We start from the raw sequence: 56,977 nt of genomic DNA on the forward strand, positions 1-56,977 counted from the left end.
CTCTGCGAGGCATCCCCCACCCCCAACCCCTCCCCTGAGGGGGAGGGGCTAATAGAGATCGGCACCGGCACCCTGCCCTCGGCCCCCGAACGCCGCATCGTGCGCATCAACGGCGCCACCACGGCGGCCACGGCGCTGGCGGAATGGCTGACCGTACTGTGGCTCACGCCGGCGATGGACCGGTTGTTCGTCGAGCCCGCCGGCGAGCGGCGGCGCTTCCTCGATCGGCTGACCCTGGCGATGCGGCCCGATCACGCCCAGCACGCCAATCGCTACGAAGCAGCGATGCGCGCACGCAACCGCGTGCTCGCCGACGCCAAGGACCATGGGCGTCCCGATCCGCACTGGCTGACCGCGCTCGAGGCGCAAATGGCCGAGCATGGCGGGGCGATCGATGCCGGGCGGCGCGAGACGGTCGCGGCGTTGGCGGAGCGCTTGGCCTATCAACCCCAGGGGCCTTTCGCGCGTGCCGGCCTGACGCTCGAAGGATGGAGCGGCGCCGACACGCTCGCCGCCGACCTGGCGCAAGGCCGCCGGCGCGATGCCGCGGCGGGCCGCACGCTCGTCGGGCCGCATCGCAGCGACTTGATGGTGACGCATCTCGACAAGGATCAGCCCGCCTCGCTCTGTTCGACCGGCGAGCAGAAGGCGTTGCTGCTCGGGCTGGTGCTCGCGCATGCCGAACTCGTCGCCGACCGCGTCGGCCGCGCGCCAATCCTGCTGCTCGACGAGGTCGCCGCGCATCTCGATCCGGTCCGCCGGGCCGCCTTGTTCGATCGGCTCGCGGCAACCGGCAGCCAGGTCTGGATCACCGGCACCGAACGCGCGCCGTTCGACGACATCGGCGCGGCATCCTGGTTCACCGTCGCCGATGGAACGGTTTCGACCGCCTGAACGTCCCCTGTCCGTGCGCCTAAGGCCGGGTTCAGTCCCGCGCCGCTAGCCCATGTCGATGACACAGGGAGAATAGTCATGAAGATGTTGTTTGCCGCTGCGACCGCTTTGGTTGCGATTGCCACCCCCGCTATCGCGCAGGACCGCTGGGATTGGTCGGGCGGGCGTCCCGACGGCCCCGATTTCCGCATCGCCGGCCCCGGCGTGCGCATCCTCTATCCGGAACTGCGCGAATCGCGCCGCGGACGTGCCTTCGTGATGCGCAATTTCGACCGCAATCACGACCGTTTCCTGACCATCTTCGAGGCGCGCCAGGCCAACCGCGCGTTCGCGCGGATCGCCGGCCCGCGCCGCGGCGGGTTCGACTGGGAGTCGCGCGATCGTGGCTATGTCGTGGAAGAGCGCGGCGGCCGCGGCGGTGGCTGGGATCGCGGCGCGATGCATGGCTATGGCTTCCGCCAGACCGCGCGCGGCGCGACGATGCGGCTCGACGAGGACGTCCTGTTCGCGACCGACAGCGACGTGTTGCGCCCCGGCGCGATCGACAAATTGCGTCCGTTGGCAAGCTATCTGCGCGACAATCCCGGGGTCCGCGTGGCGATCGACGGCTATACCGATTCGCGTGGCAGCGATGCGCACAACCAGGACCTGTCCGAACGCCGCGCGGCGAGCGTGCGCGGGGCGTTCGACGCGATGGGCGTGACTCGCGCGCGCTTCTCGGTCGCGGGTCATGGCGAGCGCGATCCCATCGCGACCAACGCCACGGTGGCGGGAATGCGGCTCAATCGCCGGGTCGAAGTGACCCTGTTGGGCCGACGCGCCAGCGAATTCTGATGCGAAAGGCCGGCACGCGACCCGCAATTGTGATCCTGGGCTCCTTCTCTTGCAGGAGCACCAATTTTCAGCTTGCCGCCGCCACCCGATTGGCGTGGGCATAGATCACTTGCCACTTGCCGCCGCGCTTCGCCCAGATGTCGGAAAAGCGGATGCGCACCGAATAGGGCTTGCCCTCGGACATGCCCTTCATCGTCACCGCGCCGCCCAGCACCGCGCCGTCGCTCCACACCCTGATCACCTGATCGTCGATCGCGAACGGCTCCATCGTGAAGCCCTTGGCAGTGAAATCGGCGATGAATTGCGTCTTGTCCTCGCGCCTGTTCTGGCTGTTGAGCAGCAGAAAATCGTCGGCGAGCACGCGCTTGAGCGCCTCGCCATCGCTCTTGACCTGGGCGAGGTCGAACTCCGCCGCCGCCTTGGCAAGATCGGCCGGAACACCCGGATAGGTTGGCATCGGCTGCGCGGCCGGTGCGTCCGCCGTGGCAGGTGCCGACACCATGAGCGCGGCGGCGATTGCGATCCACTTCATTGCTCTCTCTCCCTATTTCTTGGCGACTATAGCGATCGCAACAAGGGCCACATACCCTCTCCCGCACGCGGGAGAGGGTATGTGGCCCGCCGCCGAAGGCGGTGGGAAGGTGAGGGTCTTCTTTCTTCTATTTCGGCCCAACCGCCTGGAAGAAGGAAGAAGACCCTCACCCAACCCTCTCCCGCACGCGGGAGAGGGCTTATGCTCGACACGCGCCGCTGGCGCCTATTACCATTCAGCCCAGCGTATCGTAGAGCCGCAAGATCCAGCTGAGATCGTAAGCCAGGTAAAGCGCCGCGAACAGCAAGTGGAAGCGGCGATTGCCGGTCCAGGCGGCGACCGCGCACAGGGCGATGCCGACCGCGATCCGCGCCGGATATTCGGGGCCGAGCGCGCGGAAATGATCCGCGCCCTTGATCGCGGTGTCGATCAAATCGGCGGCGAAGGTCGCGGCGAATAATCCGAAGAACCAGCGCCGCCGCGACAGGAAATAGGCTTCGTAGGTGTCGTGCTCGGCAAGATCGCCGGGAAACAGCAGGCAGGCGAGAACGAACCACAGAAAGGCGTAGAGCAGCAGGAACACGAACAACTCGAACCGCCACGCGCCGAGCGAGATCAGCGCGAACTCCCACCACCAGAAATGGACGATCGAGAGCAGGATGACCGCGACCCACAACAAGTGCGTCGCCGACACCGGATTGCGCCCGGGATGCTCGACCATCCGTGCCAGTCCCGACAGGATTCGGGTGAGCCCGAGCCCCAGGACGACGCCCACCAGCACGCGGACGTGGAGGTAGAGTTCGTGCGGATCGGGCGGCTGGGCCATGCCGGATGGGATCATTCCCGGCGGCCATTTGCAAGGGGCGCGATCGCACCCGCGCAACAGGTCCACACCCTAGCCATTTTGCTTCCGTTTTCGGGGGCGAATCCCTATATGCTCGCTATGGCAACACCCCCTCAGACTTCAGATTACGGCGCCGATTCGATCAAGGTCCTCAAAGGCCTCGACGCCGTCCGCAAACGCCCCGGCATGTATATCGGCGACACCGACGATGGGTCGGGTCTCCACCACATGGTGTTCGAGGTTTCCGACAACGCGATCGACGAGGCTTTGGCCGGTCATTGCGACCGGGTCGACATCTCGCTCAACCCCGACGGATCGGTCAGCGTCACCGATAATGGCCGCGGCATCCCGACCGGCATTCATGCCGAGGAAGGCGTGTCGGCGGCCGAGGTCATCATGACCCAGCTCCACGCCGGCGGTAAGTTCGAGAACACCTCCGACGACAATGCGTACAAGGTATCGGGCGGGCTGCACGGCGTCGGCGTGTCGGTGGTCAACGCACTCAGCGAGTGGCTCGATCTGACGATCTGGCGCGACGGCGAGGAGCATTATATGCGCTTCGCCCATGGCGACGCGGTCGCCCCGCTCAAGGTCGTCGGCAAGGCGGCGGAAGGCCAGAAGGGCACGCGCGTCACGTTCCTGCCCTCGCCGTCCACCTTCAAGATCACCGAATTCGATTTCGAGAAGCTCGAGCATCGCTATCGCGAGCTCGCCTTCCTCAACTCGGGCGTGCGGCTGTTCCTGACCGATGCGCGGCACGAAGAGCCCAAAACGATCGAGCTCTATTATGAAGGCGGCATCGCCGCGTTCGTGAAATATCTCGATCGCACCAAAGCGCCGCTTTTCCCGGAACCGATCGCGATCTCCGGCCAGCGCGACGATATCGGCATCGACGTCGCGCTCGAATGGAATGATTCCTATTACGAGAACGTCCTGTGCTTCACCAACAACATTCCGCAGCGTGACGGCGGCACGCATCTCGCGGCGTTCCGCTCGGCGCTGACCCGCACGCTCAATGCCTATGCCGAGAAATCGGGGCAGATGAAGAAGGAAAAGGTCAGCCTGACCGGCGACGATATGCGCGAAGGCCTGACCGCGATCGTCTCGGTGAAATTGCCCGATCCCAAGTTCAGCTCGCAGACCAAGGACAAGCTCGTCTCGTCCGAAGTGCGCCAGCCGCTCGAAAGTCTGCTCGCCGACAAGATGGCCGAGTGGCTCGAAGAGAATCCGGCCAATGCGCGCCAGATCATCCAGAAAGTGATCGACGCCGCCGCCGCGCGCGAAGCCGCGCGCAAGGCGCGTGAAGCGAGCCGCAAATCGGTGCTCGGCATTTCCAGCCTGCCCGGCAAGCTTGCCGACTGCCAGGAAAAGGATCCCGCCAAGTCCGAACTGTTCCTGGTCGAGGGCGACTCCGCCGGCGGATCGGCCAAGCAGGGCCGCGACCGCCATTTCCAGGCGATCCTGCCGTTGCGCGGCAAGATCCTCAATGTCGAGCGCGCGCGGTTCGACCGCATGCTGTCGTCGCGCGAGATCGGCACGTTGATCCAGGCGATGGGCACCGGCATCGGGCGCGACGACTTCAACCTGGAGAAATTGCGCTATCACAAGGTCGTGATCATGACCGACGCCGATGTCGACGGCGCGCATATCCGCACCTTGCTGCTGACCTTCTTCTATCGCCAGATGCCCGAGATCATCACCGGCGGGCACCTCTTCATCGCCCAGCCGCCGCTCTACAAAGCGACGCGCGGGCGGTCCGAAGTGTATCTGAAGGATGAGGCCGCGCTGGAGGAATATCTGGTCGCCGCGGGCGTCGCGTCGAGCTCGCTCGACGGCGTCGGCACCGGCACTGCGCTCCGCGCCTTGGTCGATCATTCGCGCCGCATGCGCTCGCTGATGCGCTTCGTGCCGCGGCGCTACGATCCCGGCATCATCGAGGCGCTGGCGATGGATGGGGTGTTCGATCCCGAGGCCAGCACCGCGCAGCGAGCGGAGCGGCTCCAGGCGACCACCATCAAGCTCGACGGCGGCGATCCCGAGGCGACCTGGACCGCGCAATTGACCGAGGAAGGCTCGCTCCATTTCCAGCGGCTGTGGCGCGGCGTCACCGATCATCACGTGATCGAGGCGGCGTTCCTGGTCTCCGCCGAAGCGCGCAAGCTGCATGGCCTGGCGGCCGAGCAGGTCGACAGCTACGGCAGCGCGGTCAAGCTGGTGCCGAGCAAGGCGCAGGCCGCGGCGACAGCTGCCGAGGAAGCCGCCGCCGAGGTCGACGAGGATGAGGATCTGCCCGTCGTTGTGGGCAAGGGCGAGTCGCTGATCGCGCGGCCGTCACAATTGCTCGAGGCGATCCTGGCGGCGGGACGCAAGGGTCTGTCGATCCAGCGCTACAAGGGGCTGGGCGAGATGAACCCCGAGCAATTGTGGGAAACCACGCTCGACCCGACCAACCGCTCGATGCTGCGCGTCGCGGTCGATCAGGCCGATGTCGCCGATGAGATCTTCACCCGCTTGATGGGCGACGTGGTCGAGCCGCGCCGCGAATTCATCCAGGAGAATGCGTTGAGCGTCGCCAATCTCGACGTGTGACGCGCGACGGTGTTGGGCGACCAAAAACATTGCGAATTGGGCCCAATAGATTGCGAGTTTGGGCCCAAATAGCCGCGCATTCCCTGGTTCCCGCCAGCAGCCTTGATGCGCTTGCCGCATTTGGAGCTGACTAGAGTCTTTTTCAGCTTTGCTGAATCGGTGCCGGCCCACAAAACGCGCCGTTCGTGCGCCAGGCGGTGCATCCAGTAGGCAGCAAGGTCGTTGGCCAGGAACAGAAAGAACAACGACAACCACGCGTACGGCATGTCGAAGATCCGATCCCGATACACCGCTGCCATAACCGCGCCGTTGAGCAGCCCGACAGTTGATCGGGGCCTTGCTATCGGATGGTCGTCACGATCGTTGTCACCGATTCCGGCGCGGCGGTAAGGCGGGCGCCGGGTTTCGACGCGACCCGCACGGCCTTGTGTGCGGCATCGGTCACGATGATCTCGCGCACCGTCGCGTGGGGCAGCGCAATCGTCAGCGCGCGTTCATATGGGCCCGGATTCACGTGAACCAGCACCATCGTTCGGCCGTCCGGCGTCAGCGCACCGATCGTGTCGGCGTCGTCCACCGGGATAAGGCGGTAGCCGGGCCGGATGTGCCGGCTGAACATCGCCATCGCCCAATATTTGGCGGTGATATGGATCGGGTGCGGCGCCTGCGGTGCGGCACGCAAGTCCATCTTGATCAGGCCCCAGTTGGAGCCGGGCGCACCGTTGCGGGCACTGAGGGTCTCCACCGCCTGCCAGAAGACCCAGGCGGAGGGCTCCAACCGTTTTAGATCGTGGATCACATGTTCGGCAAAGGCCAGCGCCGAAGGCATGCCGTCGAAATCCTCGGGCTCCTTTTCCAGAGGAGTGTCGTTCTCGCTCATCCACAGGCGAATGCCGGAGACGCGCGCGATATCGCGCACCGCGGTCTGGTGGACGGTGCCATAGCTGTGGACATTGAGCTGGCCGATGCGCGCGCGTGTAGCCGGCGGATACCCTGCCCAATCGCGAACGAAGAGGTGCGAGTTGGTTTCGTCGGGGGCAGCGATCGTCGTCTTCAGCCCCTGATCCGCCAACGCCACCGCCGTGGCGTCGATCATCGCCGCCTGGCGCCCGGGGCTCCAATGCGCCCCTTCCTGTGTGTTCGCGGCGAACCAGTAATCGGTATTCGGCTCGTTGACCGGCGACAGCGTGCGGAACGTGATGTGGTGGCGCCGCTGCAACTCGCTTACGACGCGGGCAAGATATGTGGCGAACGGCCCCTCCTGTCCGGGACGCAGGTTCTCGTTGGTTCCTTTTTCCGCGCCGGACACCCGCCCGCTGACCGTCATGAACCAGGGCGGCGAATTGGAGAAGGCTTCGAAGATGGGCGCCCGGACGCGCGAGCGGATCGCATCGAGCCACCAGCGCTGGTTGGCGTCGGCCGACCAGTCCCACATCGCGGGATCGTCTGGCTGCCACCACGCATTCCCAATCGTGCCTGCCGGCTGTCGCCAAAAGCCCGGCACCGCGGCGCCTGGGCGAAGATAGGGCGCCGTCGCCGCCGCGTTGCCGCCGCCGATATTGTAGCGTGCGATAGTCCAGTCGAGGCCCTCAGGCCCATAGAATAAATCGGCCAGCCGCTCGCGCGTCGCGTCGGGGTAGCCGCCGGTAACCTCGGCGAACCACGCAAGCGCTGTGCCCCAGCCTTCGAAGACCGGTCCGGGACGCTCAATCGCGGGCCGGATAGTGATCGCGACCTCCGGGGACGCCGCCTGGGCCGACGTTGCCAGAGCCGCGATCGCGGCGAGGGTCGCGCGGATCAGGCGGGACCGGCCTACCAGGGGCCGGCATCTGGTGTGGGCAGGCGGTGCGTCAGTCCGCTGCATCGACCCTAACCGGAAAGCACCATGCCAACGCGTACCCATCGGTATCTCCTCAGCCTCGGCGCGATTGTCATCCGATCCGGGCAGTGTCTGTGCCTGATGCCGATCGTCGCGTTTTCTGCCCGGCCCGCCGCTCATTTGTAGGACTATAAAGATTCAGTCGTGCCGCATCAATGCGGCAGGGCGACCGTTTGGCACGATTATCTGCGCAATGAGAACTCGGTATCCTCCTGCGCTTGATCGATCAGGGCGATCGTCGCATCGCGCGCCCCGGGCGCATCCCCCTCCGCAATCGCGTCGAACAGGCGGCGATGTTGCGGCATCGAATCGCTTGGCTGACGGGTTTGCCGATGCTTGTAGATCGTCGTCCAGCGCACTGCAGCGCCGATCGTGCCGGCGAGACTGATGAGCAGTTCGTTGCCTGTCGCCTCCAGGATGATGTTGTGGAAACTCTGGTCGGCGGCCTGGCCGACCACGCTGGCCAGCCCGTGTTCCTGCATCTGTTCAAGAGCATGGCCCATCCGCGAAAGGTGTCGGGGCGTGCGCAGGGTGGCGGCCAGTTCGGCTGCGGCTGGCTCGATAATCATACGTAAATAGAATAGGTTGTGGACAAACCCAGCCGGAGGCTCGCCTTCGAACATCCAGGCCAGGAGATCGGGATCGAGCAGATTCCAGGACGATCTGTCTCGGATGCGTGTGCCAGCCTTGGGCTTGCTTTCGAGCAGCCCCTTGGCGGAGAGCATGCGGAGCGCCTCCCGCACCAGACCGCGCGAAACGCCCCGGTGTTCGGCGATCTCATGCTCGGCGGGCAGGAACGATCCTGGGGCATGTTGCCCTGTCACGATTGCAATGCCCAGTTCGCGTGCCAATTGGGCATGCGTCGGTCCCCGCCGGTGTTCGTCAGTCAATCGCCATCCCTTCGCGACGCACCCCCAGGCTCTTTTTGGAACCGCGCCGGCAATGCGCACGATAGCAAAATATTGCCTCTTGTCCTACAATAGCTCGGCGATTATTAAGTCGGACAATTGATCGGGACGGATGGGGAATGGTCTCCTGCGATGCCGACAATGTGGGGAAGGATGTATGATTCCGCTTCGCAATCGCCTGCTGGTCGGCGCGTCGCTCGCCGCAATCGGCATGGTCGCTGTGGCACAGTCCGCAATCGCACAAACCAGCACGGCGCCGGCCGTTGCCGCACCGGAGAAGGATGCGGCGGCGGGGAGCGAGATCGTCGTCACGGGCGTGCGCGCAAGTCTACGCTCGGCCCAGGCGACCAAGCGCAATTCGGATCAGATCGTCGATTCGGTCAACGCGCAGGATATCGGCAAGCTGCCCGACGCCAACACCGTCGAGGCGCTGCAGCGGATCACCGGCGTCCAGATCCAGCGCCGCTATGGCGAGGGCGCGACCGATTTCGACCATCGTACCCAACCCGCCATTACCGTTCGTGGCCTGACGCAAGTCAGCAACTTCATCGACGGACGCGCCGCGATCTCGGCATCTGGTGGCCGAACGCTCGATCTCGAGGCGACCCCACCCGAGCTGCTCGCAGGCATCGACGTCTTCAAGAATCCGCCCGCCAGCACAATCGAGGGCGATATCGCGGGCGTCGTAAACATCCGCACGCGACTGCCGTTCGACGCTCCCGGGCAGCTCGTCAGCGCGACCCTGAAAGGCAATTATTACGATCGCGCCGACAAGTTCGGCGGGTCGGGCTCGTTGCTGTACAGCAATCGCTTCGAGACGGGCCTTGGCGAAATGGGCATCCTGCTCAATGCCACCTATGCGCGTAGCTCCTATCGCCAGGACGCGATCCTGATCGGCGCGTTTGGCCCGATCCCAACCGGAATCACGATTCCCGGCGCGCCCGCCAATGCGCAGGTCCCGTTCGGCGAACAGATCTATGACGATGGTGGCGATCGCAAGCGCTTCGGCATCGCCGGCGCCTTCCAATGGCAGGCGAGCAGCAATCTGCTCATCACGGCGCAGGCCCTCTTCTCGCGATATAAGTTTTTCCGCCAGGGCAAATATTTCTACTATAATAACAATGGTAATCCCACCACGACACCACTCAACGGGGCGGCGTTCACCTTCGATTCTGCGGGCTATGCCACCTCGGGCTCGCTCGCCAACCAGGTCTTCGAGTCGGCGCGATTCGATCAGGATCTGACCAACGACACGGGCAATTACACGCTCAATGCGAAATGGGATGTCACCGATCGGCTCCATGCTCGATTCGACGCGCAATATCTGAAGTCGTCCTACGATGCCGATCGCAACGGCTTCGTGATTTCGCTGTACGACCAGACCGGGCAAACACCCTATACGGCGAACAATCAAAGCATCGTCGATTTCGATTTGCGTGGTTCGCGACCGGTGTGGAACGTACGCAATCCGGGCTTACTGTCGAACCCTGCGAACTACGCCTTCACCTACATGGCGGATTCATTGCAACGGAACGACGCGAAGCAAGTGGCGCTGCAATCCGACCTCGAATATGACGTTGAGGGCGGCCTGCTGCAGAAATTGCGGGTCGGCGCGCGCTATGCGGAAAGCTCGATCGATCTTCGTGGCACCTGGAATGCCTTCTGCCTCCTGCCGTCAGGGCCGAACCCCAGTTGCTCCGCGCCTGCGGGCACGGCATTCGTCCCGGTGTCGGCGCATCCCGAGTTGGCGCTCGCGGGTCCAACGCCGAACTTCTTCGATGGGAGGACGCTGACGGGCGGAATTCTATATCCCGGCTTCTCGACCGGCAGCGGACTGTTCGACAGTCTCACCAAGACCGAAGCATTGTTCGGCGCCACGCCCAAGACTGCGTTCACCGCAGGCGACCTCAACCACCAGACCGAAAACACGCTCGCCGGCTATGTCATGGCGGATTACGCGACCGCACTCGGCGGGCTGAAAATCGATGGCACCGTGGGCGTGCGCGTGGTGCGCACCTCTACCGGCTCGCGTGGTACGGTGTTCAACAGCGACGGGACGCTGGTCCCACTCGAAGTCAGCCGCGATTATGTGAAGGCACTGCCCAGCTTCAACCTGCGGGCGCACCTGACCGACAAGCTTCAGATGCGTCTGGCCTTCAGCAAATCATTCGCCCGGCCGAATTTTGATCAGATGTCGACGAACGTTACGCTCAACCCCGCCACCCAGGTCAGTCCAATCACCGGACGACCGAGTGGCGGATCGGGCAATCCGTTCCTGAACCCGATCACCTCGACCAACTATGACGCGACGATCGAATGGTATTTCGCGCCCACGGGCTCGGTAACGCTCGGTGCGTTTTACAAGACTGTGGATGGGTTCCTCGCCGGTGGCACCGTCGTGCGTCGCTTCAACGGTATCGACTATGACATTGGAACCACGGTCAACACGGGCAGTGGCAAAATCAAGGGCTTCGAGGCAGCCTACCAGCAATTCTTCGACTTCCTGCCGGGCCTGCTGAGCGGGTTCGGTATCCAGGCGAACTACACATATGTCGACAGCAACGTCACCAACCCGTTCGCGACCGCGGGTAGCAATATCCCGACCCAGGTGCCGCTCGAGAAACTGTCGAAGCACAGCTACAACCTTGTCGGGCTTTACGAGAAGGGGCCCATTACAGCCCGTCTCGCCTGGAGCTGGCGCGGAAAATATCTCGATACAACCTACGGCAGCGGCGCGAACGGTATCCCGCAGTTCCAGAAGCCCTATGCCTCGCTCGACAGTTCGATCAGCTTCAACCTGAACAAGCATCTCGCAATATCGGTCGATGCCGTGAACATCACCAACCGGATGAACGTGACCTATATCGGCACGCCGAGCCAGCCATTGCAGTACACGCTGAATGACCGTCGGTTCGGTTTCTCGATCCGCGCGACCTATTGATCCCCGACCGCCGGCGTGGTGTTTCCTCCGACCACGCCGGCGATCCTTTAGGGGACGAGTGACATGACGATGCAAAGGGGCGGCGAGTGCCGGCAGTTGGCAGCATGAATCGGCCGCTGCGCAGCATCGCGATCGTCGGTGGCGGCACTGCCGGCTGGATGGCGGCGGCCGCGCTCGCGCGGGTGCTCGGCACCAGCGACGTCGCGATCACCTTGGTTGAATCCGAGGAGATCGGGACGGTTGGTGTCGGCGAGGCCACGATCCCGCCGATCCAGGCGTTTAATGCGCTGCTCGGCATTGATGAAGACGTGTTCGTCAAGGCAACCATGGGCAGCTTCAAACTCGGCATCGAATTCGTCGACTGGCTGCGGCCGGGCTCGCGCTATTTCCATCCGTTCGGCTTCTACGGCACCGATCTCGGCGCGGTGCCGTTCGAGGGGCTTTGGCAGCGATTGCGGTCGAACGGCGCGGCTGAGGCGCTCGACGCCTACTCGATCTGCGCCGCGGCGGCGCGGCAGGGGCGGTTCATGCGCCCGCTCTCCGATGGCGGCAACACGCCCCTTCACCGCATCGGCTATGCCTTTCACTTCGACGCATCGCTCTACGCCCGCTTTCTGCGCACCCATGCCGAGGCAGCCGGCGTGGTCCGGCACGAAGGACGGGTCGTCGACGTCGCGCTGCGCGGGAACGACGGCTTCATCGAGGCGGTCACCCTGTCGTCGGGCGAGCGCATCGCGGCGGAATTGTTCATCGACTGCTCGGGTTTCCGGGCGCTCCTGCTCGGCGACGCGTTGCAGACCGGCTTCGAGGATTGGTCGCACTGGCTGCCCAACGACCGGGCCGTCGCAGTACCGAGCACGAATGTGGGTGCACCAACGCCCAATACGCGCGCGACCGCGCGGCCGGCCGGCTGGCAATGGCGCATTCCGCTCCAGCATCGCACCGGTAACGGTTACGTCTTCGCGAGCGGGCATGTGTCCGAGGACGAGGCGACCGCGACGTTGCTTGCCAATCTGGAGGGCGAGGCACTGGGCGACCCGCGGGTGCTGAGCTTCCGCGCGGGGCGGCGGGACGCCTTCTGGGTAAAGAACTGTGTCGCCCTGGGTCTCGCCAGTGGCTTTCTCGAACCGCTCGAATCCACCAGCATCCATCTGATCCAGGCCGGGATCGCCCGTTTGCTGGAGATGATGCCGACCCGGGCATTCGAGCCCGCCGATACTCGCCGCTACAACCGGCTGATGATCGCGGAATATGAAAGCATTCGCGATTTCATCATTCTCCATTTTCACGCCACCGAACGCGCCGACACACCCTATTGGGATCATGTCCGCAGCATGCCGGTGCCGGAAACGCTCGCCGAACGGATCCGGATCTACCGCGCCACGGGACGGGTCTTCCGCGAGGCCGACGAGCTCTTCTCCAAAACTAGCTGGCTGGCGGTGATGGATGGACAGGGCCTTCGCGCGAAGGGCTTCGATCCGCTGGCCGGCGCGCTGCCGGAGGAAGAAGCGCGCGTGCGGATGGCGCGCATTGCCGCGGTGACTGCGGCTGCCGCGCGGCGGATGCCGCGGCACGAGGATTTCATCGCGCAGCATTGCAATGCGAGGGCTGCGTAGCAGCGTCGGCACGACATCGTTTGAAGCAAGGGGCGGCGCCGCCGCGGACAGGGAGATGGCTGTGAAGGTTTCGAGGATTCTGATCGGCGCTATCGCACTTGGCCTGGCAACCGGCGCACTGGCTGGAGACGAGCCGCGGGTGCAGCCGGTCCAAGTCGATCCGGCGCGCGCCGACTGGGAGAATCCGGCGGTCTTCGCGCGGAATAAACTGCCGGCTCATGCGACGGGTTTCCCCTTCGAGAGCCGCACCGCGGCGCTCTCCGGCGACCGGACCCGATCGGCGCGCTTCCTGAGCCTCGACGGCCAGTGGAAATTCGCGCTGTCGCCCTCGTCGGACTCGGTCCCCGCCGGATTCGAGCAGCCGGGTTTCGATGTCTCCTCCTGGGCCAACATCAAGGTGCCCGCCGACTGGCAGGCGGAGGGATATGATCAGCCGCGCTATAACAACATCACCTATCCGTTCCCGGCGAACCGTCCGCTGATCCCGCATGCGACCAATCCTGTCGGCTCCTATCGCCGCGACGTCACCCTGCCGGCAGGGTGGGCGGGGCAGGATGTAATCCTGCACATCGGCGCGGCCGGGTCCGCTTATGACGTCTGGGTCAATGGTGCGAAAATCGGTTATTCCGAGGATTCGAAGCTGCCGAGCGAGTTTGACGTCACGCGCTTCGTCAAACCGGGCCGGAACGTCGTCGCCATCCAGATCCACCGCTGGTCGGACGGCTCCTATCTCGAGGACCAGGACTTCTGGCGCGTTTCTGGCATCGAGCGCGAGGTGTTCCTGATGGCGGTGCCTCGGGCGCGGGTGCGCGACATCTTCGTGCATGCCGGGCTCGATGCAGCCTATCACGACGGCACGCTGTCGACCGAGGTCACCGTCACTCCCGCGACCGCGGCGATGACCGCACGGATCACGCTGCTCGATGGCGACCGCACGCTCCTCGTGCGCGCGATGCGCGTTGCACCGAGCAGCGCCGAACGCACCGTCACGCTCGCGGCAACCGTACCCGGGGTGAAGCCGTGGTCGGCTGAATCGCCCAATCTCTACACGCTGCTGGTCGAACTGGTCGGGGCTGACGGCAACGTCGTCCAGGCAACGCCGCAGCGGATCGGCTTCCGCACGGTCGAGATGAAAAACGGGCTAGTCACCATCAACGGCAAGCCCATCGTGATCCGCGGCGTCAACCGCCATGAGCACGATCCCGAGACCTTCCACGTAGTTTCCGAAGCTTCGATGCGCCGCGATATCGAACTGATGAAGCGCAACAATATCAATGCGGTGCGGACGTCGCATTATCCCAATGACCCGCGCTGGTACGCGCTGGCGGACGAATATGGCCTCTATGTGATGGACGAGGCCAATATCGAGAGCCACGGTTATATGGATTATGCGAACAAGCATCCAGACCGGCGCGCCGAACTCCAGATCGGGTTCGATCCCGCATGGAAGGACGCACATGTCAGCCGCGTCACCAACATGGTCGAACGCGACAAGAACCATCCCTCGATCATCTTCTGGTCGATGGGCAACGAGGCGGGGATCGGGCCAAATTTCGCCGCCGCGGCCGCGGCCGCGAAAGCGCGCGATCCGGGCCGCCTCGTCAGCTATCTCGGTTGGGGCACCTGGGACGGCATCCACGATCATCGACCCAACTGGTATGCCGATATCTACGCGCCGATGTACGACAGCGCGGAGAAGATGGCCGACTATGCGACCAACTGGAACTTCAAGCAGCCGCTGATCCAGTGCGAATATTCCCACATGATGGGGAATTCCGGCGGTAATCTGAAAGACTATTGGGATGTGATCTACGCGCATCCCGACAAATTGCAGGGGGGCTTCATCTGGGACTGGGTCGACCAGTCGATGTATCGCTATACCAAGGACGGTCGGCGCTATTGGGGCGATGGCAGCGAATACGGGCCGAACCCGGGTGGGGAGATCGAGTTCGGCGATGGCCTCAACCAGTCCGACCGAACGCCCAATCCGGCACTCTACGAGGTGCGCAAGGTTTATGCGCCGATTCAGTTCGAGGCGTTCGACGCCGCAACCGGGCGCGTGATGGTGCGCAACCGCCACGATTTCCGCGACCTTTCGGGGTTCGCGTTCGAATGGGAGGTCATCGAGGACGGCGTGGCCGTCGCGCACGGCGCATTGCCGCCGATGACCACAGCGGCCCATGCCACCCAGGCTGTGACGCTGCCGATCGGTCCGATCGTGCGCAAGCCGGGCGCCGAATATTTCGTGACGATCCGCGCCCGCGCCCGCGACGGGGCAATCCCGCTGGTTCCGGCTGGGCATATCGTCGGCTGGGAGCAGTTCGCGCTGAACGCCACCGCCTCCGTTCCGCCCGCGACGCCCGCCGGGCGGGCTGCCGTGGCGGTAAAGGAGGCGGATGGCGCGATCACGCTTTCGGCCGGTACCGCAACCCTCGTGATCGATCGCAACAGCGGACTGGTTCGGCGCTATGCGCGGGACGGTGTCCTGCTCGCCAGCGGCGGCGCGCCGCATTTCTGGCGCGCGGTGACCGACAACGATATCGGCATCGGCACCGAGGTTCAGCTCAAGCCATGGAAGGCGATGAGCGAGACGCGCACCGTGCGCGGGGTTTCGACAGAGCGTTTCAAAGACGGCGGCGTCGCGGTACGGCTCGACTATGGCCTGGGCGATGGCGCTGCGCGCTTCGTCACCACCTATACGATGGCGGACGACGGCAGTGTTGCAGTGGTAGGCAAACTGACTCCGCTGCGTCAGGATATTCCGCCGCCGTTCCGGGTGGGGTTGGCCTTCGCGATGCCAACCGACATCGATACGCTCGAATGGTATGGGCGCGGCCCGCACGAAAGCTATGTCGATCGCAAGACCTCGGCGCCGATCGGTCTATGGCGTGGGGCGATCGCCGCGCAGAACCATGATTATATCCGCCCGCAGGAGACCGGCAACAAGGTCGATGTGCGCTGGATGGAGCTAAGCGGCGCCGGGCGCGGGCTGCGTGTCAGCGGCGATGCGCCGCTGATGATCAACGCGCTGGCGTTTCCGTATGCCGATCTCGACCGGCATGTGCCTGGTACGTGGAAGAGCACCGACGTCATACCGCACGGTCAGGTGACGCTGTTGATCGACGGCGCGCAATGGGGCGTCGGCGGGGACACTCAGTGGAGCGAGGTCGGCAAGCCGCTTGCCAAATACCGCGTCCCCCTGGCGCCGATCCGGTTCGCCTTCCGCCTCACGCCCTTTGCGGGCGCGGGGACGACCCCCGAGAAGGCATTGCCGGCCAGCGCGACCGGCGAGGAATGAGGGCTTACTCCGGCGCGCGCGGCAGCGTGCCGGGTTTCGCGCGACGCAGTTCAGGCCGTCCCGGGCAACCCTTGACGGCGGCGTTCGTCGCGGCGACGGCCTACCATATCCCATGCCCCGAAAGCATGGCGCCGGGGGCAGGTTGAGATGGATGACGCGCGACATTTCCGAAAATTCAGAACGCGGTGCCAAGCCGTATCTGCTACGAAAATCCGCTTTCCGACTGGAGATACAGCCTATATTACCGCTGCCTCGGAACGCTTTGTATCGGCGAGAGGATCTTGAAGCCGCACTGGAACACGTCGGAAATATGGTCTTCAAGAATAGGCGGCCTTTTGGGTAGGTGGCCAACGGAATGAGGGTTCTATTGCGGCTAACAATGGCAGCCTTTGGGGACCACGGTTCGACGCGCAGGGAGTGGCCGGTTACGAAATCTTTTGGGTCACCCGACGCGCGACGGTCATTGAACCGTCGCCGGACAGGTCTAGATCATGGGCGTAACGATAATCGTTGAAGGAGAGGATCGATGCGCTTTGGGGTGATGTTGGCGGCGGCAGCCGCAATCGCTGTGCCGATTGGTGTGGTGGCGAAATCGGACGTGTCGCCCGTGATCGCCAAGGCGCTGGCCGATCCGGCGCGCGCCGACCAGGCAGGCGACGATGCGCGCCGGCATGCCGCGGAGGTTGTCGCCTTTTCAGGCGTGAAACCGGGCTGGCAAGTGGTCGATTTTCTGCCGGGCCAGGGCTATTGGACACGCATCTTCACCGGCGCGGTCGGGCCGAGCGGCCATGTCTATGCTTTGTGGCCGAGCGCGGCCGGGGATCGCGCCAAGGCGACGGTCGATGCGCTCAACGGCCGCAAGCTGAGCAATGTCACCGCCGCGGTCGACGCCGGGCTGATCACGGTCGACAAGCCGGTCGACCTCGTCTGGACCGTGCAGAATTATCACGATCTGCCCAATGACGGGCGCGGCGAGCCCGCGCTCAACGCATTCAACGCCGCCGTGTTCAAGGCGCTCAAGCCCGGCGGTACCTATGTCGTGATCGACCATGTCGCGCCGGCGGGCAGCGGCCTGACCGATACCGGAACGCTCCACCGCATCGATCCCGCGATCGTCAAGAAGCAGGTGCTTGCCGCCGGCTTTACCTTTGCCGGCGAATCGAAGGCGCTGGCCAATCCCAAGGACGATCACACGCTCAAGGTGTTCGACGACAAGATCCGCGGCGTCACCGACCAGTTCGTCTACAAATTCCGGAAGCCGCTCAAGTGATCCGGGCCGGGTTGGCGGTGCTGCTGGGCGCCGCGGCGCTCGGCGGCTGCACCCAGAAATGGGACACGGGCAATACCTCCACCGCGGACACGCGGCTGGCGCGTGACGTCGCGCTCGATGCGCGGCGCCACGGTCCGGAGATCGCCGCCTTCGCCGGGGTGAAATCCGGCGACAAGGTGATCGATCTGATCCCGGGCGGCGGCTATTGGACGCGCACCTTTGCCCGCATCGTCGGGCCATCGGGGCATGTCTACGGCATCTGGCCGCAGCCTTATGCGGCGGAAGCCGGCAGCGACGTCAAACGCTATGCGGCCGCCGCCGGCACGCCCGCTTTCGCCAATGTGTCGGCGAGCACCCAGCCGGCGACCAGCCTGACCGCACCCGAAAAGGTCGACCTGGTCTTCACCTCGCAAAATTATCACGATTATCCCGACAAGTTCATGGGCTCGATCGACCCTGCCGTGCTCAACAAGGCGGTGTTCGACGCGCTCAAGCCGGGCGGCATCTATCTGATCATCGATCATGCCGCCGCACCGGGGTCGGGGATGCGCGACACCGATACGCTCCACCGGATCGACCCGGCGGTCGTCAAGCAACAGGTAGTCGCGGCGGGATTCGTGTTCGACGGCGAGTCGAAGCTGCTGGCTAATGCCGGCGACGATCACACCAAGCCGGTGTTCGACAAGACGATCCGCGGGCATACGGATCAGTTCATCTACAAGTTTCACAGGCCCTAGCCCCCGCCGTCACCCCGGGCTTGTCCCGGGGTCCAACGGGAGACGAGCGTGAAACATGCGGTTCGAGCGGGGGCGGGCGAGGCACGTTGGACCCCGGCACAAGGCCGGGGTGACGGGGTGGGTTACTCGCGCTCACCCCGCAACGGCCGGCTGAGCAGCGCGCCGATCACGTCGCCGACCGGCGCCCCCTCGAGCAAAGCACACACCGCCTCGGTCACCGGCATGTCGACCCCGGCCTTGGCCGCCGCTTCGCGCAGCACCGGCGCGGTAAAGGCACCCTCGGCCACCGTCCGCCGGTCGCTCAGCAATTCCCTCGCCGACCGCCCCTCGCCCAGCCCGACCCCGAGCGAGAAATTGCGGCTGCTGGTCGACGAGCACGTCAGCACCAGATCGCCCAGCCCCGACAGGCCGGCCATTGTCTCCGCCCGCGCGCCGCGCGCCAGCCCGAACCGCGTCATCTCGGCAAAACCGCGCGCGATCAACGCGGCGCGGGCGTTCTGGCCCAGCCCCGCGCCCTCGACCACGCCACAGCCGATCGCCAGCACGTTCTTGACCGCGCCGCCGATCTCCGCGCCGATGACGTCGTCCGACGCGTAGGTCCGGAAGGTCGGAAGTCCGATCAGCTCGGCGAGACTGGCGGCCAGATCGAGGCCTTCAGCCGCCAATGTAACCGCCGTGGGAAGGCCGGCGGCGACTTCGTGCGCGAACGTGGGGCCAGACAGGACTGCGATCGGCGATCCATCGATCACTTCCGCGGCGACCTCATGGAGCAGCTTGAAGGTGCCGGCCTCAATGCCCTTGGAGCAAAGGATCAATGCCTGCGCGTTGCGCGGCATGTCGTCGAGTACCGACCGCATATGCTGGGCGGGGGTGACCACGAACACCACTTCCGCTTCCGCTACCCAGGTGATGTCGGCGTTCGCGCAAATGCTGGGTGAAAGAGGGACGTTCGGCAGGAACGCCGGGTTGAAGTGCGTGCTGTTGATCGCCTCGATCACCTCGGGTTCGCGTGCCCAGAGACGTACTTCGCGGTCACTCGACGCTGCGACCTGTGCGAGCGCCGTACCCCACGCACCGCCGCCGAGAACGCCAATCACTCTTCCGCTCACGCTTTCACTCCTGCCCCACGCACCTTTTCCGCGTCCGGGTCGAGCGGCCAGCGCGGGCGCGCGGCGATGTCGAGCGGGTCGGTCAGGCCCGCCGCGAAGCGCTCGGCCCCGGCCCAGGCGATCATCGCGGCATTGTCGGTGCACAGCCATTGCGGCGGCACGCTGAACGGCAGCGCATAGTCGCCCGCCAGCGATTCGAGCGCGGCACGCACGGCGCCGTTCGCCGCGACCCCGCCGGCGACGACCAACGCGGTCGCATCGGTATCGCCCAATTGGCGGCGGGTGCGGTCGACCAGGCAATCGACCGCGGCTTGCTGAAAGCTCGCGGCGATGTCCTCGACGCGCCACTGCCCGGTGTCGTGCGCGCGCAGCACCGCGCTCTTCAGCCCGGCGAACGAGAAATGCGGCTCGGCCGATCCGAGCAACGGCCGCGGCAAGGGCACGATATCCTGGCCGATCGCGGCGGCACGCTCGACCGCGGGGCCGCCGGGAAAGCCGAGCCCGAGGATCTTGGCGGTCTTGTCGAATGCCTCGCCCGCGGCATCGTCGATCGTGGTGGCGAGGCGGCGATAGCGCCCGACGCCTTCGACCAGCAGCAATTGGCAATGCCCGCCCGAGACGAGCAGCAGCAGATAAGGGAAATCGAGCTCGGGATCGGCCAGCCGCGGGCTCAGCGCATGGCCTTCGAGATGATTGACCGCGACCAATGGCTTGCCCGCCGCATGCGCCAGCGCCTTACCGGTGACGAGGCCGACCATGACGCCGCCGATCAGTCCCGGCCCGGCGGTCGCGGCAACCGCATCGACTTGCGACAGCGTCACGCCCGCTTCCGCCAAGGCTGCTTCGATCAGGGGTTCGAGCGCCTCGACATGCGCGCGCGCGGCGATTTCCGGCACCACGCCGCCATAAGGGCGGTGCGCGGCTTCCTGTCCGGCCAATTTGTGCGCCAGGATGCGGCGGTCGCTGGTGACCAAAGCCGCCGCGGTCTCGTCGCACGAGGATTCGAGGCCAAGGATGAGAGTCATTTTATGTCTCTAACGGTTCGGCCTTGGCTTGTCGAAGCGCCGGAGTCTGCGCTGCCACCCGCCTTGGACTGCTATATCCGCGTCACCGCGTTGACCGCATCCGCCGCGCGCAGCGCCGCCATCAATTTCTCCAGATGCGCAGCGTCGCGCACTTCAAGGTCGATCTGGTTGGTGTGGAATCCGGTATCGCTGGTGTCGAACCGGATGTTGATGATGTTGGCGCGGTGCTGGCCGATAATCGTCGACACGGTGCCCAGCGCGCCGGGCTCGTTCTTCAACGTCACCTCGATCCGCGCCAGTCCGCCTTCGGACTTGTCGCCCCAGGCCAGGTCGACCCAATCGACATCGTCCGAATTGGCCAGCACCGGACAATCGATGCGGTGGACCTCGATCTCCTGGTCGGGCCGCCTCAGGCCGACGATGCGGTCGCCCGGTACCGGATGGCAGGTCGTATCGAGCTTGTAGGCGACGCCGGGGGTCAGGCCGGTGATCGAGATCGCCGACGATTGCTGCGGCAGCGCGCGGCCCGCGTCGGTGCTGGCCGATCCCGGCATCAGCGCTTCCATCAACTCGGCATCGGTGATCCGCCGCCGCGCCACCGCCTCGATCAGTGCATCCTCGTCGGTCAGTTGCAGCTTCTTGAGCGCGGTCTTGACCGCATCGACCGACAGCGGCGCCGGCAGGCGATCGACGATCTCGTCGTACAGCTTGCGGCCAAGGGTCAGCGTTTCCTTGCGCTCGATCGCGCGCAGATGCCGCCGGATCGCCGCGCGCGCCTTGCCGGTGATCGCGAAGTTGAGCCAATTGGGCTGTGGCGATTGCGCCTTGGAGCGCAGGATCTGCACCTGGTCGCCATTCTCGATCACCGTGCGCAGCGGGACGTGGCGGCCATTGATCTTGGCGCCGACCGCCTGGTCGCCGAGATCGGTATGGACGGCATAAGCGAAATCGATCGGCGTCGCGCCCTTGGGCAGCTGATGCAGCTCGCCCTTCGGCGTGAAGGCGAAGATGCGATCCTGATACATCGCCATCCGCGTATGCTCGAGCAATTCCTCGGGCGTCTCGGCGGTCTCCAGGATTTCGACCAGGTCGGTGATCCAGCTATGCTGGCCGTCGGCGCGGACCTTGCCGGTCTTGTACGCCCAATGCGCCGCCAGCCCATATTCGGCCTCGGCATGCATTTCGCCGGTGCGGATCTGGATTTCGACGCGGGTGTCGCCGGCATGCATGATCGAAGTGTGGAGCGAGCGATAGCCGTTGCGCTTGGGCGTCGAGATATAATCCTTGAACCGCCCCGGCACGAACGGCCAGCGGCGATGGATGACCCCCATCGCGCGGTAGCAATCCTCCTCGGTCGGCACGATCGCGCGGAACGCCATCACGTCGGACAATTGCTCGAAGCTGATGTGCCGCTCCTGCATCTTCTTCCAGATGCTGTAGGGGTGCTTCTCGCGGCCCGATATGTCGGCATCGACACCGTGGCGAGACAGCAGCAATTTCACACCCGATCCGATCTTGGCGATGCGGTCGCCGCCTTCCTGCAATTGGTCGAGGCGCTTCTGGATCGATTCATACGCTTCGGGTTCGAGCTGCGCGAAGGCGAGCGTCTGCATCTCCTTCATGAACTCGTACATGCCGATCCGCTCGGCGAGCGGGGCGTAGATATCCATCGTCTCGCGCGCGATGCGCTTGCGCTTGTCCGGATTGGGGATGTGGTGGAGCGTGCGCATATTGTGCAGCCGGTCGGCCAATTTGACCAGCAGCACGCGGATGTCGTCCGACATCGCCAACAGGAACTTGCGCAGATTCTCGGCGGCGCGCTCGCTTTCGGTCTGCGCCTCGATCTTGGAAAGCTTGGTGACGCCGTCGACCATCCGCGCGACATTGTCGCCGAACAATTTCTGGATCTGCTCGGGGGTGGCGACCGTATCCTCGATCGTGTCGTGGAGGATCGCGGTGGCGATCGTCTCGTCGTCGAGATGCAAGTCGGTCAGGATGCCCGCGACTTCGATCGGATGGCTGAAATAGGGGTCGCCCGACGCGCGCTTCTGCGAGCCATGCGCCTGGAGCGAAAAGACGTACGCGCGGTTGAGCAAGGCCTCATCAGCCTCGGGGTCGTAAGAGAGGACCCGATCAACCAGTTCGTACTGACGCAGCATACCGCTAAGATGGGGCGGGTTGGCGCTGCTTTGCAACAAAATGTTGGCCGCGAGCAATTAAAGGCGCGCGGCCAACGAGGGGATGTATGATCGTGACAGGCTTACTGGGCCTTGGCGTTGCACTTTGACAGCGTGTCGGCGTCGAGCGCCTGGCCGCCGACGGTGAACGAGGTCAGCTTGCCGACGCGCTGCGCGACGAGCTGGCACAATACGATGTCGCGCTCCGGCGCCTTGGCGGCGGCGAACGCGCCGTCATGGAACTTCCACACGGTGTCGCGCGTGATCAGGCTGGTCTTGGTCGGCGCCTCGACGGGGGTGGCGGTGTAGTAACCGGGACCCTGGGGCTGCGCGACGGCGACGGTGGTGCTGACCATGGCGACGGCGATGGCGGCGAGAATCCTGGGGGCAATGCGGGACATGTTTTCCTCCTACGTCCGTTGCAACGCACAATAGGTTGCGAATCACCACCTAGTGTATTAGGTTTTCAGTTGCAACTAAAAATCTACATGGCATTTTCATGACGCGGGAAATGGGATACGCTTCGATGCATAGAGAGGAATTCTGATGGGCGGACACCTGAGGGAGCCGCTGCGCGAGCTCGCCGAATGCGGCCTTTCGGCGGCACTCGTGGCGATGGGCGAGCGCTGGAGCTTCATGATCCTGCGCGCCGCGTTCAACGGCCTGCACCATTTCGAGGAGTTCCAGTCGGAGCTCGGCATCGCGCGCAATATCCTGGCCAACCGCCTCGCGCGGCTGGTCGAGCATGAGATCCTGACTCGCGAGGCGATGCCCGAGGATCGCCGCAAGATCCAGTACCGGCTGACCGACAAGGGCATGGCTTTGCTGCCGACGATGGTCGCGCTGCGGCAATGGGGCGAGCGCTGGGAAACCGGCGTGCCGGCGGAGCCGGTGCTGGTCGATGCGCGCGACATGCGGCGCATCCGGCCGGTCGAGGTCCTGTCGCACGACGGACGCGTGCTCAACAAGGGCGACATGCACTGGGCGCTGCTCGAAGACGTGGTCGGTGACGTCGAGCCGCTGCAGCAGGCGGCGGAATAGCGATAAAAAGCCCCTCCCCTTCAGGGGAGGGGTTGGGGTGGGGTAGTGCGCCAAGCGCTGCACTCTACGAAGCCTCCCCCATCCCTACCCCTCCCCGTTCCGGGGAGGATTTCAACTCACCCCAATTTCCCGATGAATTCCCGGATCGCCTCCGGAATCGGCACCGGCTGACCGGTCGGCAAATGGACGTTGACCGTGACCAGCCGCACGATCGAATGGAGTTCGCCGGTCGCGGCATGGCAGAGTTCGAACACTTGCGTCATGCTGGTCGACCCGAGCCGCTCGACCTTGGCATAAGCAAGGATCACGTCGCCGTAAGAGAAGGGCTTGAGGAACTCGACCTCGGCATGGCGGACGTGGAATTCGGTCTCGGTCCAGACCGGCCCCAGCGCATCGGCGATCCCGGTCCATTCCCAGAATTCGGTCCCGGCGACATCGGCATATTCGAGATAGCGCGAGTTGAAGACGACCTTTTGCCCGTCAATCTCGGCATAGCGGACCTTGATCGGGGTGGAGAAGGCAAAGCCGGGACGAGTCATGCCTGGCGCATATCGTGTGCGTTACGAGACCGCCAGTTCGATCGATCGCGTCCGTTCGTTCCACCGTCTTGACTCATAAATCTACATATGTTGTATTCGATACATGGCTACCAATCGTCGCCCTTCGAAACAGATGATCCGGCTCCTCGATGCGCTGTCGGCGAGCCCTCGTGAGTGGCGCCACGGCTATGACATCATGAAGGAAACCGGGCTTCTGTCCGGCACGCTCTACCCGTTGCTGATGCGCATGACCGATCAGGGTCTGGTCGAGGCGGAATGGCGCGAGCCGGCGCAGCCCGGCAGGCCGCCGCGGCACGCTTATCGGCTGACGGCGCAGGGTCTCGCACTCGCGCGGGAAACGGTCGGGGATCGGGGTTTGTCGGGATTCAAGGAGGTGCCGGTATGACGGCGAAACTTGCTTGTGCCGTGATGGCCTTGGCGCAGGCCTGTCTTGGCGATCGTCGCCGCGACTGGGCGCTGGCGATGCATGCCGAATTCGAGGTCGCGATCGACGATGGCAGGCCGCTTGCCTTCGCATTTGGTTGCCTTAAGGGCGCGCTGCGCGACATGCCCAAGCATGCCGATGGGCGGTTTACGCTGACCAGCCATGCCGTCGCGCTGGGACTCCTCCCGATCGTCGCGCTGCTGGTTGTGGGCACGGGCGCTGGCTTCCCCTTTCTACCGTCGGGGCATGCCGGGATATCCGGATGGCTCGCAGGAAGCGGCGAGCATTCGCCGTTGCTGACGCCCTGGAACCGTGGCTTTGCCCCGTCTTTGGCGATCCTGATCTGGGGACTCATCGCCGGGCATTTGCTGATGCCCTGGTTCATCCTCGAGCGCGATTGGGCGCGCGTCGGCACCCTGGCGCGCATCAACAGCGCGGCCACGGTCTCGCTTGTCCTGTTCACCACCGTCCTGTTTCTCGACACGGCCTTCCTGCTGCTTCCGATGGCGGCGCTCGCGATCGAACTCGCAGCGAGCTGGTGTCTCTTCCGATGGCAGGCGGACCTGTTCGCCGGAGCGCCGCCCGGCACATCGGCCGCGTAACTTTTCGGGAATTCGTTTTGCGACGTCGAGATTGAACCGGGCGGCGGGCCGCCCGCCGGGGAGACGTGCGTCTTTCTTTCAACGCAGTGTAGAAGGAGACCAGAGATGAAAATGCCTCTCGCGATGATCGCAGTCGCGGTCGCGTCGGTCCCGGCCATGGCGGCCCCGGCGCAGCAACCCGCCTCGTCGCCCTTCCTCGGCCAGTGGAAGCTCGACACTGCTTCGATACCGGCGTCAGGCGATGCGGCTCCCGCCAGCGTGACGGCGGAATTTGCCGATGGCGGCGCCGGCATCTGGGACACCACTTATGTGATCACGGCAAAAGACGGCAGCGCGCGGCGCATGACCTCGCGCGAACGGCTCGACGGCAAAGCCGTCCCGATCGCCGGCGATCAGACCGTCGCCGACAGCGTCGCGATGACGACTCCTTCGCCAGGCACATTGGTCATGGGATTGACCAAGGGCGGCACTCTCGCGTCGGTGCGGGTCTATACAGTGTCGGCGGATGGCAGCGAAATGATCGAGAATGCGACCTTCGTCGGCGACGACGGCAAGCCCATGGTCAGCCGCTTCCGCTGGGTACGATAGCGTCGGGGAAGCGGGCGGTCCGAATTGTCCCCACCGCCCGCTGCTCCTGGCCGACAGTCATTTCCGAGCACGTGACCCGCGCGCGCTCCCGATTGAAGATCAGGCAAGGCGGCTGACCGCCACCTGACCAATTTCCACTCGCCAGCCGGCAGCGTGTTTCACGCCACGCTGCCGGCTTGCCCATCGCAGGAGATCGACATGCAACGGATGGCAATGCTCGCGGCTCTGTCGCTCGGGGCATGTGCAACGCTGCCGCCGCCAGCACCGGAACCGCATGTGACGGTCGAAATAACCGATCTCACCCTGACCACGGTAGGCGGAAGGGCCGCGCTCCGGCAGCGCGTCGCCGCGGCGGCGCATCAATTCTGCCGGCTTCACGGCGCGGAGATCACGCCGATCGAATCGCGCGAAGACCCCTGGTATTGCTCCGACATGATGCGTTCGGAAATCATGTACCGCATGACGCCGTCGACCCGCCGGGCCTATGCGATCGCCCGGCGCGAGGCAGGCCTCCGTGGCCGCGACCTCTGAACGCCACGTATCACCGTACCTCCGAGATGGCCGGCTCCGGCGGGCCAGGATTCCGCGCGCACAGCCCGTCGAGGTAGAAATCGAGGTGCCGATGCGCGAGCGATCGCTCTTCGTCCGGCGGCAATCCCACTGCCAACGGCCGCGCGAAGCGCGTCAAGCCGAACACGATATCACGCTCGGACAGATCATCGCGGAGAGAACCCTCCCGCATGGCGCGGCCGACCAGGGATTTCATGAGCCTGGCCGCACGGACACGGAGGTCGGGCCAGTCCGGTTTCTCCAGAAGCGGATGGAGAATGTTCACCGCGCCGATGCCGTTATCCAGGGCCATGTGCATATATTGGCGAAGCGCGTCGACGCAGTCGGGAACGGTTTCGATCAGGGCCTCTCCGGCACCGATGCTCTTTTCCAGCACGTGACGCGTGGCGGCATGGAGTAGCGACTGTTGGTCGGGGAAGTGCCGGTAGAGCGTTCCGATGCCAACCCCGGCGCGTTCGGCGATCGCGTCTCGCGCCGGCGCGCCGCCAACTTCCAGAACCAATTCGACAGCGACGTCGATCAGCCGTTGCCGGTTCTTTCGCGCATCAGCCCGCACCGTGCACCCGCGGCTGGTTTCCCGCCGACCTCCTTGACGCTTTCATAATCGGAGGATATTCCTCCGTTTGCTTGGGGTGTCAAGGCGAGCCTTGACCGCAATGGTAGCCGTCCGCGCGGCTCAAGGACTCGATCGAACGACGTACATCACCCCATCTGATCGGCCGCGAAGGGAGAGCGCGATGGATCGCAGGCAGTTTGTTCAAGCGTCTTTCGTCGCCGCGGGAATCCTTGCGTTCCCCGCGGGCGCATCGGGCCGCGACAAGAAAAGCGTGCCGACCAGATTGGATGCGGCGGCGTATCACGCGTCGCGGCGATATGTTTCCACACCGTTCGGGCGCATCGCCTTTGTCGAACGCGGACGCGGTCCCGCCGCCCTGTTCATCCACGGTTTTCCGCTCAGCGGCTTTCAGTGGCGCGGCGCTTTGCAACGCCTGGCCAACCGGCGGCGATGTCTCGCGCCGGACCTGATGGGGCTGGGCTATTCGGAAGTGGCCGAGGGGCAGGATCTCTCCCCTCGTGCCCAGGCCGACATGCTCGTGGCGTTTCTCGACCGGCTTTCCATCCCGGCCGTCGACCTGATCGCCAACGATAGCGGCGGCACCATTGCGCAGCTTCTCATGGCGCAGCATCCCCGCAGAATTCGCACCGTCATTCTGACCAATTGCGACGTTCACGAGAACAGCCCGCCGCCGCAAATGCGCAATTCGATCCAGCAGGCTCGCGACGGCGTGTACGACAAGAAGATCGAGCGACACCTGGCGGATCGATCCTATGCCAGGTCTCCGCAAGGGATCGGAGGCGGTGCCTATGTCGACCCCGCGAATTTCAGCGATGAGGCGATCGAATACAGCCTCCGCCCGCTTATCGCCTCGCCGCCAAGAAGAGCCCAGCTCAACCGCTATCTGGCCGCGTTCGACCCCAATCCGCTTGTCGCGATCAAGCCATTGCTCGAACGCTGTGAGGCGCCGACGCGGATGGTTTGGGGAACGGCCGACCCATTGTTCCCGATCAAATGGGCGGAGTGGCTCGATCGCACTTTGCCCAAGTCGCGCGGAATACGCCTTGTCGACGGCGGCCGCTTGTTCTGGCCGGAGGAGCATCCGGATCTTCTCGCCGAGGAAGCGCGAACCTTGTGGTCGATCTAGCAGCGCCGCCCGGTCGAGCAGATCGTTGCTGCCGCCGACCCAGCCTGAGGAGGCGCTAATGTATGCCAAGGACGTTCCCCCTGGGACTCTCTTCTATCACGGTACCAAGGCCGAACTCGAGATCGGAAGCCTCCTGCGACCGGGCTTCGGAAGCAATTTCGTCGAGCGCGGGCTGAAACACATCTATTTTACCGCGACGCTCGAAGCGGCGACCTGGGGCGCGGAGCTTGCCAAAGGCGAAGGCCGGGGCCGCATCTTCATTGTCGAGCCGACCGGTCCATTCGAGGACGATCCGAATCTCACCGACAAGAGGCTCCCCGGCAACATGACCGCATCCTACCGCTCGGCCGATCCGCTACGGATCACCGGCGAGGTCGAGGACTGGGTCGGCCATTCCCCCGAGCGACTCCAGGAGATGAAGGACAATCTCGCCCGCATGAAGCAGGAAGGCAGCGACACGATCATCGAGGACTAGGATCCGTCGCCGTAATGTCGGGCCACTCGTCTGGCGAGCCCGTGGAAAGCTACTCGGCGGCGCAAGGCGCGCGCTGGTCAGCCAACATGGCGCACGTGCGCTCAGCAGTCTGCCGAACCCGTTCCAGCTGTTCTGCCGCATAATGCGCGCTGATGTTCGGAACGACATTGTCGATCATGATATGTTCGCTCTGCTTCATGGCAAATCCGCGCCAGAGGTAGACGTCGAATATTTCGCGGAGTGACACCTCCTGCCCTTGCGTGTCGAGCCAGGGATGCGATGTGCCGGACGTGCTGAACGAGAGCAGCGGTTTTCCTTTCAACGCATGCTGACCGACCTGGCCGACCATGTCGCGAAACGAATAGCCCGCGCCGAGTACGCGATCGACATATCCCTTCAGCATCGCCGGCGGCAAACCAAACCAGATCGCGTAGATGAGCACCAGAATGTCGCATGACATTAGCAACGCAAGCTCGGCCGCGACATCCGGCGAGGAGGTCCACGCATCGTGAAGCGGGCGTTCTTCCGCTCTCAGCACCGGGTCGAAATTCATTGCGTAAAGATCGCGCACCACGACGTCCTGCCCGCGGACCTCCGCTTCCTTGCTATAGGTCTCGACCATGGCGCGATTGAAGCTGTCGGAAGACGGATTCACGTACACCAGCAGATGACGAAGCGGCAGCTGTGCCGGTGCTAAGGCGGGGGCGGTACTCATCGATCGGCTCCAAATTTCTCACGGTTGCGGCCGTAACCGTCTCGTTTGACGGGTTTAGCCACAGTTACACGCGCTGATGCATCGGCCTTCATCAGGCCTGCGAACGGTCAGGGAGGCCTGCAGTCTCTTGATGAACTGCGGCTGCGGTGGCGCCCTCCTCAGCTAAGGCGCGCTTGTCCGGTATATCGAATTGGTCACAGGGAACTCCCGTTAAGCGGGAGCATCGTGGTCTCTCAGTCGCTGGATGCCTCGAAAAATGCGTCAGCGATGGAGCTTCATAGGCGCTGCGCATCTAAAGACCTAATCGCGCCCGGTGGGCCTGCCGATTGAGTCGCAAAAAGGAGTAAGTTTTTGCGAGTCATCCGTGACGAGCCTCGGCATTTTTATTTGAGTTTCAACCCAGTCTAGTATGGTATTTTCAATAAATGTTTCGTGGGTAAGTTAAATTTTAAATTGTCATGAGCGGAGGTCGATTTTAATTTATGGTAGAATTACTACAGGTCGCGGCAGGAAATGTGGTAACGACGGACAACCGATCTGCGTCGGGGCCGATCAATATCCCGCGCGAATCTCCGCTGCGCACGCTGTCCAACGACGATCGCCCCAACCAACCGTCCCGCGTGCGCCTACCAAGGTAACCGACGTGAATAATCCAGGCCTCGATACGTTCATCACGACTCGCACCGGCGCGCGGTTTCACGTTCGACCCGTGAGTGTCGATGACGATTACACGATCAAGGACTTCTTCAGTCACGTAAGTCGGCCGGATCTCCGGTTTCGTTTTCTCACCGGCATCAACGAGGTTTCGCCCAGTCAGATCGCGATGCTTACCCATCCCGACCATCTGTTCAGTGAGAACTTTCTGGTCTTCACGGCCGATGGGTCGATGATGGTCGCCTCCGGCATGCTCGCCTGCGACAAGAGCTTCGATCACGGAGAGGTGGCGATCGCGGTCCGCGAAGATCACAAGCATCATGGCATCGGCTGGGAGCTGCTTGCCCATATCGCCCGTTATGCGGACACCAAGGGACTGCGCTCGCTGGAATCGATCGAAAGCCGCGACAACCACGAGGCAATAGAACTCGAGCGCGATATGGGGTTCGTGATCAGCGATTATCCGGGCGATCCCACGCTGGTGCTGGTCAGCCGCTCGCACGCTCGCGCCTAACGGGTCCTCAGAACAGCAACCGCACCCCGACCAGCGCGAGCACCACCGCCAGGATCGGGCCGAGCACGCGGTCCGACACGCGGCTGGCGATCAGGCTGCCGACGATGATCCCGGGGATCGATCCGATCAGCAGCGACACCAATAGCGCGCCATCGACCGATCCGAGTATCCAATGGCCGATGCCGCCGAGCAACGTCAGCGGCACGGCATGCGCGATGTCGGAGCCGACCAGCCGGTTGACTGGCAATGCCGGGTAGAGGATCAGCAACGCGGTCATCCCCAGCGCGCCGGCGCCTACCGAGGTGAGCGAGACCAGCAGCCCCAGCACTGCGCCCAGCAGGATGGTCGATCCCGCCAGTTTGCGCGGGCTCATCGTGCCGAAGCGCGGCGTCAAATAGGCGACGATGCGTCCGCGCAACAGGGTCGCCGCCGCCGACAGCAGCAAGGTCACGCCCAGGATCATCGACATGACGTGCCCGGTCGTCGCGGAAGCCGGGCCCGCCTGGCTGAGGACAAGCAGGGTCACGATCGTCGCCGGCACGCTGCCGATCGCCAGCCGCGCGACGACGCGCCAGTCGACCGTGCCGCGCCAGCCATGGACGGTGGTCCCGACCGTCTTGGTCGCCGAGGCATAGAGCAAGTCGGTGCCGACCGCGGTGGTCGGGTGGAAACCGAACACCAGCACCAGCAACGGCGTCATCAGCGATCCGCCACCGACCCCGGTCAACCCGACGACCAGCCCGACCAGCACGCCGGCGAGCGAATAGAGCAGGTTGATCGTCATTGCCCGGTACGCGGCGTCACGAGATTTGGCCGGCGTGCGCCGCCGCGGCGACCGGGCGGATCGAGGAGGGAAGAACGGGTTGCGCCCGTTCAGCCACTATTGCTCGCCGGGGTGTTGACCCCCATCGACTGCAGGTAGCGCCGCACGTTGCGTGCCGCCTGGCGGAGCCTCTGCTCATTCTCGACCATCGCAATGCGCACGTACCCTTCCCCATTCTCGCCATATCCCACCCCTGGCGCGACCGCGACCTTGGCGTGAGTCAGCAATTGTTTGGAGAACTCAAGGCTGCCTAAGTGCGTGAGCGCGGGCGGCAGCGGTGCCCAGGCGAACATGCTCGCCGGCGGGCTGGGAATATCCCAGCCGGCGCGGCCGAAGCTTTCGACCAATACGTCGCGGCGCTTGTGGTAGAGCAAGCGGTTCTTCTCGACGATATCCTGCGGTCCGTTGAGCGCGGCGCAGGCGGCGGCCTGGATCGGGGTGAAGGCGCCGTAATCGAGATAGGATTTTACCCGCGTCATCGCCGCGATCAGCTTGCGATTGCCGACCGCGAACCCCATCCGCCAGCCGGCCATCGAATAGGTCTTGCTCAGGCTGGTGAACTCGATCGCGATGTCCTTGGCGCCCTTGACCTGGAGGATGGACACGGTCGGCTTGCCGTCGAAATAGAGCTCCGAATAGGCCAGGTCGGACAGGATCCAGACCTGGTTCTCCTTCGCCCAGGCGACGAGGCGCTCGTAGAATGCCAGGTCGACCGTCTCGGCGGTCGGGTTGGACGGGTAATTGACCACCAGGATCGACGGGCGCGGCACGGTGAACGCGATCGCGCGCTCCAGGCTCTCGAAATAATGCTCGTCGGGCGTGGTCGGCACCGCGCGGATCGTGGCGCCGGCGATGATGAAGCCGAACGTATGGATCGGGTAGCTCGGATTGGGCGCGAGCACGACGTCGCCCGGCGCGGTGATCGCGGTCGCCAGGCTGGCCAGCCCTTCTTTCGACCCCATCGTCACCACGACTTCGGTCTCGGGATCGAGATCGACGCCGAAGCGGCGGCCATAATAATTGGCCTGGGCGCGGCGCAGCCCGGGAATGCCCTTGGACTGCGAATAGCCATGCGCGTCGGGCTTTTGCGCGACCTCGCAGAGCTTGTCGATGACATGCTGCGGCGGCGGTAAATCGGGATTGCCCATGCCCAGGTCGATAATGTCCTCGCCTGCCGCGCGCGCTGCTGCCCGCATGCCGTTGACCTCGGCAATGACGTAAGGCGGCAGACGCTTGATGCGGTAGAAATCGTCGGACATTCAAAACTCCTTTCGCCTTCTCCTTAGGGCATAAGCGGGGGGCCGCGAAACCGCGTTGTTCCGGATGCGGCGATCCGTGCCGTAAAGCGGAGACAAAAGCGGGGTTGCCGCGTTCGCCATCGAGTAACCGGTGGAGAAACAAGATGATTGCCCTGATGCTCGTCGCAGCGGCCACCGTCGCCAGCGAAGCGCCGCCCACCAATGCTCCTCGCTGTCATGGAGTCGCGCTGGACGCGGCGGTCGGTCATTATGCCGATGTCGCGCGGGCGATGGACCCGCGCCGCACCGCTTCACTCTATGCCGCCGACGGGGTGCTGGTCGGGCCGAAAGGCGAGCCGGTCACCGGCCCCAGGGAGATCGAGGCGTTCCTGGCCGGGTTCGGCGGCTACAAGCTCGGCGAGCAGGTGATGACGGTCGATAGCATTGAGCGGACCGCCAGTGGCTGGCGCTCGATCGGCGAGTTCCGCCAGCGCGGCAACGACCCAAAGAACGAGGCCTTCGCGACCGGTGGGCGCTATCGCGCGGAGTGGCGGTGCCTTAAGGGAGGATGGCGCGTTCAGCGCATGCAGACCTTCGCCGGGGGACAATGATGGCCGACCAGACCGACGTACCCAGCCTGGAGGATATGCAGCACTGGACCTGGGTGATGGGCCGGGCGCAGCAGATGATGCTCGAGGCGGGGCTGGGCGCGGGCATGCCGGTGATCCCGGGGTTCAACGATCCGGCGACCCTGGCGCGGGTCGGCGATTTCTGGTCGGACAGCCTCAAATTATGGCAGCGCTTCCTCGATCCCCAGGCCGCCGATGGCGCGCAGGCCGCGATCAAGGATAGGCGCTTCAAGTCCGAAGCCTGGCAGAATCCGGTGTTCGACTGGATCCGCCAATCCTATCTGATGATCGCCGACCAGATGCTGAAACAGGTCGATGCGATCGAAGGGCTCGATCCCAAACAGCGCGAGCAATTCCGCTTCGCGACCCAAGGCGTGATCGACGCGATGAGCCCGTCCAACTTCGCCTTCACCAATCCCGACGTGATCCAGAAGACGATCGAGACGCGCGGCGAGAATTTGCTCAAGGGCCTGTCCAACATGCTCAACGATCTGAGCAAGGGGCAGCTGACGCATACCGATGCCGAGGCGTTCGAGGTCGGGCGCAATCTCGCGACCACGCCGGGCAAGGTGATCTATCGCAGCCCGTTGTTCGAACTGATCCACTATACGCCGACCACCGAGTCCGTGCTGGCGACGCCGCTGGTGATCTTCCCGCCCTGGATCAACCGCTTCTACATCCTCGATCTGACGCCCGAAAAGAGCTTCATCCGCTGGGCGGTCGATCAGGGGCTGTCGGTGTTCATGGTGTCGTGGAAATCGGCCGATGCCAGCCTGATCGACACCAGCTGGGACGATTACGTGCTCGCCCAGATCGAGGCGATCGACGTGATCCGCGACCAGCTCGATGTCGAGGCGGTACACGCGATCGGCTATTGCGTCGCGGGCACGACACTCGCCGCGACGCTCGCTTATCTGACCGCCAAGAGCGAAGCGGACAAGGTCAGGACCGCGACCTTCTTCACCGCGCAAGTCGACTTCGCCGATGCCGGCGACCTGCTCAATTTCGTCGACGACGCCCAGCTCGACATGATCAGGCAATTGTCGCCCGAGGGGTATCTCGACGGGCGCTACATGGCGCTGACCTTCAACCTGCTGCGCGGCCGCGACCTGATCTGGAATTATGTCGCCAACAATTACCTGATGGGCCAGGATTATGCGCCGTTCGACCTGCTCCACTGGAACGGCGACACCACCAACCTGCCGGCGAAATGGCATTTGTCGTATTTGACCGATCTCTATCGCGACAATCTGCTGGTGCGGCCGGGGGCATTGGCGATCGCCGGCACGCCGATCGACCTGACCAGGGTCGCGACGCCGAGCTATATCCAGGCGGGGTGCGAGGACCATATCGCCCCGGCCGAGAGCGTGTGGAAGATCACCCATCTGTTCGCCGGACCGCTCAAGTTCGTGCTGGCGGGCTCGGGCCATATCGCCGGGGTGGTCAACCCGCCCGCCGCGGGCAAATATCAATATTGGACCAACGACACGCCCGCCGCGACCCTGGCCGAGTTCGTCGCCGGGGCAACCGAGACCAAGGGCAGCTGGTGGCCCGACTGGATCGGCTGGCTGCGCGAGCAAGACGCGACCGAGGTCAAGGTCAAGGGCGCGCGCGAGCCCGGCGAGGGCAAGAAGCGCCCGGCGATCGCCGATGCTCCGGGAGAGTATGTCCGCGCGCGATAGGATCGGGCGCGGCACGAGTCGGCCGATCGGCCTGCCTTACCCGGCGGTTGACGGGCCAGGTCGCGCGAGCAGCGCGACTTGCGCCGGTAAATCGCTCAAACACCTGTGTATTTCCCGAGGCGGAGGATGCGATGTGTTAACCAACTCCGCCTAAACTGGGGGCGTGAGACGTTCCGACCAACGCTTGTCGCGGGATCGGCGGCGGAGCATCAGGCTCCTTCTTCAGGAAGTCCCGCTTCCCGCACCGGTCCGTCGCGAATTCATCGACACGCTGTTCGACATGCGGCTGCCGATTCTCGGTATGGGCATCGTGACGGCGGCGATCGCGGGTCTCGTCGCGCGCGAATGGCAGGATCCGGTCATCGCCTTCCTGGCGCTGGCCGCGGCGCTGCTCACGGTCGTCCGGCTGCTGGTCCTGCGCGCCTATGACCGCGCGCGTCCCGTCGCCGACGCCGAGCTCGGCCGCTGGGAATTGCGGTACGCAATCGGCGCCTATGCGTTCGGGGCCCTGCTTGGTCTGCTCAATGTCTACGTCCTGAACTACCATTTCCCGCTCCTGCACCTGATCACGGTGAGCCTGGTGTTCGGCTTCGGCGCGGGCATCGTTTCCCGGATTTCGATCCGCCCGGTGATCTGCGTGATCAGCCTGTTGCTTGCGACCGTGCCGACCGTCGCCGCGCTCGCCGTTCACGCCGTCGAGCCGAACCCGATCGAACTTCACGCTCCGCTGTTCGCCACCGAAGCTTTCCTTGTTGCGATGATCACCATGCTCAGCCTGCAATCGGTCAGGCATCTCTATCGGTCGGCGGTACGGCATCTGACGGCCGAGCATGACATGGCGTTGCTGGCGAAATTCGACGCGCTGACCGGTCTGGCCAATCGCCTGCTGCTGCGCGAGCGCTTTCAGGACAGCAGCCTGATCGCCGCGGCACAGGGCGAGCAACTGGCGCTGCATTTCATCGACCTCGACGGGTTCAAGGCGGTCAATGACGGCCTGGGCCATCTCGCCGGGGATTCGGTGCTGCAACAGGTGTCGCGTCGGCTCGAAGGACTCGTCAGGGCCGAAGATACCGTGGCGCGGCTCGGTGGGGACGAATTCATCGTGTTGCAGACGCATGTCCGCGACCGGAGCGAAGCCGAAATGCTGGCGCGACGGATGATCAGGCAATTGAGCGCGCCGTACGAAGCGGACGGCGATTGGGTACGCATCTCGGCCAGCGTCGGGATCGCCATGATGCCCGAATTCGGCCGCGAACTGGAAACCTTGCTCTCCTGCGCCGACGCGGCGCTTTACCGCTGCAAGGGCGGCGGGAAAGGCAAGCTCCATTTCTGCACGTCCGACGACCGGATGAGCGACAAGCGGGCAGTCGCCTAACCGGCGATTGGATGACGGGGCTGGGCGCAACCGCTCTGCCAGAACAGTGCCTCGAGCTTCGCCAGGCGACTATTTCGTGACCGTTGTGACGCTTATGTTGCACTGCACAAAAATCGCTTGACCTTTGCCCTCCAAGCCCTATTTTGTGCAATGCAGCAATGATGCCGCGGAGGATGTGATGGTGAGCAAGACCCCCGTAACCAAGGCGGCGAAACCCGCAGCCAAGGCGCCGGTGAAGCGCACGCCTGTCAAATCCACCAAGCCGGCTTCGGTTCCCGTCGAAACGAAGCCCGTGCCGACTCCCGCTCCGATCGTTGCCGAAACCCCTGCCGTAGAGCAGCCGATGGCGCCCGTCCTAGAAACCGCGCCTGTCGAGACCCCCGCAGTCGAGACCCCGATAGTCGAAAAAATTGCCGAAACAGTGACCGAAACCGTCGCCGCAGCCGCCCAAGAGGCGCCGGCCACCATCGAAAAGGAAGTTATCAAGATGAACGACACCATCAAGGAAGCCGCCGACAAGGGCCAGGCCTATTTCGCGGAATTCAGCGCCAAGGCGAAGGCCGCGGCCGAAAAGGGCGCCAAGGCGTTCGAAGACATCAACGAGTTCGGCAAGGGTAACGTCGAAGCGCTCGTCGAGTCGGGCAAGATCGCGGCCAAGGGCTTCGAGACGCTCGGCCAGGATTATGCCGATTATGCGCGCAAGCAGTTCGAAGGCACCACCGCCGCGCTGAAGGGCTTCGCCGCCGTCAAGTCGCCGACCGAGTTCTTCAAGCTGCAGGCGGACTTCGTCCGTGGCCAGTTCGACTCGTTCGTCGCCGAGAGCTCGAAGAACACCGAAGCGATGCTGAAGCTGGCCGGCGATGTCGCCAAGCCGATTTCGAACCGCGTCGCGATCGCCGCCGAGAAGATCAAGGTCGCCGCGTAAGCGTCACCTTCACCTTCGGTGAGACATCGAAAGGGCGGTCGCCATCCGGCGGCCGCCCTTTTCGTTTGGCCTTTTCGTTCGTGATGATGGCGTCGCTGGCTGACATTGTCAGCGGGCCGGGCTAGGCAAAATATCCCGCCGGGCCTCCAGGATCAGTGCATGCCGTCTATCGATTTCGCCGCCTTCTCGTCGCGCGTCCTGGTCGATGCCGCCATCCCTGAACTACCCAACCATTATCGCGGCAAGGTGCGCGACAATTACGATTTGGCCGACGGGCGCCGGATCATCATTGCCAGCGACAGGCTGAGCGCGTTCGATCGCATCCTCTGCGCCATTCCGTTCAAGGGGGAAGTGCTGACCCAGACGGCGCGTTTCTGGTTCGAGCAGACGGCCGATATCTGCGCCAATCATGTGCTCGATTATCCCGATCCCAACGTCCTGATCGCCCGCCACCTCGACATTCTGCCGGTCGAGATCGTGGTGCGCGGCTATCTGGCGGGAACCACCGGCACCTCGATCCTGACGCTCTACAAGAAGGGGCAACGCGCGATGTACGGCATGACGCTGCCCGATGGACTGCGCGACAATGCCAAGCTCGCCGAGCCCATCATCACGCCGACCAGCAAGGAGTTCGACGGCGGGCATGACGAGCCGCTGACGCCGGCGGAAATCCTCGCGCGCAAGCTGCTGACCACGGCGCAATGGGACGAACTCAGCGCCACCGCGCTGGCGCTGTTCGCGCGTGGACAGAAGAATGCCGAGGAACGCGGACTGATCCTGGCCGATACGAAGTACGAATTTGGCGTCGCGCCCGATGGAGCGATTGTTCTGGCGGATGAGATACACACGCCGGACAGCAGCCGTTATTGGCGAGCGTCCAGCTACCAATCGCGTTTCGAGGCCGGCGAGCGGCCCGACAGTTTCGACAAGGACTTCGTGCGGTCATGGGTGACCACGCAGTGCGACCCCTATAGGGACCCGATCCCCGAAATCCCGCAAGAGCTGATCGCCGGCACCGCCGCCGTCTATGCCGAAGCCTTCGAGACGATCACCGGCCGCTCGTTCGCGCCCGATCTGGGGAGCGGCACGGTGTTGGAGCGTATCCGCACGAATCTGGCGCCATATTTCGACATGCATTGAACGCGCCGAGTCGGCCGCTACTGTCGCGTTCTAATATCGATCTCCTCGGCGTTGATTATTTACTTCGGTCAATACCAAGCGATTGTCGTTGCAAAGAAGACCGCGGAGAAAGCACGCGCCAGGCAATATACCGCCATCAACGGCCGACGGACGGGTGGCATGGTGGATGCCGGGACAAGCCCGGCACGACAACGATGCGGGGGCTGAACGGCCGCTATTGGTCGAAAGCAGTTGTTAGGGCGCTTTTTGCTAGAGCGGATTAGAGGCGTCGCGGCGATGGGCTTGGCCAATGAGAGATAGCAAAGGTCAACGCGATGATTGAGATCGTGCGAGAATACCCTGCCAGCCTCCTCTTTCCGGCGTTCGCCACCCTTGTTTCGTTTTTGATTTTGGCCGCAGCAGATGACTTGCCCAGGCGGCATCTTCGTAGAGCGATACGCTCAGCTGGCTTTGGGGCCGCCATCGGGTTTTTTGCTTCCTTCCTCTATATCTATGCAGATGTTAGCGGTTGGGCCGTCATATTGGCGCCCGTTATTCTGGGCCCGATTTGCGCAGTCGCGTTGTCAGTCGCTGTAGTTCTCGAATTGGTGGCGGGGGCGCTTAGCCTGGCGCGATCCCGGTAGCGAATATCGTCCGCAAATGGGGCGCTTACCAACATGCCGCTTTTGATGGGCCTGCCACCTAGACCAGCCAAGCATTCCGCCATCTACCGCTCTCCAACGACGAAAAGCACTTAACGTGCGCCGCACCCTCTTGCCCCGGCGTGCCGCAATGCCATATTTTGCGATCTGATATGCGAAACCCCGATTTCATGATGGCCAACGATCCCGATGGGGTCGGCAGCGGCAACGACGGTGACAACGACACCGGCGTCGGGCTCGCCACGCGTACCCGCACGAAGACCAAGCAGCCCACGCCCTATCGCGTGCTGATGCTCAACGACGATTATACGCCGATGGAATTCGTCGTGCTCTGCCTGCAGCGCTTCTTCCGCATGACCACCGAGGAAGCGACTCGGGTGATGTTCCACGTCCACCAAAAGGGCGTCGGCGTGTGCGGCGTGTTCAGCTACGAAGTCGCCGAGACCAAGGTCAGCCAGGTGATGGACTTCGCGCGGCAGAACCAGCACCCGCTGCAATGCACGCTTGAGAAGGCGTGAGTTCGAAGCTCTGATCCTCGGTTCATGTGCTCCTGCGAAAGCAGGAGCCCAGGGCAGCGAAGTACCTCATCACCCTGGGTTCCTGCTTTCGCAGGAACACGAGGAAAGTGATTTATCCGGAACTTCACGCCGCTGGCAAAGCCGTCGGCTGGATCGAGGCTTAGCCTCGTCCGCCGGCCGTGCGGGGCGGTGCGCGGGCGCACCGGCGCGGGCGTGGCCGCGCCTCCGCCCCGCAAAATTACATTAACCATCAATCGTTTCGCCGCGGGACACGGCGGATTCCGGGGGCGCTTCGGTAAGCTTTTCGCGGTAAGGCGCTTCGCGCCCGGGACGACGTGCCGGGCAGAGACGAAGGACATTGCTCGCACGTGATCGATTGGCGCAACTGGACGGTCCGGCAGACTCGCGTGGCATTGCTCGCGGGACTGGTCGGCGTGCCCATGCTCGCCGTGTCGGCCAAGGCCGCGGTGATCGCTTATTATGCTGCCCAGGCCAAGGCCGAGGCACCGCCGCTGCCGCCGATCGGCTATGAGAGCGAGGATCATTTCCCCGGCGCGGCCCTGTTCTTCGTCGCCGAGGAGCAGGCGGCGCCGACCGCTGGCACCACCGGCACCACCGCGTTGCCCGATCTGCCGGTTCCGGCCAATGCCGATCTGACGCCCGACACCGACGGCACCGTGCGCCCGGCCCAGCCCTTCTCGATGGCCGGCGCCAGCGCGCTCGACAAGGCACGCGCGCTCGATTGCCTGGCGACCGCGATCTATTACGAGGCGGCGTCGGAAAGCGAAGAAGGCCAGCGCGCGGTCGCCCAGGTAATCCTCAACCGCGTCCGCCACCCGGCCTTTCCCTCGACCGTCTGCGGGGTGGTCTATCAGGGATCGGAAAAGAGCACCGGCTGCCAGTTCAGCTATGCCTGTGACGGGTCGATGGCGCGCGTGCCGATGCGCTCGGCGATCGACCGCGCGCGCCGCTACGCGCTCGAGGCGCTCAGCGGTTATGTCGTGCGCGGAGTCGGGCTCGCGACGCACTATCATACCTATGCCGTGACGCCGTCCTGGAACCGCAGCCTGGTGATGACCGACGCGATCGGCATGCATTTCTTCCATCGCTGGAAAGGCTATTGGGGCACGCCGGCCGCGTTCAGCAATGCGCGCTATCGCGGCGGCGAGCCGGTGCCGGGGCCGCACGCCAAGATCGCCCCGCCGCTCACCCCGATGCCATCGACTCAATTCGCGGCCTATACGCCGGGGATGCCGGCGCCGGGCGTCCCGGGACTGGCGGTGCCACCGGCGCCGAGCACCAATATCGCGCTGATCCAGCCCAAATATCAGGACACCAGCGTCGCCCGCGCAACGCCGCCGCCGGCCGAGGACAATCTGCCCGGCGCGTCGCAAATCCTCGACCGCTGGAAGGATTCGGGCAAGCCGCTGAAATAACGGCGGGCCCGCTCCTCAACCGTCATCCCAAACTCCCGTCATCCCAGCGAAAGCTGGGATCTTTGGCGATGGCGCGACGCAAGAGCCGCACGAGATCCCAGCTTTCGCTGGGATGACGAGTAACCGGTCTACTTCCCCAGATATTGATCGAACCACGCCACCGTCCGCCGCTGGACGTCGGCCGCGTGGTCGGTGCCGCGGATGCCATGGCCCTCGTCGGGATAGATCACCAGGCTGGTCGGCACGCCGAGTTCCTTCAGCGCATGCCAATATTCGATCGACTGGGTCGGCGGCACCTCGATGTCGCGCTCGCCGACATAGATGAAGGTCGGGGTGCGCGCCTTCTTGATATAGGTGATCGCCGACGCCTTCACATAAGGCTCGGGATCGTCATAGGCCGACTTGCCGAAGAACGGGATCATCCACTGGTCGATGCCGTTGGTGCCGTAATAGCTGATCCAGTTCGACAGGCCCGCGCCGGCGACGATCGCCTTGAAGCGGTTGGTCTGGGTATTCGCCCACATCGCCATGAACCCGCCATAGCTGCCGCCGGTCAGGCCGAGCCGGTTGTCGTCGACCGGCGCGACCTTCTCGACCGCGTCGATCCCGGCCAGGATGTCGCGCAGGTCGCCGCCGCCGAAATCGCGGCGATTGGCCATGGTGAACGCCTCACCCTGGCCATAGCTGCCGCGCGGATTGGGCAGGAACACGTAATAGCCGGCGCGGACCAGGCTCGGCAGGCCGCCCATCGACGAAAATTTGGGGACATTGGCGGAGGCCGGTCCGCCATGGACGATGGTGATCATCGGCGCCTTCACGGCAGGATCGGCATTGACCGGTGTCAGCAGCCAGCCCTGCACGTCGTAACCGTCATTCTTCCAGCTGATGCTGCGCGCCTTCACTAGCGCGACCTGGCCGTCATTGTCGGTGGTGATCTTGCGGGGACTGCGCGCCGGCCCGGCATAGATAGCGGGGGCGTGTTCAAAGTCCGACACGATTGTCGCGACCGTCGCACCGTCGCTACTATAGGCTGCGCGTCCGTCTTCCGCGGCGAAGCTCGACGGTTGTGCCCACAATATCGTCGTACCCTTGGCGCCCGGTGCCGCGATCTGCATGTCGGGGCCGGCCAGCCGCGTCGCGCGCAGGCCGCCTTTGGTCCAGCTGAGCGAGGTGACGCTCGCCTTCTCGCCTTTGGTCATATCGACCGGTTCGCCCCCGGCGAACGGCACCGTCCAGATGTCGCCGCCGACCGAGCCGAAATCGCTCATCAGCCCGCCGATATAGGCGATTGTCTTGCCGTCGGGCGAGACGCGCGGCGCGTTGATCTGGGTCTTGGGCCGCGCGATCGGGCGCACCGCGCCGGTCGTGGCGTCGATCGCATCGAGCGTCGCCACCCACCAATTATCGTCGCCATTGCCGAGTGCCGTCGTCGCGACGAAGCCGGTGCCGTCCGGAGTCCAGCTATATTCGTAGATATAGCGGTCGGCGGGGGAGACCGGTTTGACGTCGGTCACCGGAGCGCCCGCCAGGTTGAACACCGCCAGCCGCTGTTCGTCGCTCTTCTCGCCGATCTCGCCAATTTGTCGGACGCCGGGCTGGGTCGCACCCGATTCCTTGGCGGCGTTGAGCGTCACCAGCAACGCGATCTTCTTGCCGTCGGGGGAGAAGCGCGGAGCCTGGGCGATGCCCTTCACGCTGGCGATGGTGCGCGTGGTCTTGCCGTCGGCCAGCGCCAGCGCGACCACGCCGCTCGCGCGATCGCGCTGCAGATAGGCAAGCGCCCCACCCGGCCCGAAAGTCAGCCCCGAATAGCTGCATTGCGTGCAGGGATCGAGCGTCGCCAGGATCTTGCCGTCCTTGGCCGACCGCACGACGATCCGGCCATGCGCGGGCTTGGCGGTGGCGCCTTCCTCTTCCTCGACGCTGGCGACGCGATCGCCCGCGGCGGACAGCGCCAGCCCCGAATAGGAATGAAGCGGCGCCGCGAGCGCGGGCGCGGAGGTGGCGGCGAGCAAGGCGGCGGCAAGAGCAAGACGCATCGGCGACTCCATGGGGAGGGAAGGATGCGATCGATACGCCGTCGTTGCCGATAGGCAAGCCCGAGAATATCGATCGCACGCCGCGCTGCCTTAAGCCCTCTCCCGCTTGCGGGAGAGGGTTGGGTGAGGGTCTTCTTTCTTCTTCCAAGCGGTTGGAATTCAAGAAGAAGTAAGAAGACCCTCACCTTCCCACCGCTTCGCGGCGGGCCCCTCCCTCTCCCGCACGCGGGAGAGGGCTTTATTATCCTCACCAAAAAAAGGGGCCGGTTTCCCGGCCCCTCTCATTGCGCCCTCCTGCGCAAACCCGACTACCAGCGGCGCTGGCCGTCATGCTTGTCGAACCGCACCTTGGCGCTCAGCGCGTCGTAGCGGCGCTCAAGATCGGCGCGCTCGCGCATGTCGATCCGTCCGCCCGAGATGCGGTAACGATATTCGAGCTTCTGGATGCCGCGCAGCTGGCCTTGCAGCTGGAAAGCCTCACGGCGATTCAAATTGCCCGAGCGGATGCCCTGGTCGATCCGCGACTGGATCATCTGCGCGCGCTGGTTGAGCGGCGCGAACGGCGCGGCGACCGAAACGGCGGGGAAAGCGGCGGTGGCAAAGCCCAGCCCCATCAACACAACAGTCAGCTTTTTCATGTCTCTCACTCCTTACGCGACCGATCGAGCGGTCGAGAGACGATTTCGGCCCTAAGTGTCGCCGATCTGTGCCGGGAAATGTACCAATGTGTCGCGGATGATCGCGAGCGCGTCGGGTTCGTTCAGGTAGATGAACGGCGGCTGTCGGGAGTTCCACTTTCCCCTCCCTGCAAGGGAGGGGTTAGGGGTGGGTGAGCGCGGACGAGGCTCGATGCCTCGTCCGTCGCTGTTTTGACGAGCGCTCTTTAGTCTTTTTTTGGGCGCGCAGACGCGCGCACCCACCCCCTGCCCCCTCCCTGCAAGCAGGGAGGGGAGACTATTACCCGAACGAATAGGGCACCGGCCCGCGCGCGTCGGGATCGATATGGATCTCGCTCGCCGCCGGCGGAAAGGCGCGCTGGTCGCAATCGCTGCGCGGGCAGATGCGACACGACACGCCGATCGGCGTCGCCACGTCATCGGCGCGGAGGCCGTCGGCATAGACGAAATCGGCGGCATGCGCTTCCTCGCAGCCGAGCGTCACCGCATAGCGGCGCGGGCTGCGGGTGAAGCTGCCCGACGGCTTGACCAGCCCCTTGGCGATCGAGACGTAGCGCGTGCCGTCGGGCGTTTCGGCGAGCTGGACGGCGATGCGGTCGGGAATCGCGACCGCCTCGTGTACGCCCCAGAGCGGACACGCGCCGCCGAACCGCGCGAACTGGAAGCGCGTCGCCGAATGCCGCTTGGTGATGTTGCCCGCCATGTCGACGCGGCAGAAGAAGAACGGGATGCCCGCCGCGCCGGGGCGCTGCAATGTCGACAGGCGATGGCAGGTCTGTTCGAAACTGACCCCGAAGCGCAGGCTCAATCGGTCGATATCGTGGCGCAGCTCGCGCGCGGTGGCGCGGAAGCGGGCATAAGGCATGACCAGCGCGCCCGCGGCGTAATTGGTCAGCCCGGCGGCGAGCAGCGCGCGGCCGGCATCGGAGGCGATCCCCTCGCTGGCGATGTCGCGGATCAGTTCGGCGAATTCGAGCCGCGCCAATTGGTGGGCGAGCGCGAAGCGCTGGCTCGCCTCGGGCAAGGCCGGGTCGAGCCGCAACAGGCGCGCCTCGGGATCGTACGCGCGCACCGGCCCGCCGAGCTCGCGATCGGCGACGACATTGATCCCGAAGCGCCGGCCGAGCCGATCCTCGAGCGCGAGGCGATCGATCGCATCCGCGCCCATCTCCTCCGCGATCGCCTCGGCCGCGCGGTCGAGCGCGTCGACATAATTGCGCTCGGCGTGAAACCAGTCGCGCACTTCCTCCCAGGGAAAGCGCGCCGCTTCGGCCGCGCCCGCCTCGAACCGGTCGTCGAAGGCGCGCAATTGCTCCTGCGAGCGGCGAAACGCGGCGTGGAGCGCGACCAAGCGCCGTGCGAGCTGCGGCTGTTGCCGCGCCCCGCGGCGCAACGTCGCTTCATCGAGCCGCGCATCGGGCACGCTGGGATCGCTCGATGCCTCGATCGCGTCGACCAGCAGCATCCCTTCGTCGGCGGCAGCGATCGTCTCCCAATCGGCGGGGAAAGCGCGGGCCAGCGCCACCATCACCAGCGGCGTGATCGGACGGTCGCCATTCTCGATCTGCGACAAATAGCTGACCGATACCGACAACTGGGTCGCCAGCGCGCGCTGGCTCAGGCCGAGCCGCTGGCGCAGCGCGCGGATCCGGTGTCCGGCGAAGATACGGCGGATGCCTTCGGCCATGCGTTCGGGAATAGTTTGCAAACCTACCCTCGGCAAGTTTGCAACATTACAGTTGCGAAGGCGGGCTGCTAGGGGAAAGAGGTCGGGTCCTGAAGGAGTCTCCATGTCGTCGACCATCGCCGAACTCGAGAAGAAGCGCGCCGCGGCCCGATTGGGCGGCGGAGAGAAGCGCATCGCCGCGCAGCACGCCAAGGGCAAGCTGACCGCGCGCGAGCGGCTCGACGTGCTGCTCGACGAGGGATCGTTCGAGGAGCTCGACATGTATGTCGAGCATAATTGCGTCGATTTCGGCATGCAGGACCAGATCATTCCCGGCGACGGCGTGGTCACCGGATCGGGCACGATCAACGGCCGGCTGGTGTTCGTGTTCAGCCAGGACTTCACCGTGTTCGGCGGCTCGCTGTCCGAGCGTCACGCGCAAAAGATCTGCAAGATCATGGACATGGCGATGAAGGTCGGCGCGCCCGTGATCGGCCTCAACGATTCGGGCGGCGCGCGCATCCAGGAAGGCGTCGCCTCGCTCGGCGGCTATGCCGAGGTGTTCCAGCGCAACGTGCTCGCCTCGGGCGTGGTGCCGCAGCTCTCGTTGATCATGGGTCCCTGCGCGGGCGGCGCGGTCTATTCGCCGGCGATGACCGACTTCATCTTCATGGTGAAGGACTCAAGCTACATGTTCGTCACCGGCCCCGATGTGGTGAAGACGGTGACCAACGAAGTGGTGACGCAGGAGGCCTTGGGCGGTGCGGTCACCCACACCACCAAGACCTCGGTCGCCGACAATGCGTTCGAGGATGATATCGAGGCGCTGCTCGCCGCGCGGGATTTCATCGATTTCCTGCCAGCATCCAACCGCGAGCCCGTACCCGAACGTCCGTCATCGGATCCCTGGGATCGGATCGAGGACAGCCTCGACACCCTGATCCCGGCCTCGGCCAACCAGCCTTATGACATGCACGAACTGATCCGGAAGACGGTCGACGAAGGCGATTTCTTCGAAATCCAGCCCAAGCACGCCGGCAACGTGATCTGCGGCTTCGGCCGGATCGAGGGGCGGACGATCGGCGTGGTCGCCAACCAGCCGATGGTGCTGGCCGGTGTGCTCGACATCAATTCGTCCAAGAAGGCCGCGCGCTTCGTGCGCTTCTGCGACGCGTTCGACATCCCGATCGTCACCTTCGTCGACGTCCCCGGCTTCCTGCCCGGCACCGCCCAGGAGCATAACGGCATCATCAAGCACGGCGCCAAATTGCTGTTCGCATACGCCGAGGCGACCGTGCCCAAGATCACCGTCATCACCCGCAAGGCCTATGGCGGCGCCTATGACGTCATGGCGTCGAAGCATCTGCGCGGCGACCTCAATTACGCCTGGCCGACCGCCGAGATCGCGGTGATGGGCGCCAAGGGCGCGGTCGAGATCATCTTCCGCGGCAAAACACCGGATGAGATCGCCGAACGCACCGCCGAATATGAGGCGCGCTTCGCCAATCCGTTCGTCGCCGCGGCCAAGGGTTTCATCGACGAAGTGATCCAGCCGCATTCGACGCGTCGGCGCATCGCTTTGGGCTTGCGCAAATTGCGCAACAAGAGCCTCGAGAATCCGTGGAAGAAGCACGACAACATTCCGCTTTGAAGAAAGGCCGCCCCTCATGATCTCACTCGTTGCCCTGTTGCTCCAGGCCGCGCCGGCTCCGGCGGCGGTCGCGCCGTGGACGGTGACGCCGCGCCCCAGCAGCGACCCCACGATCACCACGACAGTGACCAGCGCGCCGTCGGCCGACGGCAATGCCAAGCTCGTCGTGCGCTGCGACGCCGGCAAGGCGAAGGTCGTGTCGGTCCAGCTGTTCAGCCGCACCCCGCTCGGCGGGCCGCCGGCGCGTCCGGTGTCGCTGACCTTCGACGCCAACACGCCGATGATCGACAATTGGGAATTCGTGCCGCAGGGCGCGTTCCAGCGCGACGATGTCGCGGTGACCACGCTGACCACGGCGCTTGCCGCCGCCAAGACGATCAAGGTCCATACCACGACCACCACCGGCGAACCGGTCGATGCGACCTTCGCCGGCCCGGCGAGCGCGCAGCCGATCACCACGGTGCTGGCGGCGTGCGGCTATACGCTTGGCCAACCGCCGGTCCGTGCGCCCGAACCCAAGGACGGCAAGAAGGCGGATAAGTGAAGCTCGGCCGCCTCAATCATGTCGGGGTGGCGACGCCGTCGATCGCCGCCGCCATCCCTTATTGGCGCGACGTGATGGGCGCGACCGTGATCCACGATCCGTTCGATCTGCCCGCGCAAGGGGTGAAAGTGTGCTTCGTCGACACCCCCAACACGCAGATCGAGCTGATCGAGCCGCTGGGGGAGGCATCGCCGATCCGCGCCTTTCTCGACAAGAACCCGGCAGGCGGCCAGCATCACCTTTGCTATGAGGTCGCGGACATCCTGGAAGCCAAGGCCTGGTTCGAGGGCAAGGGCGCGAAAGTGCTCGGCGAGCCACGCATCGGCGCACACGGCACGCCGATCTTCTTCGTCCATCCCAAGGACATGGGCGGCGTGCTGACCGAGATCATGGAGACGCCCAAGGAGGGGCATTGAAAACACCTCCCTCTTCCCTGCTCGCAGGGGAGAGGGTTGCGCAGACTTGGGCCCGCAGGGCCTTAGTCGGAGCTGGGAGAGGGGTCAGGCCGAGCGCAGCTCGGCGCGAGCCGGCGGCGCGCACGACCCCTCTCCCAACCTTCGCTAGGCAGCGAGCTGCCAAGCTTCGGTATCCCTCTCCCCTTCCAGGGGCGAGGGAGGAAAAGAGGGGAACCGAATGGCCTACGAACACATCCTGTCCGAGCGGAAGGGCGACGTGCTGGTCGTGACGCTCAACCGTCCCGATCGCCTCAACGCCGCACCGCCGGCGATGTTCGTCGAGATGCGCGAGGCCCTGGCCGATCTTGGCGGCGCGCGCGCGGTGCTGATCACCGGGGCGGGCCGCGCTTTCTGCTCGGGGGCCGATGTCGGTGGCGGTGCCCTGATGGCGAGCGAGCGCGGGCTCGATCCGGGCCAGGCGACCTATGACGCGCTGACCAGCAGCTACAATCCCACGCTCGCCGCGATCGCCGATCTGTCGGTGCCGGTGGTGACCGCGGTGCGCGGGCCGGCCGCCGGGATCGGCTGCAGCCTGGCGCTGTCGGCCGATTTCTGCGTCGCGTCGGACACTGCCTATTTCCTCCAGGCCTTCGTCAATATCGGGCTGGTCCCCGATGGCGGCGCAAGCTGGATGCTGACCCGACTGATCGGGCGCGCGCGGGCCTCGGAAATGATGATGCTGGGCGAACGCGTGCCCGCGGCCAAGGCGGTCGATTGGGGCATGATCCACAAACAGGTCGCCGACGACGCGCTCGATGCCGAGGCGCTGGCGCTGGCCGAACGGCTGGCGGCGGGGCCGACCGTCGCGCTCGGCATGATGCGCCGCCAGCTGCACGAGGCGCTGGAGAGCGATTACGCCGCGGCGATGCAGCGCGAGGCCGACAATCAGCGCGCCGCGCGCGCGACGCAGGATTCGATGGAAGGCGGCATGGCCTTTCTCCAGAAGCGCAAGGCCGAGTTCAAGGGCGCCTGAGCCACCAACAGGAGCGCCCTTTCGGGGGCCGGACACGATCATGACGACCAACCCGACTCCCGACGACTGGAAGGCGCTCGCCGCCAAGGAAGTGAAGGGCAAGGACCTCATCTGGCACACGCCGGAGGGGATCGCGGTCAAGCCGCTCTACACCGCCGAGGATGTCGCCGGCATCGATCCCGGCCTGCCCGGCTTTGCCCCCTTCACGCGCGGGGTGCGGGCGTCGATGTATGCCGGGCGACCCTGGACGATCCGCCAATATGCCGGCTTCTCGACCGCCGAGGAATCGAACGCTTTCTACCGCCGCAACCTCGCCGCGGGGCAGAAAGGCCTGTCGGTCGCGTTCGATCTCGCCACGCATCGCGGCTATGACAGCGACCATCCGCGGGTGACCGGCGATGTCGGCAAGGCGGGCGTCGCGATCGACACGATCGACGACATGAAGATCCTGTTCGACAGCATCCCGCTCGACCAGATGTCGGTCAGCATGACGATGAACGGCGCGGTGATCCCGATCCTGGCGTTCTTCATCGTCGCCGGCGAGGAGCAGGGCGTGCCCCAGGCGCAGCTCGACGGCACCATCCAGAACGACATCCTCAAGGAGTTCATGGTCCGCAATACGTATATCTATCCGCCGGCGCCGAGCATGCGGATCATCGCGGACATCATCGCCTATACCTCGGCGCACATGCCGAAATTCAACTCGATCTCGATCTCCGGCTATCACATGCAGGAAGCCGGCGCGACGCAGGTCCAGGAACTCGCTTTCACCATCGCCGACGGGCGCGAGTACGCCAAGGCAGCGATGGCGGCCGGGCTCGACATCGACAAGTTCGCCGGGCGCCTGTCGTTCTTTTTCGCGATCGGGATGAACTTCTTCATGGAAGTCGCCAAGCTGCGCGCCGCGCGCAAGCTGTGGCACCGCGTGATGAGCGATCTCGGCGCCAAGGACGAGCGCTCGAAGATGCTGCGCACGCATTGCCAGACCAGCGGCGTGTCGCTGCAGGAACAGGACCCCTATAACAACGTCATCCGCACCACGGTCGAGGCGATGGCCGCGGCCCTGGGCGGCACGCAAAGCCTCCATACCAACGCGCTCGACGAAGCGATCGCCCTGCCGACCGACTTCTCCGCCCGCATCGCGCGCAATACCCAGATCGTGCTGCAGGAAGAGACCGGGATCACCCATGTCGTCGATCCGCTCGGCGGCTCTTATTATGTCGAGGCGCTGACCCAGGAACTCTACGACCGAGCCTGGGAAATCATCGAGCGCGTCGACGGCGAAGGCGGCATGGCCAATGCCGTCGCGCAAGGCTGGCCCAAGGCGATGATCGAGCAAGCCTCGGCAGGGCGCCAGGCCCGGGTCGACCGCGGCGAGGACGTGATCGTCGGGGTCAACAAATACCGGCTCGCCGACGAAGACGATATCGACATCCTCGACGTCGACAACCATGCGGTACGCGAGTCGCAGATCGCGCGGATCAAGCGGGTCAAGGCAGGGCGTGACGAGGCGAAGTGCCAGGCCGCGCTCGATGCGCTGCGCGAAGGGGCGAAAGGCAGCGCCAATCTGCTCGCCCTCGCCGTCGACTGCGCTCGCCAGCGCGCGACCCTGGGCGAGATATCGTCGGCGATGGAGGACGTGTTCGGACGCTACGGCACCAAGCCGACCCCGGTCTCGGGCGTCTATGGCGGTGCCTATGGCCAGGATTCGCGCTGGGAGAATCTGCTGTCCGGCGTCGCCGCGACCGAGCGCCGGCTCGGCCGCAAGCCTCGGATGCTGGTCGCCAAGATGGGGCAGGACGGGCACGATCGCGGCGCCAATCTGGTCAGCTCGATGTTCGGCGATCTCGGCTTCGAGGTCGTGCCGGGGCCGCTGTTCCAGACCCCCAAGGAAGCCGCGATGCTCGCGCTCGACAGCGATGTCGATGTGGTCGGCGCGTCGAGCCTGGCGGCGGGCCACAAGACCTTGATCCCCGAACTGATCGGTCACCTGCGCGATGCCGGCCGCGCCGACATCAAGGTGATCGCCGGCGGGGTGATCCCGGCGCAGGACTATGATTTCCTGCGCGAGGCCGGGGTCCAGGCGATCTTCGGCCCCGGTACCAATCTGATCAAGGCGGCGGAGGATGTCCTCCGCTTGCTCGGCCATAATATGCCCCCTGAAGAAGAGGCTGCGCAATGACCGAGATCGAGGAGGAATTGGTCGAAACCGGGCAGAGCGACGAAACATTGCTCTACGACTATTTCAAGCACCTGACGTCGCTCTGCATCGTCTCGCTGGGCGGTGTGCTGGCGCTCGTGCCCAATGCAAAGGACCTGTCGCGTGGCATGATCATCGCCGTGCTCATTGTCCTTGGCGGTGCCGCGCTCATTTCCTTTACTGGCGCGGGGGAAATCGTCCGTGCGCGATACCGCCGCGAGCCGCTCGGCAAGAGCGTCAATCTCTACCGCATCGCCGCTCCCGTCCTGCTCTCGGTCGGCGTCGGCATGTTCATCTACCTCTTTACCCGGACCCTAAAGGCATGACCCGTTCCGACTGGACCCGCGAGGACATCGCGTCCCTCTTCGACCTCCCCTTCACCGAGCTCGTGTTCCGCGCGGCCGAGGTGCATCGCGCGCATCACGCCGCGAACGAGGTCCAGCTGTCGACCTTGCTGTCGATCAAGACCGGCGGCTGTCCGGAGGATTGCGGCTATTGCTCGCAAAGCGCGAGCCACGAGACCGGCCTCAAAGCGACCAAGCTGATGGACGTCCGCGCGGTGCTGCAGGCGGCGGCGCAGGCCAAGGATAATGGCTCGTCGCGCTTCTGCATGGGCGCTGCGTGGCGCAATCCCAAGGACAAGGACATCCCCGCGCTCGTCCAGATGGTGAAGGGCGTGCGCGAGATGGGGATGGAGACCTGCATGACGCTCGGCATGCTGACGCCGGATCAGGCGAAGGCGCTGGGCGAGGCGGGCCTCGATTATTACAACCACAATATCGACACCTCGCCGGAGAATTACGCCAACGTCATCTCGACGCGCAGCTTCGAGGACCGGATCGAGACGCTCGACAATGTCCGTGGCGCGGGGATCAACGTGTGCTGCGGCGGCATCGTCGGCATGGGCGAGACGCGCGCCGATCGGGTCGGCTTCATCCATGCGCTCGCCAGCCTGCCGGTGCATCCGGAGAGCGTGCCGATCAACGCTTTGGTGCCGGTCAAGGGCACGGTGCTCGGCGACATGCTGGCCGACACGCCATTCGCCAAGATCGACGATATCGAGTTCGTCCGGACGGTGGCGGTCGCGCGGATCACCATGCCGGGCAGCATGGTGCGGCTGTCGGCGGGGCGCGAGAGCATGTCGGAAGCGGCGCAGGCCTTGTGTTTCCTGGCGGGCGCCAATTCGATCTTCACCGGCGAGAAGCTGCTGACTACCGGCAATGCCGGCGAGGACAAGGATGCGGCGCTGTTCGCGAAGCTTGGGTTGGCGCCTATGGCGGCCGAACAGCGCGACGTGATGGAGGCGGCGGAGTGAGCGCGCCAGCCGATTTTGTTATCGTCGATGTGCCGAGCATGTTGGCGCAGAAGGTCACGATATCTGACGAATCCGGCGAGCGCGCGGACCCGAATTGGAATCGTGAAGCAGCCGAAAGCCAATATGTCTTTGCCGAGTTCCTCGCAGCAAAGGGATTGCTCGTCGACGGCGTGGCTGTCGAGCGGCGGCCCGATCTTACTATTCGCTGGTCTCAGCTCAGCGAACTGGGTCAAAAATTCGCTCGGAGCGACTTTCACAAGTGGCTCACATCCGTCGACAAAACGGGAACTCCGGAAGCCAAGAAGCTTGAAAAACTCGAACGTCGGTGGGTGAAATTCGCGGCGTTGCAATGATCGGAAGACTCTGATGTTCAAGAAAATCCTGGTCGCCAATCGCGGCGAGATCGCTTGCCGCGTGTTCCGCACCGCGAAGAAAATGAGGTTGGCGCCCATGGCGGCGGAGCAGCGTGCGGTGATGGAGGCCGCGGAATGAATTTGCGGCCGAGAACCGCGATTGCGCTTAGCTGCTTATATTGGGCAGGGGCGCTGACGCTCGGGTTTCTGGCCTTGGGAGCTCCCTGCGGGTTGGCACCGGGGATCGAGTGCGACACGCAAGGGCAGACATTGCTCTGGCGAATCCTCGGGGTTGTTGGTCCGCTGGGCGTGCTTCTGCCCGCCATCGCGATCTATTTCGCCGCCGTTCGGTTCAACGGCCGGGGCAAAAAGGCTCGCTGATGTTCAAGAAAATCCTGGTCGCCGACTGCGGCGAGATTGCCTGCCACGTGTTCCGCACGGCGAAGAAATTGGGGACCGCGACGGTAGAGGTTCAGCGCGATGTGAGGGAAGCGGCGGAGTGAGGATTGCCCTAATCGCATTTTTGCTCGGCTGCACGGCGGCCATCGGCGGATGTACAGCCCGATCGCAAGTTACTGCGGTTGGCCTCCTGTCCACGAGCGATCGTGCAGGAAATGGCCCTAAGATCGCACAACTGGCGGCCCAACAATGTTTCGACCATTCGAACAATCTTGGCGAGTTCCAGGATGCACTGAAAGCGACTGGCTGGCGATTCACGCGCAAGCAGCGGGCAGAACCATCCAATCCGCTTGCGCTTGATGCATGGGCAGTGCCGAACGTGACTGTGTTGCTGGGTCAGCCGCTTTCCAACGGTGCCCGGATATGTTCGCTGTTGGTTGAAGCGCCGGCCGCGCCTTCACTGCGATCGATGAAATCGGCGCTTTCCCGGCTGACTGGGCATGAACCCGGCGCCGACGGTGAGTGGTGGTGGAATCGCACTGCGACGCGCAAGCTCCACATGACCGCCGATGGCGATGGCGATCGCGGCCAAAATCTCTTCATCAATGTCGAAATTTATCCCTTGTCCTGGTGGCAGGGTCTTCTGGGGTAGCCAATGTTCAAGAAAATCCTGGTCGCCAATCGCGGCGAGATTGCCTGCCGCGTGTTCCGCACGGCGAAGAAGATGGGGATCGCGACGGTCGCGGTTTATTCCGACGCCGATGCGCGCTCGCCGCATGTGCTGATGGCCGACGAAGCGGTGCGGCTCGGGCCGGCGCCGGCGGCGGAGAGCTATCTCAAGGCCGAATTGATCCTCGACGCCGCCAGGATCACCGGCGCGGACTGCATCCATCCCGGCTACGGCTTCCTGTCCGAGCGCGAGAGCTTCGCGCGTGCCTGTGCCGATGCCGGCATCGCCTTCGTCGGCCCGCCGCCCAACGCGATCGCGGCGATGGGCGACAAGATCGAGTCGAAGAAGCTCGCCAAGGCAGCCGGGGTCAATGTCGTCCCCGGTTTCCTCGGCGAGATCGCGGACACCGACGAAGCGGTGAAGATCGCGTCCGACATCGGCTATCCGGTGATGATGAAGGCCTCGGCCGGGGGCGGCGGCAAGGGCATGCGGCTCGCCTGGAGCGAGCAGGACGTGCGCGAAGGATTCGAGGCGACCAAGCGCGAGGGTCTCGCCTCGTTCGGCGACGACCGCGTGTTCATCGAGAAGTTCATCGAGAGCCCGCGCCATATCGAGATCCAGGTGCTGGGCGACCAGCACGGCAATATCGTCTATCTGAACGAGCGCGAATGCTCGGTGCAGCGCCGCCACCAGAAAGTGGTCGAGGAAGCGCCGTCGCCGTTCGTCTCGCCGGAGATGCGCCGCAAGATGGGCGAGCAGGCGGTCGCGCTGTCGCGCGCGGTCGGCTATTATTCGGCCGGCACCGTCGAGCTGATCGTGTCGGGCGCCGACACCAGCGGCGAGGGCTTCTACTTCCTCGAGATGAACACCCGGCTCCAGGTCGAACATCCGGTGACCGAGGAGATTACCGGCCTCGACCTGGTCGAGCAGATGATCCGCGTCGCCGCCGGCGAGAAGCTCGCGTTCGGGCAGGAGGACGTGCGGATCGACGGCTGGGCGATCGAGAACCGCGTCTATGCCGAGGATCCGTATCGGGGTTTCCTGCCGTCGATCGGGCGGCTGGTGCGGTATGAACCGTCGGCAGCCGACAGCCACCAATCTCCAAGCCCCTCCCCTGAAGGGGAGCGGCGTGCCAAGGTTCGCGTCGACGACGGTGTCCTCGAAGGCGGCGAAGTCAGCATGTTCTACGACCCGATGATCGCCAAATTGATCACCTGGGCGCCGACCCGCGAGGAAGCGATCGATCGCCAGATCGCGGCGCTCGACGAATTCGTGATCGAGGGCCCGGGCAACAATCTCGATTTCCTGTCGGCGCTGATGCAGCATCCGCGCTTTCGCGACGGCGCGCTGACCACCGGCTTCATCGCCGAGGAATATCCAGACGGCTTCACCGGCGCACCGGCCGCGCCCGATCTGCTCAAGGCGCTGGCCGCGGTCGCCGCCTTTGCCGCGACGGCGGAGGCCGATCGCGCGCGGCGGATCGACGGTCAGCTCGGCAAGCGCCTGCGTCCGCCCTCGGCCTGGACCGTGCGGATCGACGGCCAGGATCATCAGGTCGAAATCTCGACCGACGGCGTGGTGGTCGATGGCGACGATCTCGATTTGGCGCTCGAATATACGCCCGGCGACCATATCGTCACTGCCGAGCTCGGCGACGAGGACCTGACCGTGCGGATCGCGCGCACGCGCACCGGCTTCCGCCTGACCACGCGCGGCGCCTCGCATGTCGCGCGCACCTTGCCCGCGCATGTCGCGCCTTATGCCGAGCATCTGATCGAGAAGATCCCGCCCGATCTGTCCAAATTCCTGATCGCGCCGATGCCCGGACTGCTCGTCCGGCTCGACGTCAAGGAAGGCGATGCGGTCCAGCCCGGCCAGCCGCTCGCGGTGGTCGAGGCGATGAAGATGGAGAATATCCTGCGCGCCGAAAAGGCGGCGACGGTCAAATCGCTGGCGGCAAAGGCAGGCGACAGCCTGGCCGTCGACCAAGTCATCCTGGAGCTAGAATAGGCAGCTTGGAGTCTGTTTCAGCTAAGCTGAAACAGGTGCGGTGCCGGCACCGTCTCAGCGAAGCTGCAAACGACTCTACGCCGAGGAGGAAGATGAACCGAACTGGCCCTATTGCGACAAAATAAGACATATTAAGCATGGACCTCTGCCCTACCGGCCGCCATGCTTTCGCTCATGAAACGGTCGCGTATCGCCTTGATGCTCACCGTCGTGCTGCCGCTCCAGGCCTGCATGGTGGGGCCGAACTACAAGCCGCCGGCGAGCGCCTCGCTCGGCGTGCCCGATGCCTATTCGGGGCCGGCGGCGACCGGCGCGCTGCCCGACATCTCGACCTGGTGGACGTCGTTCGGCGACACCGAGATGACCAGCATCATCGACCGTGCGCGCCGCGACAATCTCGACATCGCGCAGGCAGTGGCGCGGTTGAAACAGGCGCGCGAAGGGCTGGTCCAGGCACGCGCCTCGCTCTTGCCGACGGTCAGCGGATCGGCCGGCTATAGCCGCAATCTGCTCGATTCGGTCGGCCCGCGCGACAATTTCTCGATCGGCGCCGATGCCAGTTATCAGGCCGATCTGTTCGGCGGCACGCGCCGCTCGATCGAGGCGGCTCGGGCGACCGAGCAAGCCTCGGGCTATGACCTCGCCACGGTCCAGACCTCGATCGCGTCGGAGGCCGCGCGCAACTATATCCTGGCCCGCCAATATCAGGCCGCGCTCAAGATCGCGCGCGACAGTCTGGCGATCCAGGACGACAATCTGGAGATTGCCGGTTTCCGCGTCCAGGCGGGTTTGGTCTCCAGCCTCGACCAGGAGCAAGCGCGCGCGCAACGCGCCCAGACCGCGGCGCAAATCCCGACGATCGAACAGAATTATGCCGCCGCGGTGAACCGGCTGGGGGTACTGACCGGCCAGGCGCCGGGCGCGCTCAAGGCTGAGTTGGAGGCGGTGCAGCCGATCCCGATGGGTCCGGCCGATATTCCGACCGGCATTCCCGGCGACGTGCTGCGCCAGCGCCCCGATGTCCGCTCGGCCGAACGCACTCTCGGCGCCGCGACCGCGCAGATCGGGGTGGAGAAGGCCGCGCTCTACCCGGCGCTCAACATCACCGGCAATATCGGC

General features: G+C 64.7%; 50 protein-coding genes and 2 pseudogenes (1 of these 52 cut by a window edge). 36 read left to right on the plus strand and 16 right to left on the minus strand.

Features of this window, described 5'->3' with window-relative positions:
- Both recF and AC1DSD_RS18935 read left to right on the plus strand, forming a co-directional pair.
- The coding region (recF, locus tag AC1DSD_RS18930; protein WP_478032285.1) for a DNA replication/repair protein RecF at positions 1-894 on the plus strand (894 nt) is incomplete at its 5' end.
- A 78-nt stretch (positions 895-972) separates the two neighbouring features.
- The gene (locus tag AC1DSD_RS18935) at positions 973-1,728 is read left to right on the plus strand and encodes an OmpA family protein (RefSeq protein WP_478032286.1); all 756 of its coding nucleotides are present in this window, start codon (positions 973-975) and stop codon (positions 1,726-1,728) included.
- 67 nt (positions 1,729-1,795) lie between these two features.
- On the opposite strand, the gene AC1DSD_RS18940 is transcribed toward AC1DSD_RS18935, so the two are convergent.
- Both AC1DSD_RS18940 and AC1DSD_RS18945 read right to left on the minus strand, forming a co-directional pair.
- Entirely contained in the window at positions 1,796-2,260 is a 465-nt protein-coding gene (locus tag AC1DSD_RS18940) for a nuclear transport factor 2 family protein (RefSeq protein WP_478032287.1), read from the minus strand.
- 235 nt (positions 2,261-2,495) lie between these two features.
- Complete coding sequence (locus tag AC1DSD_RS18945; protein WP_478032289.1) at positions 2,496-3,086, minus strand: hypothetical protein; 591 nt, start codon at positions 3,084-3,086, stop codon at positions 2,496-2,498.
- Positions 3,087-3,203: 117 nt separating this feature from the next.
- On the opposite strand from AC1DSD_RS18945, the gene gyrB reads away from it, so the two are divergent.
- Positions 3,204-5,693, plus strand: coding sequence for a DNA topoisomerase (ATP-hydrolyzing) subunit B (gene gyrB, locus AC1DSD_RS18950; protein ID WP_478032290.1), 2,490 nt, complete (start codon positions 3,204-3,206; stop codon positions 5,691-5,693).
- Between the two features lie 340 nt (positions 5,694-6,033).
- On the opposite strand, the gene AC1DSD_RS18955 is transcribed toward gyrB, so the two are convergent.
- Both AC1DSD_RS18955 and AC1DSD_RS18960 read right to left on the minus strand, forming a co-directional pair.
- Positions 6,034-7,596, minus strand: a complete 1,563-nt coding sequence (locus tag AC1DSD_RS18955; RefSeq protein ID WP_478032291.1) for a glycoside hydrolase — start codon at positions 7,594-7,596, stop codon at positions 6,034-6,036.
- Positions 7,597-7,754: 158 nt separating this feature from the next.
- Positions 7,755-8,462: a FadR/GntR family transcriptional regulator gene (locus tag AC1DSD_RS18960; RefSeq protein WP_478032293.1), complete on the minus strand. Its 708-nt coding sequence runs from the start codon at positions 8,460-8,462 to the stop codon at positions 7,755-7,757.
- Between the two features lie 175 nt (positions 8,463-8,637).
- Here AC1DSD_RS18960 and AC1DSD_RS18965 point away from each other — a divergent pair, with 175 nt between their 5' ends.
- The 5 genes from AC1DSD_RS18965 to AC1DSD_RS18985 all read left to right on the plus strand — a co-directional run bounded on the left by AC1DSD_RS18965 (position 8,638) and on the right by AC1DSD_RS18985 (position 18,342).
- Positions 8,638-11,421, plus strand: coding sequence for a TonB-dependent receptor (locus tag AC1DSD_RS18965; protein ID WP_478032294.1), 2,784 nt, complete (start codon positions 8,638-8,640; stop codon positions 11,419-11,421).
- Between the two features lie 104 nt (positions 11,422-11,525).
- A complete protein-coding gene (locus AC1DSD_RS18970; RefSeq protein ID WP_478032295.1) occupies positions 11,526-13,037 on the plus strand; it encodes a tryptophan halogenase family protein in 1,512 nt (503 codons plus the stop codon).
- 55 nt (positions 13,038-13,092) lie between these two features.
- The gene (locus tag AC1DSD_RS18975; RefSeq protein ID WP_478032296.1) at positions 13,093-16,335 is read left to right on the plus strand and encodes a glycoside hydrolase family 2 TIM barrel-domain containing protein; all 3,243 of its coding nucleotides are present in this window, start codon (positions 13,093-13,095) and stop codon (positions 16,333-16,335) included.
- Between the two features lie 526 nt (positions 16,336-16,861).
- The gene (locus AC1DSD_RS18980) at positions 16,862-17,605 is read left to right on the plus strand and encodes a class I SAM-dependent methyltransferase (protein ID WP_478032297.1); all 744 of its coding nucleotides are present in this window, start codon (positions 16,862-16,864) and stop codon (positions 17,603-17,605) included.
- Complete coding sequence (locus tag AC1DSD_RS18985) at positions 17,602-18,342, plus strand: class I SAM-dependent methyltransferase (protein ID WP_478032298.1); 741 nt, start codon at positions 17,602-17,604, stop codon at positions 18,340-18,342. The genes AC1DSD_RS18980 and AC1DSD_RS18985 overlap by 4 nt, the downstream gene beginning before the upstream one ends.
- Positions 18,343-18,464: 122 nt before the next feature.
- Here AC1DSD_RS18985 and AC1DSD_RS18990 read toward each other — a convergent pair whose 3' ends face one another.
- The 4 genes from AC1DSD_RS18990 to AC1DSD_RS19005 all read right to left on the minus strand — a co-directional run bounded on the left by AC1DSD_RS18990 (position 18,465) and on the right by AC1DSD_RS19005 (position 23,054).
- Positions 18,465-19,451 (minus strand): NAD(P)H-dependent glycerol-3-phosphate dehydrogenase, encoded by a 987-nt coding sequence (locus AC1DSD_RS18990; protein ID WP_478032299.1) that lies wholly within the window; start codon positions 19,449-19,451, stop codon positions 18,465-18,467.
- Entirely contained in the window at positions 19,448-20,476 is a 1,029-nt protein-coding gene (tsaD, locus tag AC1DSD_RS18995) for a tRNA (adenosine(37)-N6)-threonylcarbamoyltransferase complex transferase subunit TsaD (RefSeq protein WP_478032300.1), read from the minus strand. The genes AC1DSD_RS18990 and tsaD overlap by 4 nt, the downstream gene beginning before the upstream one ends.
- A 71-nt stretch (positions 20,477-20,547) precedes the next feature.
- Positions 20,548-22,635, minus strand: coding sequence for a RelA/SpoT family protein (locus AC1DSD_RS19000; RefSeq protein ID WP_478032301.1), 2,088 nt, complete (start codon positions 22,633-22,635; stop codon positions 20,548-20,550).
- A 101-nt stretch (positions 22,636-22,736) separates the two neighbouring features.
- A complete protein-coding gene (locus tag AC1DSD_RS19005; protein WP_478032303.1) occupies positions 22,737-23,054 on the minus strand; it encodes a CC_3452 family protein in 318 nt (105 codons plus the stop codon).
- A 145-nt stretch (positions 23,055-23,199) separates the two neighbouring features.
- Here AC1DSD_RS19005 and AC1DSD_RS19010 point away from each other — a divergent pair, with 145 nt between their 5' ends.
- Positions 23,200-23,694 (plus strand): winged helix-turn-helix transcriptional regulator, encoded by a 495-nt coding sequence (locus tag AC1DSD_RS19010; protein WP_478032304.1) that lies wholly within the window; start codon positions 23,200-23,202, stop codon positions 23,692-23,694.
- Positions 23,695-23,810: 116 nt separating this feature from the next.
- Here AC1DSD_RS19010 and AC1DSD_RS19015 read toward each other — a convergent pair whose 3' ends face one another.
- Positions 23,811-24,233 (minus strand): acyl-CoA thioesterase, encoded by a 423-nt coding sequence (locus tag AC1DSD_RS19015; protein ID WP_478032305.1) that lies wholly within the window; start codon positions 24,231-24,233, stop codon positions 23,811-23,813.
- Positions 24,234-24,336: 103 nt separating this feature from the next.
- Between AC1DSD_RS19015 and AC1DSD_RS19020 the strand changes: the two genes are divergently transcribed.
- The 4 genes from AC1DSD_RS19020 (at position 24,337) to AC1DSD_RS19035 (ending at position 26,399) form a co-directional block, all read left to right on the plus strand.
- The gene (locus AC1DSD_RS19020; protein ID WP_478032306.1) at positions 24,337-24,639 is read left to right on the plus strand and encodes a PadR family transcriptional regulator; all 303 of its coding nucleotides are present in this window, start codon (positions 24,337-24,339) and stop codon (positions 24,637-24,639) included.
- On the plus strand, positions 24,636-25,280 hold the full coding sequence (locus AC1DSD_RS19025; RefSeq protein ID WP_478032307.1) for a hypothetical protein: 645 nt from the start codon (positions 24,636-24,638) through the stop codon (positions 25,278-25,280). The genes AC1DSD_RS19020 and AC1DSD_RS19025 overlap by 4 nt, the downstream gene beginning before the upstream one ends.
- 105 nt (positions 25,281-25,385) lie before the next feature.
- Positions 25,386-25,868 carry a hypothetical protein gene (locus tag AC1DSD_RS19030; RefSeq protein ID WP_478032308.1) on the plus strand — a complete coding sequence of 161 codons (483 nt, stop codon included), beginning with the start codon at positions 25,386-25,388 and terminating at the stop codon, positions 25,866-25,868.
- 198 nt (positions 25,869-26,066) lie between these two features.
- Positions 26,067-26,399 (plus strand): UrcA family protein, encoded by a 333-nt coding sequence (locus AC1DSD_RS19035; RefSeq protein WP_478032309.1) that lies wholly within the window; start codon positions 26,067-26,069, stop codon positions 26,397-26,399.
- A gap of 10 nt (positions 26,400-26,409) precedes the next feature.
- Here the strand turns inward: AC1DSD_RS19035 and AC1DSD_RS19040 are convergent, their stop codons facing one another.
- Positions 26,410-26,994, minus strand: coding sequence for a TetR/AcrR family transcriptional regulator (locus tag AC1DSD_RS19040; RefSeq protein WP_478032310.1), 585 nt, complete (start codon positions 26,992-26,994; stop codon positions 26,410-26,412).
- Between the two features lie 181 nt (positions 26,995-27,175).
- Between AC1DSD_RS19040 and AC1DSD_RS19045 the strand changes: the two genes are divergently transcribed.
- Both AC1DSD_RS19045 and arr read left to right on the plus strand, forming a co-directional pair.
- Positions 27,176-28,141, plus strand: coding sequence for an alpha/beta fold hydrolase (locus tag AC1DSD_RS19045; RefSeq protein ID WP_478032312.1), 966 nt, complete (start codon positions 27,176-27,178; stop codon positions 28,139-28,141).
- A gap of 58 nt (positions 28,142-28,199) precedes the next feature.
- A complete protein-coding gene (gene arr, locus AC1DSD_RS19050; protein ID WP_478032313.1) occupies positions 28,200-28,616 on the plus strand; it encodes an NAD(+)--rifampin ADP-ribosyltransferase in 417 nt (138 codons plus the stop codon).
- Positions 28,617-28,665: 49 nt separating this feature from the next.
- Here arr and AC1DSD_RS19055 read toward each other — a convergent pair whose 3' ends face one another.
- Complete coding sequence (locus AC1DSD_RS19055; RefSeq protein ID WP_478032314.1) at positions 28,666-29,331, minus strand: NAD(P)H-dependent oxidoreductase; 666 nt, start codon at positions 29,329-29,331, stop codon at positions 28,666-28,668.
- Positions 29,332-29,974: 643 nt separating this feature from the next.
- On the opposite strand from AC1DSD_RS19055, the gene AC1DSD_RS19060 reads away from it, so the two are divergent.
- Positions 29,975-30,499: a GNAT family N-acetyltransferase gene (locus AC1DSD_RS19060; protein ID WP_478032316.1), complete on the plus strand. Its 525-nt coding sequence runs from the start codon at positions 29,975-29,977 to the stop codon at positions 30,497-30,499.
- Between the two features lie 7 nt (positions 30,500-30,506).
- Here the strand turns inward: AC1DSD_RS19060 and AC1DSD_RS19065 are convergent, their stop codons facing one another.
- Together AC1DSD_RS19065 and AC1DSD_RS19070 are read right to left on the minus strand one after the other, a co-directional pair.
- Positions 30,507-31,283: a sulfite exporter TauE/SafE family protein gene (locus AC1DSD_RS19065; protein WP_478032317.1), complete on the minus strand. Its 777-nt coding sequence runs from the start codon at positions 31,281-31,283 to the stop codon at positions 30,507-30,509.
- A gap of 89 nt (positions 31,284-31,372) precedes the next feature.
- The gene (locus AC1DSD_RS19070; protein ID WP_478032318.1) at positions 31,373-32,581 is read right to left on the minus strand and encodes an LL-diaminopimelate aminotransferase; all 1,209 of its coding nucleotides are present in this window, start codon (positions 32,579-32,581) and stop codon (positions 31,373-31,375) included.
- Between the two features lie 143 nt (positions 32,582-32,724).
- Here AC1DSD_RS19070 and AC1DSD_RS19075 point away from each other — a divergent pair, with 143 nt between their 5' ends.
- From AC1DSD_RS19075 to AC1DSD_RS19105, 7 genes are all read left to right on the plus strand, one after another.
- Positions 32,725-33,171, plus strand: a complete 447-nt coding sequence (locus tag AC1DSD_RS19075; RefSeq protein ID WP_478032320.1) for a nuclear transport factor 2 family protein — start codon at positions 32,725-32,727, stop codon at positions 33,169-33,171.
- On the plus strand, positions 33,171-34,871 hold the full coding sequence (locus AC1DSD_RS19080; protein ID WP_478032322.1) for a PHA/PHB synthase family protein: 1,701 nt from the start codon (positions 33,171-33,173) through the stop codon (positions 34,869-34,871). The genes AC1DSD_RS19075 and AC1DSD_RS19080 overlap by 1 nt, the downstream gene beginning before the upstream one ends.
- Positions 34,872-35,034: 163 nt before the next feature.
- Positions 35,035-36,246 carry a diguanylate cyclase domain-containing protein gene (locus AC1DSD_RS19085; protein WP_478032323.1) on the plus strand — a complete coding sequence of 404 codons (1,212 nt, stop codon included), beginning with the start codon at positions 35,035-35,037 and terminating at the stop codon, positions 36,244-36,246.
- Between the two features lie 178 nt (positions 36,247-36,424).
- Complete coding sequence (locus AC1DSD_RS19090; RefSeq protein WP_478032325.1) at positions 36,425-37,171, plus strand: phasin family protein; 747 nt, start codon at positions 36,425-36,427, stop codon at positions 37,169-37,171.
- A 159-nt stretch (positions 37,172-37,330) separates the two neighbouring features.
- A complete protein-coding gene (locus AC1DSD_RS19095) occupies positions 37,331-38,311 on the plus strand; it encodes a phosphoribosylaminoimidazolesuccinocarboxamide synthase (RefSeq protein WP_478032327.1) in 981 nt (326 codons plus the stop codon).
- Between the two features lie 811 nt (positions 38,312-39,122).
- Positions 39,123-39,470, plus strand: coding sequence for an ATP-dependent Clp protease adapter ClpS (clpS, locus tag AC1DSD_RS19100; protein ID WP_478032538.1), 348 nt, complete (start codon positions 39,123-39,125; stop codon positions 39,468-39,470).
- 368 nt (positions 39,471-39,838) lie between these two features.
- Positions 39,839-40,906, plus strand: coding sequence for a cell wall hydrolase (locus tag AC1DSD_RS19105; RefSeq protein WP_478032328.1), 1,068 nt, complete (start codon positions 39,839-39,841; stop codon positions 40,904-40,906).
- A 128-nt stretch (positions 40,907-41,034) separates the two neighbouring features.
- Here AC1DSD_RS19105 and AC1DSD_RS19110 read toward each other — a convergent pair whose 3' ends face one another.
- The 3 genes from AC1DSD_RS19110 to AC1DSD_RS19120 all read right to left on the minus strand — a co-directional run bounded on the left by AC1DSD_RS19110 (position 41,035) and on the right by AC1DSD_RS19120 (position 45,309).
- A complete protein-coding gene (locus AC1DSD_RS19110; protein WP_478032329.1) occupies positions 41,035-42,945 on the minus strand; it encodes a S9 family peptidase in 1,911 nt (636 codons plus the stop codon).
- Positions 42,946-43,253: 308 nt separating this feature from the next.
- Positions 43,254-43,583 carry a hypothetical protein gene (locus AC1DSD_RS19115; RefSeq protein ID WP_478032331.1) on the minus strand — a complete coding sequence of 110 codons (330 nt, stop codon included), beginning with the start codon at positions 43,581-43,583 and terminating at the stop codon, positions 43,254-43,256.
- A 319-nt stretch (positions 43,584-43,902) separates the two neighbouring features.
- Positions 43,903-45,309 (minus strand): helix-turn-helix domain-containing protein, encoded by a 1,407-nt coding sequence (locus AC1DSD_RS19120; RefSeq protein ID WP_478032332.1) that lies wholly within the window; start codon positions 45,307-45,309, stop codon positions 43,903-43,905.
- A 103-nt stretch (positions 45,310-45,412) separates the two neighbouring features.
- Here AC1DSD_RS19120 and AC1DSD_RS19125 point away from each other — a divergent pair, with 103 nt between their 5' ends.
- From AC1DSD_RS19125 to AC1DSD_RS19185, 13 genes and pseudogenes are all read left to right on the plus strand, one after another.
- Complete coding sequence (locus AC1DSD_RS19125) at positions 45,413-46,939, plus strand: acyl-CoA carboxylase subunit beta (protein ID WP_478032334.1); 1,527 nt, start codon at positions 45,413-45,415, stop codon at positions 46,937-46,939.
- Between the two features lie 16 nt (positions 46,940-46,955).
- Positions 46,956-47,483, plus strand: coding sequence for a hypothetical protein (locus AC1DSD_RS19130; protein WP_478032335.1), 528 nt, complete (start codon positions 46,956-46,958; stop codon positions 47,481-47,483).
- On the plus strand, positions 47,480-47,899 hold the full coding sequence (gene mce / locus AC1DSD_RS19135) for a methylmalonyl-CoA epimerase (RefSeq protein ID WP_478032336.1): 420 nt from the start codon (positions 47,480-47,482) through the stop codon (positions 47,897-47,899). The genes AC1DSD_RS19130 and mce overlap by 4 nt, the downstream gene beginning before the upstream one ends.
- A 217-nt stretch (positions 47,900-48,116) precedes the next feature.
- A complete protein-coding gene (locus AC1DSD_RS19140; protein ID WP_478032337.1) occupies positions 48,117-48,911 on the plus strand; it encodes an enoyl-CoA hydratase-related protein in 795 nt (264 codons plus the stop codon).
- Positions 48,912-48,951: 40 nt separating this feature from the next.
- Positions 48,952-51,093 (plus strand): methylmalonyl-CoA mutase, encoded by a 2,142-nt coding sequence (gene scpA / locus AC1DSD_RS19145; protein ID WP_478032339.1) that lies wholly within the window; start codon positions 48,952-48,954, stop codon positions 51,091-51,093.
- Positions 51,090-51,437, plus strand: coding sequence for a hypothetical protein (locus AC1DSD_RS19150; RefSeq protein ID WP_478032340.1), 348 nt, complete (start codon positions 51,090-51,092; stop codon positions 51,435-51,437). Before scpA ends, AC1DSD_RS19150 begins: the two co-directional genes overlap by 4 nt.
- Positions 51,434-52,426: a biotin synthase BioB gene (gene bioB / locus AC1DSD_RS19155; protein WP_478032341.1), complete on the plus strand. Its 993-nt coding sequence runs from the start codon at positions 51,434-51,436 to the stop codon at positions 52,424-52,426. Before AC1DSD_RS19150 ends, bioB begins: the two co-directional genes overlap by 4 nt.
- Positions 52,423-52,779, plus strand: coding sequence for a hypothetical protein (locus tag AC1DSD_RS19160; protein ID WP_478032342.1), 357 nt, complete (start codon positions 52,423-52,425; stop codon positions 52,777-52,779). The genes bioB and AC1DSD_RS19160 overlap by 4 nt, the downstream gene beginning before the upstream one ends.
- Before the next feature lie 13 nt (positions 52,780-52,792).
- Positions 52,793-52,882: pseudogene (locus AC1DSD_RS19165) on the plus strand (biotin carboxylase N-terminal domain-containing protein); the annotation flags it as partial.
- Between the two features lie 277 nt (positions 52,883-53,159).
- Positions 53,160-53,261, plus strand: a pseudogene (locus AC1DSD_RS19170) (biotin carboxylase N-terminal domain-containing protein); the annotation flags it as partial.
- Between the two features lie 17 nt (positions 53,262-53,278).
- Complete coding sequence (locus AC1DSD_RS19175) at positions 53,279-53,830, plus strand: hypothetical protein (RefSeq protein WP_478032343.1); 552 nt, start codon at positions 53,279-53,281, stop codon at positions 53,828-53,830.
- A gap of 3 nt (positions 53,831-53,833) precedes the next feature.
- Positions 53,834-55,858 carry an ATP-binding protein gene (locus AC1DSD_RS19180; RefSeq protein WP_478032344.1) on the plus strand — a complete coding sequence of 675 codons (2,025 nt, stop codon included), beginning with the start codon at positions 53,834-53,836 and terminating at the stop codon, positions 55,856-55,858.
- Positions 55,859-56,032: 174 nt separating this feature from the next.
- Positions 56,033-56,977, plus strand: the 5' portion of a protein-coding gene (locus tag AC1DSD_RS19185) for an efflux transporter outer membrane subunit (RefSeq protein ID WP_478032345.1). The gene runs 459 nt beyond the window's last position; the window shows 945 of its 1,404 coding nt (coding positions 1-945); the start codon lies at positions 56,033-56,035; its stop codon lies off the right edge, out of view.

Source organism: Sphingomonas sp. P4_D12 (assembly GCF_056401895.1).

What these genes read in the sequence shown, in the direction of transcription:
- AC1DSD_RS18935 (WP_478032286.1), top strand. Translation starts at nt 973, where the DNA reads ATGAAGATGTTGTTTGCCGCTGCGACCGCTTTGGTTGCGATTGCCACC.
- AC1DSD_RS18940 (WP_478032287.1), bottom strand. Translation starts at nt 2,260, where the DNA reads ATGAAGTGGATCGCAATCGCCGCCGCGCTCATGGTGTCGGCACCTGCC.
- AC1DSD_RS18945 (WP_478032289.1), bottom strand. Translation starts at nt 3,086, where the DNA reads ATGGCCCAGCCGCCCGATCCGCACGAACTCTACCTCCACGTCCGCGTG.
- gyrB (WP_478032290.1), top strand. Translation starts at nt 3,204, where the DNA reads ATGGCAACACCCCCTCAGACTTCAGATTACGGCGCCGATTCGATCAAG.
- AC1DSD_RS18955 (WP_478032291.1), bottom strand. Translation starts at nt 7,596, where the DNA reads ATGGGTACGCGTTGGCATGGTGCTTTCCGGTTAGGGTCGATGCAGCGG.
- AC1DSD_RS18965 (WP_478032294.1), top strand. Translation starts at nt 8,638, where the DNA reads ATGATTCCGCTTCGCAATCGCCTGCTGGTCGGCGCGTCGCTCGCCGCA.
- AC1DSD_RS18970 (WP_478032295.1), top strand. Translation starts at nt 11,526, where the DNA reads ATGAATCGGCCGCTGCGCAGCATCGCGATCGTCGGTGGCGGCACTGCC.
- AC1DSD_RS18975 (WP_478032296.1), top strand. Translation starts at nt 13,093, where the DNA reads ATGGCTGTGAAGGTTTCGAGGATTCTGATCGGCGCTATCGCACTTGGC.
- AC1DSD_RS18980 (WP_478032297.1), top strand. Translation starts at nt 16,862, where the DNA reads ATGCGCTTTGGGGTGATGTTGGCGGCGGCAGCCGCAATCGCTGTGCCG.
- tsaD (WP_478032300.1), bottom strand. Translation starts at nt 20,476, where the DNA reads ATGACTCTCATCCTTGGCCTCGAATCCTCGTGCGACGAGACCGCGGCG.
- AC1DSD_RS19000 (WP_478032301.1), bottom strand. Translation starts at nt 22,635, where the DNA reads ATGCTGCGTCAGTACGAACTGGTTGATCGGGTCCTCTCTTACGACCCC.
- AC1DSD_RS19005 (WP_478032303.1), bottom strand. Translation starts at nt 23,054, where the DNA reads ATGTCCCGCATTGCCCCCAGGATTCTCGCCGCCATCGCCGTCGCCATG.
- AC1DSD_RS19010 (WP_478032304.1), top strand. Translation starts at nt 23,200, where the DNA reads ATGGGCGGACACCTGAGGGAGCCGCTGCGCGAGCTCGCCGAATGCGGC.
- AC1DSD_RS19015 (WP_478032305.1), bottom strand. Translation starts at nt 24,233, where the DNA reads ATGACTCGTCCCGGCTTTGCCTTCTCCACCCCGATCAAGGTCCGCTAT.
- AC1DSD_RS19020 (WP_478032306.1), top strand. Translation starts at nt 24,337, where the DNA reads ATGGCTACCAATCGTCGCCCTTCGAAACAGATGATCCGGCTCCTCGAT.
- AC1DSD_RS19025 (WP_478032307.1), top strand. Translation starts at nt 24,636, where the DNA reads ATGACGGCGAAACTTGCTTGTGCCGTGATGGCCTTGGCGCAGGCCTGT.
- AC1DSD_RS19030 (WP_478032308.1), top strand. Translation starts at nt 25,386, where the DNA reads ATGAAAATGCCTCTCGCGATGATCGCAGTCGCGGTCGCGTCGGTCCCG.
- AC1DSD_RS19035 (WP_478032309.1), top strand. Translation starts at nt 26,067, where the DNA reads ATGCAACGGATGGCAATGCTCGCGGCTCTGTCGCTCGGGGCATGTGCA.
- AC1DSD_RS19045 (WP_478032312.1), top strand. Translation starts at nt 27,176, where the DNA reads ATGGATCGCAGGCAGTTTGTTCAAGCGTCTTTCGTCGCCGCGGGAATC.
- arr (WP_478032313.1), top strand. Translation starts at nt 28,200, where the DNA reads ATGTATGCCAAGGACGTTCCCCCTGGGACTCTCTTCTATCACGGTACC.
- AC1DSD_RS19055 (WP_478032314.1), bottom strand. Translation starts at nt 29,331, where the DNA reads ATGAGTACCGCCCCCGCCTTAGCACCGGCACAGCTGCCGCTTCGTCAT.
- AC1DSD_RS19065 (WP_478032317.1), bottom strand. Translation starts at nt 31,283, where the DNA reads ATGACGATCAACCTGCTCTATTCGCTCGCCGGCGTGCTGGTCGGGCTG.
- AC1DSD_RS19070 (WP_478032318.1), bottom strand. Translation starts at nt 32,581, where the DNA reads ATGTCCGACGATTTCTACCGCATCAAGCGTCTGCCGCCTTACGTCATT.
- AC1DSD_RS19075 (WP_478032320.1), top strand. Translation starts at nt 32,725, where the DNA reads ATGATTGCCCTGATGCTCGTCGCAGCGGCCACCGTCGCCAGCGAAGCG.
- AC1DSD_RS19080 (WP_478032322.1), top strand. Translation starts at nt 33,171, where the DNA reads ATGGCCGACCAGACCGACGTACCCAGCCTGGAGGATATGCAGCACTGG.
- AC1DSD_RS19090 (WP_478032325.1), top strand. Translation starts at nt 36,425, where the DNA reads ATGGTGAGCAAGACCCCCGTAACCAAGGCGGCGAAACCCGCAGCCAAG.
- AC1DSD_RS19095 (WP_478032327.1), top strand. Translation starts at nt 37,331, where the DNA reads ATGCCGTCTATCGATTTCGCCGCCTTCTCGTCGCGCGTCCTGGTCGAT.
- clpS (WP_478032538.1), top strand. Translation starts at nt 39,123, where the DNA reads ATGATGGCCAACGATCCCGATGGGGTCGGCAGCGGCAACGACGGTGAC.
- AC1DSD_RS19110 (WP_478032329.1), bottom strand. Translation starts at nt 42,945, where the DNA reads ATGCGTCTTGCTCTTGCCGCCGCCTTGCTCGCCGCCACCTCCGCGCCC.
- AC1DSD_RS19115 (WP_478032331.1), bottom strand. Translation starts at nt 43,583, where the DNA reads ATGAAAAAGCTGACTGTTGTGTTGATGGGGCTGGGCTTTGCCACCGCC.
- AC1DSD_RS19120 (WP_478032332.1), bottom strand. Translation starts at nt 45,309, where the DNA reads ATGGCCGAAGGCATCCGCCGTATCTTCGCCGGACACCGGATCCGCGCG.
- AC1DSD_RS19125 (WP_478032334.1), top strand. Translation starts at nt 45,413, where the DNA reads ATGTCGTCGACCATCGCCGAACTCGAGAAGAAGCGCGCCGCGGCCCGA.
- AC1DSD_RS19130 (WP_478032335.1), top strand. Translation starts at nt 46,956, where the DNA reads ATGATCTCACTCGTTGCCCTGTTGCTCCAGGCCGCGCCGGCTCCGGCG.
- AC1DSD_RS19140 (WP_478032337.1), top strand. Translation starts at nt 48,117, where the DNA reads ATGGCCTACGAACACATCCTGTCCGAGCGGAAGGGCGACGTGCTGGTC.
- scpA (WP_478032339.1), top strand. Translation starts at nt 48,952, where the DNA reads ATGACGACCAACCCGACTCCCGACGACTGGAAGGCGCTCGCCGCCAAG.
- AC1DSD_RS19150 (WP_478032340.1), top strand. Translation starts at nt 51,090, where the DNA reads ATGACCGAGATCGAGGAGGAATTGGTCGAAACCGGGCAGAGCGACGAA.
- bioB (WP_478032341.1), top strand. Translation starts at nt 51,434, where the DNA reads ATGACCCGTTCCGACTGGACCCGCGAGGACATCGCGTCCCTCTTCGAC.
- AC1DSD_RS19180 (WP_478032344.1), top strand. Translation starts at nt 53,834, where the DNA reads ATGTTCAAGAAAATCCTGGTCGCCAATCGCGGCGAGATTGCCTGCCGC.